Genomic DNA, 57,671 nt, shown 5'->3' with positions numbered 1-57,671 from the left:
AGGTGCCTCGCTGAAACCGATATTGGTGAACGAAGGCAAAACTCCTGCCGACTGGCGAAAAGCAGCTTATTATCATTATTATGAATACCCTGCCGAGCACTCTGTAAAACGCCATTACGGTATCCGTACCCAAGATTTCAAACTGATTCATTTCTACAACGACATTGATGAATGGGAAATGTACGACATGAAAGCCGACCCCAGAGAAATGAATAATGTTTTCGGCAAACCGGAATATGCAGAAAAACAAAAGGAACTGATGCAACTTCTTGAGGAGACTCAAAAACTGTACAAAGACACCGATCCTGATGAGAAAGAGAAAGTTCTTTTCAAAGGGGATCGCCGACTAATGAAAAACAGATAAACTAATTACTAAAACCATGGATAGAAGAAAGTTCTTAAAAAACACAGGCTGGTCTTTCCTCGGATTGGCAGCTTCGGGTAGCTTATTGGGTGCTTGTGCACCGGGCAGCAAAGATGCAAAGAAAATCATGCCATCGGCAAGCGACCTCAAAATGTATTGGGGAGACTTACATAACCACTGTAACATCACATACGGACACGGCGATATGCGCGACGCTTTTGAAGCAGCAAAAGGACAATTGGATTTTGTCAGCGTCACTCCCCATGCCATGTGGCCGGATATTCCCGGAGCGGACGATCCTCGTCTGAAATGGGTAATCGATTATCATACAGGTGCTTTCAAACGTTTGCGTGAAGGTGGTTACGAGAAATATGTAGCCATGACAAACGAATACAATAAAGAAGGTGAATTCCTCGCTTTTATCGGCTACGAAGCTCACAGCATGGAACATGGTGACCATGTCGCACTGAACTATGACCTGGATGCACCGCTTGTTGAATGTACTTCCATTGAGGACTGGAAACAAAAAGCCAAAGGACATAAAGTATTTATCACTCCGCACCACATGGGTTATCAAGGTGGTTATCGTGGCTACAACTGGAAATGTTTCACCGAAGGAGATCAGACTCCGTTCGTAGAGATGTATTCCCGTCACGGTCTGGCGGAAAGTGATCAGGGAGATTATCCGTATCTGCATGATATGGGACCCCGCCAATGGGAAGGAACCATTCAATACGGTCTTGAGTTAGGCAATAAGTTCGGTATCATGGCTTCTACCGACCAGCATTCCGGTTATCCGGGAAGTTACGGAGACGGACGCATCGGAGTGCTTGCTCCATCGTTAACCCGTGATGCAATCTGGGACGCACTCCGTACCCGCCACGTATGCGCCGCAACAGGTGATAAGATTCTGATCGATTTCCGGTTGAATGACGCCTTTATGGGAGATGTAGTTCGCGGAAACAGCCGTCGCATCTATGTGAATGTAACCGGTGAAAGCTGTATCGACTATGTAGATATTATAAAGAACGGTCAGATTCTGGCCCGCATGAACGGTCCGTTGACTCCGGTTGCTCCGGAAGGTGACACGGTACGTTGCAAAGTGAAGATGGATTTCGGTTGGAACCGCGAAGAACAATATGTACACTGGCAGGGTAAACTGTCTTTGGATAAAGGAAAATTGCACGGTGTAACTCCTTGCTTCCGTGGTGCGGCCTTCACTTCTCCGCAAGAAGGTGAAACAGAATTCCACACACACGTCAACCGCATCGTTTCCGTGAACGACAAGGAAACCGAACTGGATATGTACAGCAGCAAGAATCCGAATACTACCACAGCGGCTATGCAGGCTGTAATACTTGATGTGGAAATGCCGAAAGACGGTAAGATTATCGCAGAATTCAATGGCAAGAAGTTTGAACATACATTAGGTGAACTGCTTGAAGGTTCACGTTCACACTTTATGATCGGCTGGTTGAGCGAAGCGATCCTCTTCAACCGCGCTATGCCGGAAAGTTGCTTCACGGTAGAACATTACATGGAGGATAAAGAGCCTCAACGTGATACGGATTATTACTATGTACGCGCCCGTCAACGCGACGGACAATGGGCGTGGAGTTCACCGATCTGGGCAGAAAGAGTGTAAATCAAGTATTAAAATGATATGGAAAAAGAATACGCTATAGGAATTGACCTTGGCGGAACTTCAGTGAAATACGCCCTTATTGATAATGAAGGCGTATTTCATTTTCAAGGGAAGTTGCCGTCGAAAGCCGATGTATCGGCAGAAGCGGTCATCGGACAGTTGGTTGCCGCCATCAATGAAGTGAAGGCTTTTGCAAAAGAACAGGATTATAAGATTAACGGTATAGGAATCGGAACACCGGGTATCGTAGATTGTACGAACCGGATCGTTCTGGGAGGTGCGGAGAACATCAAGGGATGGGAAAACCTATGTTTGGCAGACCGCATTGAAGCAGAAACCGGCATTCCGGTTTTATTGGGGAATGATGCTAACCTGATGGGACTAGGTGAAACTATGTACGGGGCAGGTAAAGGAGCGACTCATGTTGTTTTCTTAACGGTAGGAACCGGTATCGGCGGTGCAGTTGTTATCGACGGTAAATTATTCAACGGTTTTGCCAATCGGGGAACGGAATTAGGGCACGTACCCTTAATAGCCAATGGAGAGCCCTGCGCTTGTGGTTCTGTCGGCTGTCTGGAGCACTATGCTTCTACTTCCGCTCTCGTACGACGTTTCAGTAAACGAATAGCAGAAGCCGGTATCTCCTACCCGGGCGAAGAAATCAACGGTGAATTGATTGTGCGTCTTTACAAACAAGGCGATAAGATTGCTACCGAATCACTGGAAGAACATTGCGATTTTCTGGGACACGGTATTGCCGGATTCATCAATACGTTCAGCCCTCAGAAGATTGTGATCGGCGGAGGCCTTTCCGAAGCCGGTGATTTTTATATCCGGAAGGTAAGTGAAAAAGCACACCGTTATGCTATCTCCGACTGTGCCGTGAATACGGAAATCATGGCTGCCGCATTAGGCAATAAGGCAGGAAGTATCGGGGCCGCTTCCCTCTTCTTTAATGGAAAGTTAAAAGTTGAATAAACTCTCGACTTCCAATTGTCAACTTTCAACTTATTCAAAATTATGAAAAGAAATATAGGAATGCTGGCGCTGATAATGGCGTTTTGGTTCACAATCTCGTTTATCACTAATATTCTGGGACCACTTATTCCGGACATCATTCACAACTTCAATTTAAGTGACCTGGCAATGGCGGGTTTTATCCCGACCTCTTTCTTTCTGGCTTATGCCATCATGTCCATTCCCGCCGGGTTACTGATCGACCGTTTCGGTGAAAAGCCGGTATTGTTCGGCGGATTCCTAATGCCGTTTATCGGAACGATTCTGTTTGCTTGTATGCATACCTATCCGATGTTGCTGGCTTCTTCCTTCATCATCGGCTTGGGGATGGCTATGCTGCAAACGGTACTGAATCCGCTTCAACGTACTGTGGGAGGGGAAGAGAACTATGCGTTCGTTGCCGAACTGGCGCAATTTATGTTTGGAATCGCTTCTTTCCTGAGTCCTTTAGTGTATACTTATCTGATTCGTGAACTTGATCCGGCAACGTACACAGCCGGAAAAGGATTCTTCATTGATTTATTGGCAGACGTCACCCCGCGGGAAATGCCTTGGGTATCGCTTTATTGGATATTCGCCTTAATTCTGTTGGTCATGTTGATTGCCGTCAGTCTCTCCCGTTTCCCGAAAATTGAATTGAAAGAAGACGAGAAAAGCGGATCAAAGGATTCCTATCTGGCTTTATTCAAACAAAAGTATGTATGGCTGTTCTTTCTGGGAATCTTCTGTTATGTCAGCACAGAGCAGGGCACTTCTATCTTTATGAGTACATTCCTCGAACAGTATCATGGAGTCAACCCTCAAACAGATGGCGCGCAAGCCGTTAGTTATTTTTGGGGATTGATGACGACCGGTTGTCTGGTCGGAATGTTGCTGCTGAAGTTGATTGACAGCAAACGATTGTTACAGATTTCGGGAGTATTGACGATTGTGTTGTTGCTTTCCGCTTTATTCGGAAGCAAGGGAATTGCTTTGATTGCTTTCCCTGCCGTAGGATTCAGCATTTCAATGATGTACTCCATCGTGTTCTCTCTGGCCTTGAATTCCGCCTCACAACATCATGGCTCCTTTGCCGGTATTTTATGTTCCGCAATCGTAGGCGGAGCAGGCGGTCCGATGATTGTCAGCACGATAGCCGATGCTACGTCGCTGAGAACAGGTATGTTGTTTATCCTGGTCTTTGTAGGATACATCACGTTCATCGGCTTTTGGGCTCGCCCGTTGATTAACAATAAGACAGTGAAACTGAAAAAACTGTTAAAAAAGCATGATTATGAAACAACGAAGCTATATTCTCCTTTTGTTTTCCATCCTGTTATCCGCAAACGGATATGCCCAGAAAGGTATTATGCGCCTTAGCCAACAGACATTGATGCATGAGGTACGCGAAACTCCTTCGCCACTGGACGGACAGCATATTGCAGTTAATCCGCCACGCTTCATGTGGCCGGATAAGTATCCGCATCTCGGCGCCGTACTCGACGGTGTGGAAGAAGAGGATTTCAAACCGGAAGTAACTTATCGTATCCGCATCGCACGTGATCCGGAGTTTAAGTCGGAAGTTATCACCGCTGAAAGGAAATGGGCATTCTTCAATCCTTTCAAATTGTTCGGGAAAGGAAAATGGTATTGGCAGCACGCATACGTTGACAAAGACGGTAAGGAGGAATGGTCGCCTGTTTACCATTTCTATGTAGACGAGCAGACGCGTACTTTCAACCCGCCTTCACTACAAGAAGTATTGGCTAAATTTCCAAAGACTCATCCCCGCATTCTGCTCGATGCGAACGACTGGGATAACATCATCGAACGGAATAAGAACAACCCGGAAGCACAGGCGTATATCACAAAGGCCAATAAATGTTTGAATCACCCGCTGAAACATTTGGAAGAGGAAATTGATACGACACAGGTTGTGAAACTGACGAACATCGTGCAATACCGTTCTGCACTGATTCGGGAAAGCCGGAAGATTGTAGACCGTGAAGAAGCGAACATTGAAGCAATGGTACGCGCTTATCTGCTGACTAAAGATGAGGTGTATTATAAGGAAGGTATCAAACGCCTTTCTGAAATTCTCTCATGGAAAAACAGCAAGTATTTTGCAGGAGATTTCAACCGTTCCACGATTCTGTCGATGAGTACTTCGGCATACGATGCATGGTATAACCTGATGAAACCGGAAGAAAAAAAACTGCTCTTGAGAACGATCCGCGATAATGGCAAGAAGTTCTATCATGAGTATGTCAATCATCTGGAAAACCGTATTGCCGACAATCATGTCTGGCAAATGACTTTCCGTATTCTGAATATGGCGGCTTTCGCAACGTACGGCGAACTTCCGATGGCTTCCACCTGGGTGGATTATTGTTACAATGAATGGGTATCTCGTCTGCCGGGACTTAATACGGACGGGGGATGGCATAATGGCGATTCTTATTTCCATGTCAATCTCCGCACGTTAATCGAAGTGCCTGCTTTCTACTCTCGTATCAGTGGATTCGATTTCTTTGCCGACCCGTGGTATAACAACAATGCACTTTATGTCATCTATCAGCAACCGCCATTCTCCAAATCTGCCGGACAGGGGAATTCTCATGAGACAAAGATGAAGCCGAACGGCACGCGTGTGGGCTACGCAGATGCACTGGCACGTGAATGTAATAATCCGTGGGCGGCAGCTTATGCACGCACGATATTGGAAAAAGAACCGGACATCATGAAGAAAACATTCTTAGGTAAATCCGGCGACTTGACTTGGTACCGCTGTACTACTAAAAAATCATTACCGAAAGAGGAACGTTCATTGGCTGAGCTCCCTATGACAAAAGTATTCAACGAAACGGGAATAGCAACGATGCATACTTCACTGGGAGATATAGGTAAGAATGCCATGCTTTCATTCCGTTCGAGTCCTTACGGTTCCACTTCTCATGCACTGGCTAATCAGAATGCTTTCAACACGTTCTATGGTGGGAAGGCTATTTTCTACAGTAGCGGTCATCGTACCGGTTTTACGGATGATCATTGCATGTACGCCTACCGCAATACACGTGCGCACAATAGTATTCTGGTCAATGGCATGACGCAGAAGATAGGTACGGAAGGATACGGCTGGATTCCACGTTGGTATGAAGGGGAAAAGATTTCCTATATGGTGGGTGATGCGTCCAATGCGTACGGAAAAGTCACTGCTCCCATTTGGCTGAAACGCGGTGAGCTATCGGGTACTCAATATACTCCAGAAAAAGGATGGGATGAGAACAAACTGGATATGTTCCGCCGTCATATCATCCAATTAGGCAATAGTGGCGTATATGTGATTTATGACGAACTGGAGGGTAAAGAGGCTGTAACATGGAGTTATCTTTTGCATACGGTAGAACTTCCTATGGAAATGAAAGAACTTCCGAACGACGTGCAAGTTACGGGCAAGAATAAGGCAGGCGGAGTTTCTGTAGCTCACCTTTTCAGTTCGGCTAAGACAGAACAGGCTATTGCAGATACTTTCTTCTGTGCTCCGACAAACTGGAAAAATGTAACGAACGCGCAAGGGAAAGCTCTGAAATATCCTAATCACTGGCATTTCTCTTCTACAACCGTTCCATGCAAGGTTGCCCGTTTCTTAACGGTTATGGATACTCATGGAAATAATCGCCCGGATATGAAAGTAGTCCGTAACGGTAATACCGTTCAAGTCGGAGATTGGATTATCAACTGCAATCTGACCGAGAAAGGAAAAGCTGCTATCACTGTTACCAACAAATCTGAAAAGGTTTCTTTGAACTATGATGCAGGTAAAAAGGAAGGTGCAACAATCCTAACCGATCAGGTAAAAGGCAAACAGATCAGTAAAGTACTGACGGATTATTTGCCAGACTTTGAAATATAAAAAGAACTAATTAAAAGATACAAGAGGGTGTTCGAGGACACTCTCTGTATTCTCCACGATGACAACCCAATACAATTCACGAAAACCAACGAACTAACATATATGGATTTAAAATTTCAAAGCACTTCACCTTTTCGCCATAACGTCCTGTTCATCGTCGTTTGCGGGTGAAGGGTCTTCCCCTCATCAGTCTTTCACCTATCATAGAATCTCGGAAACGCTTACATAGAATCGCAGAGACGCTTACTTACATCTCATCCGAATAGCGTTCCGTATAAACAGGGCGCATACTCAGCCATGTTTTACTAATAGACAACTTCTTCTTCCCTATAGCCAAACTTCTCTTCATCAGTAACTAAATCTCGGTTTGACTAGTCGCAATCTATAAACGAAGCCTTTGATTATAAAAACGAAGGTTGCGTTTATATAAATGAAGCCTTTGTTTTTATAAACGCAATCTTCGTTTATAGTTTCATTGCCGCAAAACGGAAGTTTAGATATAATCATAAGGAAGTTAGGATATAAGAGAACACAAGTTTTACTACAATAAAAAGCATTCAAAGCTACGCACAACGGGAGCAGTTTCAAACTTTATTAAATATATTCCTATATTAAATATATTCATTACCTTTGCAATCATAGCCAACATAATCATCTCATACAATTATAGATATAACAATGAAAAAAATAGGAGCACATGTAAGTGCATCCGGCGGGGTAGAGCTTGCCCCTGTCAATGCACATGAAATAGGAGCAAACGCGTTTGCTTTGTTCACCAAGAATCAACGCCAATGGGTAAGCAAACCATTGACGGAAGAAAGTATCGCTCTCTTCAAAGAGAATTGTAATAAATATGGTTTCCAACCGGAATACATCTTGCCTCACGACAGCTATCTCATCAATTTGGGACATCCGGAAGAAGAAGGACTTGCCAAAAGCCGTGCCGCTTTTCTGGACGAGATGCAACGCTGCGAACAGCTTGGCCTGAAGTTATTGAATTTTCATCCTGGAAGTTCTCTCAATAAGATATCAATCGAAGAATGTTTATCCCTTATCGCAGAAAGTATCAATCTGGCATTAGAAAAGACAAAAGGCGTGACGGCCGTTATCGAAAATACAGCCGGACAAGGCAGTAACTTGGGAAGCGAATTCTGGCAACTAAAATATATCATTGACCGGGTGGACGACAAAAGCCGGGTAGGTATTTGTCTGGACACCTGCCATACTTATACGGCCGGTTACGATCTTGTCAACGAGTACGATAAGGTCTTTGATGAATTTGACAAGGAAGTAGGTTTCGGTTATCTCCGTGGAATGCACCTGAATGATTCCAAGAAAGCATTGGGCAGCCACGTAGACCGCCACGACAGTATAGGCGAAGGCCTGATAGGAAAGGCTTTCTTTGAAAGACTGATGAAAGATCCCAGATTCGATAATATCCCACTCATACTCGAAACTCCGGATGAAAGCAAATGGGCAGAAGAAATTTCATGGCTCAGAAGCATTGAATAATCCGGTCAATAAATATTTGCCATGCTGACCAAAGGTTCATATAGTTTCTCGATATCTTGTGAATCCATTTCTATCTGAACCTGGTCACCCGGCATTAACGTTTGTCCCTTAGGCTCAAAATCTTTCTTATCCCGATGGACATTAATGATAATGCAACGTTCCGGCAGACGAAGTTCATCTACAATTTTCCCGTCTAAATAAGAACCGCTCATCACCTCAACAGACAAAGTATAGCGTGTTTCCTCCTTAAATGCGGGCGAATGAATCATATCTTCATATAAAGTCACATTAAGGGGTTTTATCTGGAGCATTTCCGTGAAATAATAAGTCAATCCTCCTACAACAATCGATGGATAGAATACTTCCAGATGTCCTGTTATCTCCGTTATCAAGACGATAGCAGTCAAAGGAGTACGGACGACTGCCACCAGAAAAGCAGACATACAAATCAACATGATATAACTAATATTCTCATAGGCAATGACTCCCTGTTGAACCATAATCAAGGCTATAATTTGCCCAAGCAGTCCGCCTGTCACTAATGTAGGAATGAAACTTCCTCCCGGCAATCCCGAAGAAAAGGAAAAAATACTAAAGACCAAGTGTAATAACATCATACCTACAATCCAGAGAATATGCATATCCGGATGCATAGCCTGCGAAAGCAAGAACTGTTCCCCTCCCCCAGTCAGATTGACTTCAGCCATAGAAATCATGAAAGCAATGAAAAGCAGATACAGCATTTTCACGTATTCCGGGTGCTTAATGGCAGGATAAATACGTTTCACCTGAAGAGTAGTTATAGAGAACAGTTTTCCGAAAACAGAAATAACAGCAGCCAGCAAAAGAAACAGTTTCACTTGCGACCAAAACGTCATGCCCGGCACTATCGCATCTATCTGGAAATAAGGATTAATCGGAAAAATCCAACTGGCAACCCCACCGGCTACTACCCCCGCCAAAAGAGTTGTAATAGCGGTTTTCGGAGCGTCAAACCGCTCTATGGACTCAATAACCAACAGCGATGAAGCCAACGGCGCAGCGAAAGCAGCCGCCAACCCGGCACCCGCCCCCGCAGACAGCAATTGTTTCCGCTCACCGGCAAGCACTCTGCCCCATTTGGAAACCAAACAGCCTACATAGGAGCCGATCTGGACGGAAGGTCCTTCACGCCCTAAAGAAAGTCCCGTACTCAATGCAAGTATTCCACCCGCAAATTTAGAGACCAATTCAATCAGAGGATGTTTATATTCCACCCTCCCGTTAATGACACCTCGTGTCTGCGGAATACCTCCCCCTGTTATCAAAGGCATTTTCTTGACCAGCCAGGAAACAAATACCAGAATGCCCCACATCAATAGAAAAAGGGGGATATACCAATACCATTTGGGGTGAGAGTTGAAAAAGTCGTAACGCAGATTGAAGAAATATTGAAGCAAATAATGATAAGGGACAGCAATAAGCCCCGTCAGCAATCCAACAAAGATACTGACGAAGTAAAGCCGCGCATCAATCAATTTCAGTTTGAAAATTCGCCAACGGCCGTCATCTTTTATTTTTTCCATCAATCTAAACATACTACCACTCTTCACCGTTTTATACGCATGACATACAACAACCAAAACAGGGTAGTGGTTTCAGACAAATGAAGATTTAATTTCCAATTAGCGTCCCATCAGATTCAAGCGTAGAATAGCGTGTACCATAAAATAAGAACCCAACGTATTGTAATCCGTATCACGGATAGCGGTAGCGGTAATGGTACGTATCATTGAAACATCCTGACGGAGCATATCATATATCTTGAAACGGAGCAACAATTGTTTCCGCTTCAAGAAGGCTTTCGACAACTGACAATTCCACATCAGATTCTCTCGAGCATAACCTTCGTAGCCATAGCCGGAACGTTGGAAATAGGTAAGATCGGTATACAATTCCATTCCCCAAGGGAGATAATATTGTACTTCCGTCCCGAAACGATAATCATACGTTTCCGTACGCGTCTCTTTCACATTGTTATGCGAATTATTATAAAGCAACTCGGCACGTGCGCTGATCTCCATCTGCTTTGTCCGATACGTTAATTGCAGACGTTGACGGGCGGTAAGATGTTTCACAGTACTTTTCACGGGAGCTTCTTTATTGATAGTGGTATACCCGTTCTGATTCCGGTATTGCAGATACGAGTAGGTGCGGAATATCCAGCTTCGGTTTCTAAAAGGAGTGTTGAGGGAGAAAGAGCCCAAAGCCCGCCAATTCCCGTTCAGATTGAGTGGAGTCGTAGTCCGTACCCCCGTTTCGCTATCATACGTCACTTGATTGGTTACGCTATTAATCGTGTTTTCAACCAAAGCGGTGGCAACCATATTCCGTTGACGTTTCATATTGTAGGAATTGAAATTCAACGTAAATGTATTTATATAAGAAGGTTTCAAAGAAGGATTACCCACCCGGATGTTCAAAGGATTGGTACGATCTGTCACAGGCTGCAGATCACGTATATTGGGTTGGCGACTCTTTCCCCGATATACTATTTGCAAACGGGTGCGCTTGGAGAACTTATAACGGAAATTGACGGTAGGAGAGAAATTAAAAACAGATCTTTCCAATTGATTTTCCGGATCATCTTTCAATACGGAATGGCTCACAGACTTCTGAGGTTCAAAGTCGGCACCTATATTATAGTTATATTTCTTTCGGGAAGTGCGAACCGCAACATTAAACAAGTGATTGCTATACTGATTTTCGAAACAGTTGCTTGCCTCTTCATCATAATCGGGAGTAAATTCGTCCAGATCCTTATCCCAATTGTAAACGAAATGATCGGAATTATTCGCCCGATACTGATAACTGTAACGGAACTGAAGAAAATGCAACCAAGGTAACGGCTCTACATAGACTAGTTGCACCCGATAATTATAGCCGTCTATTTCGTCTTCTATCTTTTGATTCTGAACTTTTTCCGTATTGTTCTTAAAATAATGCGTGGTAGAAAGATTCTTTCTGTCCGTTGAAGAGGCATTACTTCCATAATCCACTTTCAAGGCTATATTTCTCCCCATCCGACTCAGTTTACGGCTGAGTTGCATCATCATCGTTACATTGTACGAAGAATTATGATTGGTTCCGGATGACTCTTTCTCATTAAGCAAAACATCATTCCCCCACCCTTGCTGGAAACTACCGTTACGTCTGTCATTCGCGGCAGTACGGTATTGGGGCCGAAAGATTAAGGTTGTAACAGAATCCATCTTCCATTCCAAAAACGCATTTGCGATCAGATTGTTATTTTTCAGGCGGTTGCGCCCCGTACTTTGCGTTATCGACTTATCTTGACGGAGAAAGTTATCGACTGTCGTACGGCTATCTTCCAGCCTGTCCGTACCTACATACTGAATATTCGAACGAAATTTAACGCGTTGCCAATCGTATGTAGCGTTAATACCTAAAGAACGGGAAGTAGTCAGTCCTTTTTGTGTACGCAGGTTACCGCTGGAGACTGCTGATTCTTTTTGCATCTCAGAGAATCCCTGATTATTCGTATTATTCAGGTTTCCGATAATAGTCAATTGGGAGTTGTCTCGAAAACGGTTCAATGTATTGGCCAGTTCATAACGGTCTTTGCTTCCATATCCACCCATAAAATTCTCCATCCAGCCGAGTTTCATATTCTTTTTCACAGACAGATCGAGAATCATTTCTTCCTCTCCGTCATCAATCCCCGTAAGACGTGCCAAATCAGACTTACGTTCATACGCTTTCAGCTTTTCCACCATTTCCACCGGGAGGTTCTTTAATGCCGCTTTCGGATCGTCGGAAAAGAACTCCTTTCCATCTACCAGAATCTTCTTCACTTCTTTTCCATGAATCAACAATTTTCCGTCCGCATCTATCTCTCCACCGGGAAGTTGCTTCACTAAATCTTCCAACATCGAACCTTCGGGAGTACGAAAAGCAGACGCATTAAAGACGGTTGTATCTTCTTCGGTTACCGCCATAGGCGCTTGTCCTACCACAACGGTTTCATCCAAAGCAATTACTTCCGGAGCTAAAGGTATATCGCCCAGATTATTTTTATGACCGCCCGCTACAGGCGATACTTCCCGATAAACCGCAGTGTATCCGATAAAAGAGACATGAAGCAACAAAGACTTATTTTTGGGAGCGGCAACGGTCAATCGGAATCTACCTTCCGCATCGGTTGCCCCTCCTACCAACAGGGAGCTATCCGATAAAGCCAAAAGCCGGACCGTAGCAAACGGTACCGGCTGATAGGTTTCCGAATCAACGACACGTCCGGAGAAACGCTTTCCACCGGACTGCGCATAAGCAGCCAAACTGATAATCAGCAAGAAGACATAACAACTAATCAAACGCCGCTGAAAAAAACAAATATGGCTGCCTATATTCAATTTTGTGCCGATTTAGTAAAATAAAACTCTAATAATGAACCTAATCTTTATTTTTCACCTTGACGCGGAGCACGAGGCTTCTGTCCCTCATGGTGTCCTTGTCCCGGTTTACGTCCTTTTTTTCTACGGTCAAATTCTTTTTTGAATTTATTCGCATTGCTTTTCTCCTGTTGATAGATCTTCATAATCTGCTTCTGAGAAAGTATCTTGCTGAACTCGTTATAATACTTTTCACGAATATCCAACATTTTGCGACTCTGAGCAAATTGGTTCTTCAACATCGCCGCTATCTCCGCATCAGTCATAGACGGCCGTTGACCTTCTCTTTTAGCATTTGCTTCCGCACCTTGTGCTTTTTCCGCTCTGGGCTTACGGTTCATCATGCGACATTCACGCAATTCGTTCAGATATTTCTCGTAGACAGGAGTAAACTTAGCTGCTGTTGCATCATCCAACATCAACGTTTTAACCATCTGATTGGTCTGCATCTGCACCATTTGTTCCTGCGTAGGACGCTGTTTCTTTTCTCTGTTATCATTGTTTTGAGCAGAAAGGCTCATCTGACTCCCCAACAGGAGAGCACCCAAAAGTACATAAATAAATTTCATCTTCATAATCTTTACGTTTTAAACAATTGATTGAGTTACTTAATTTAAAAATATATCGTTTTCAGAGAAGCTGACGAGCTCTTCCAACTCCTCATCCGACAATTCTTTAATCCACTTATCTACCGCGTCCGTGCCATTACTTCTATCGACAGCCAATATCGAAGAAGGCGACTTAACGTCATTTATCTGACGCAAGGACGGAACGAATAAGAATCCGGCTAATATTGCCGCCATCGTAACAACTGCAGAAACAATCAGTTTCAAATGTGACTTCCGCCGTTGCTTTACTCCCGCACGCTCCATCACTCTCCGTTGCATATCTTCGAAAAAGCCATCAGGAGTACGGTAAGGGGTACGTTTTCCAATATCGTCAAAATCAAAATCCTTTTTCATTCTTCTATCTGTTTAATATGTATTCCTTTATTTTCTCTTTAGCATAATGGTAGTTTACTTTAAGTGTTTCCACTTTACTATCCAAGATTCGTGCTATTTCTTCGTATTCGAGTTCATCGTAATAACGCAAGTTGAACACAAGACGTTGTTTCTCCGGTAAACTCAAAATAGCTTCCTGAAATTTTACAGCCAACTCATTCTCGTAATCAATGTAATCAGAAGCTTGCAGCTTGTTTATTAATTCCTCTTGAATCTCTTCGGAGGCAACGTTTCTTTCTTCTTTACGGTCATTCAGCAAACGCAGACTTTCATTTGTCGCGATCTGATAAATCCACGTACTCAAAGAACTTTCACTACGGAACTGGTCTAAGTGCCGGAACACGCGGATAAACACTTCTTGAAGTACGTCCTCTGCATCTTCATGGGATACAACCAGTCTACGAATATAATTGTATATCGGTTCCTGAAAAACGTCCATCAACATCTTGAATCCCCGTCCGCGATTCGAGGCACAAGTTTCTCTGATTTTATTCTCATTTATCATCGATTCTTTTTCTGAACTTTGTCTATTAGAACGCATAAAAGTGTGGAAGTTAAATACAGAATCCTGCTTTTTGCTTTTATTAACGAGTGAAGGATATGAAAGAGAATAATAATATGATAAAAAAACGTCTCCATAAGCTCTACCAAGAGCATGAAGACGTTTCGGATATCCGGATAGATTGTTAATCTGTAAATTAAAGAAAAGACTGTTACCAGAATTTATTGTGTTCTGCACTATATTCAAAACCTGCGGCTTTTAATTGACCTACCAGCTCTTCCTTATCTACATCCATATCTTCACAAAGTTCATCAAGCGAAGAATAGCAATCCCGCAATTTCATATTGATAACGCTAAACAGCATCATCGGATCTTTAGGTAACTCCATAATATACAATCTTTTTAAACCGGACGCAAAGTTACAGTAATCTCATTGAACGGCAAAACAAATGGTATCGATATATAAAAAGAATGCAGTGATTTTAACCGATTATTCAGTTTTATTTTTATCTTTGTAAACAATATTGGGGCTATACCCAAACAATAAAAAGATACAGATACATAATAAATTCAATTATAAAACAACTTATTTATTGGATATATGTCAATATGGAGCAGACTTATAGGAATCGGAAAAGATGAGGACACCAACCATGTAATCAACAATAAAAATACATCTGTGCCATTTGATGTCATACGTTATGCCATAGTAGATGTTGAAATTGGTTTGAAAGATCATAAAATCCATGATATTGGGGCACTCCGTCATGATGGTGCAACATTTCATAAATCTTCGAAAGAAGAGCTGTTCAAATTTCTTGGTGATACAGACTATATCTGCGGACATAATATCATCCATCATGATGCAAAGTATCTGTTTACCGATAAAACATTCCACTGCTTCTTTGTCGATACACTTTATGTATCACCTTTATTATTTCCGGAACGCCCTTATCATAAGCTTGTAAAAGATGACAAACTGATCAGCGAGCAGATGAACAACCCTGTGAATGATTGCGAAAAAGCAAAAGCTCTGCTACTGGACGAAATAGCACGTTGGAATTCGTTGCCGGACGAAAAACGTACGTTATTTGCATCGTTACTAAAAGGCAAGACAGAGTTTGAAGGATTTCTTAGTATGGTAGGTGCGAAATATATCAATGAAGGAGTACCCGATCTCATAAGAAAACTTTACGTGAATAAGATCTGCCAGCATGCTGATATTGAGATGTTAACTGAACGGCGTCCATGTGAATTGGCATACGCTTTGGCTTTAATTGACACCACCGACTACCGCTCCATCACTCCCGGATGGGTACTGCACAATTATCCCGAAGTAGAATTTGTCGTAAAACTCCTGCGTCATAACAGTTGCAGCGAAAATTGCGTTTACTGTAATACGCAACTGAATGTGCTTCATAACTTGAAAACATTCTTTGGATATGAACAATTCCGTACATACGAAGGCGAACCGCTTCAAGAGCAAGCTGCCCAAGCAGCAGTAAAAGGCAAATCACTATTGGCAATATTTCCTACCGGTGGAGGGAAATCGCTTACTTTTCAATTGCCCGCACTTATGGAAGGACGTTCTGTGCACGGACTCACAATCGTCATTTCGCCACTACAATCATTGATGAAAGATCAGGTGGATAATCTTGCTGATAGAGGTATTACTGATGCGGTAACTATCAACGGATTGTTAGATCCTATCACAAGAGCACTATCAATACAAAGAGTGCAAGACGGAGAAGCTTCACTTTTGTATATATCTCCCGAAATGCTTCGTTCAAAAACCATTGAAAAGATTTTAATGGCACGCCATGTTGTGAGATTTGTAATAGACGAAGCACATTGTTTTTCTTCATGGGGACAAGATTTCAGGGTTGATTATCTCTACATAGGCAAATTTATCCGAGAATACCAACAAAACAAAAAATGTAAAAAGCCAATACCCGTTTCCTGCTTCACCGCTACGGCAAAACAGAAAGTGGTACAAGACATTTGTGACTATTTCAAACAAACCTTGAATTTAGATTTAGAATTATTTGCATCAACGGCTTCAAGGACCAATCTGCGTTATTCTGTCATACATGCCGAAAATAACGATGACAAATATTTAAAACTGAGAGGACTTGTAGCAGAATCCGATTGTCCTACAATCGTTTATGTATCACGTACCAAACGTACACAAGAATTGGCTGCCAAATTGACTCGTGACGGTTATAAAGCATTGCCATTCAATGGCAAAATGGATTCTGAAGAGAAGATTGCCAATCAAGATGCATTTATGAATGACCAAGTACGCATCATCGTGGCAACATCAGCTTTCGGTATGGGGGTCGACAAGAAGGATGTCGGACTTGTGGTACATTACGATATTTCCGATTCATTGGAGAATTATGTGCAGGAAGCAGGTAGGGCTGGCCGTGATCCCAGCCTCAACGCACGTTGCTATGTGCTTTATAGTGATAATGACTTAGACAAGCATTTTATACTGTTGAACCAGACAAAACTAAGTATTAGTGAAATTCAACAGGTATGGAAAGCTGTAAAAGATCTCACCAGACAACGCATGAAAGTTAGCTGCTCTGCACTGGAGATTGCCCGACAGGCAGGTTGGGATGATTCTGTATCCGATATTGAGACCCGCGTACGGACAGCTTTAGCAACTCTGGAACAAAGTGGATACTTGGTAAGAGGCAATAATGTACCTCATGTATATGCTACAGGTATCACAGTTAAAAATATAGACGAGGCAAGAAAACGCATATCAGCGTCACTACTATTTGGCAGTGACGAGATAGAGAAAGCCGTCAGAATCATCAAATCACTGATTTCACAGAAACATATTGCCAAAGCCCAAGATTCAGAAGCTGAATCACGAATTGATTATCTGGCAGATATACTGGGGATAAGCAAGAGTGAAATCATATCTGTTGTGGAGAGAATGCGACAAGAAGGTATATTGGCAGACAGTAAAGACATATCCGCCTATTTGTCAGATACCGGGGAATCGGAACGAAAATCGCGCACGCTCCTCGAACGTTTTGCGAAACTTGAACAATACATCCTCAATCATATTCCTGACAAATCTTTACGGACATCATGCAAGCAACTGAATGACGATGCAACAAACGACGGTATCAATACATCTAAAGAAAAAGACATCCGAACGTTACTCTATTTCCTCACAGTCAAGGGATATATCCGTAAGAAAGAGGATGCGGTTCATAATATGGAAATCAGCCGTCAAACAGATATGGAATCAACCATCAAACGTTTTGAAAGGCGATTGGAAATCAGCCGTTTCACAGTGGAATGGTTATATAAGTTGACCGCTGATACAGAAAAGCAAATCTCACAAAACAAAGCTGTTCTGTTTTCTGTAGTAGAACTTCTAAATCAAATAAAGTCAAATCCCCAGTCCCTTTTCAGCGGGCTTGACAACATACAATTGGAAGACGTGGAGGAAGCACTTCTTTATCTGTCAAAAATTGGTGCGCTGAAACTCGAAGGAGGTTTCCTGGTCCTTTATAATGCTATGAATATTCAAAGAATTAAGGACAATAAATCGAGATACAAGCAGGATGACTACCAAATGCTTAATGAATTCTACAAGCAGAAGATTCAACAAGTTCATATTGTGGGTGAATATGCCAATCTGATGGTAAGAGATTACAATTCGGCTTTACAATATGTTCAAGACTATTTCCAAATGGACTACAAGAAGTTTATCACAAAATACTTCAAGGGGGAAAGGGTCAGTGAAATACAGCGTAACCTGACACCACAGAAATACAAGCAATTATTCGGTCAATTATCCAAGCGCCAAATGGAGATCATTTCCGACAAAGATTCACGTTGCATCGTTGTCGCAGCAGGTCCCGGCAGTGGAAAAACACGTGTGCTAGTTCACAAACTCGCATCACTCTTACTGCTCGAAGATGTAAAACATGAACAACTTCTGATGTTAACGTTTTCAAGGGCAGCCGCAACCGAATTCAAACAAAGACTCATGGAGCTGATAGGCAACGCCGCCCACTTTGTTGAGATAAAGACATTTCACTCTTATTGCTTTGACCTTTTAGGAAGAGTAGGAAATCTTGAAGATACCAAAAACGTCGTTGCAGAAGCTACCGAAATGATTAATCAGGGAGAAGTGGAACCTAACAAAATTGGTAAGACGGTGTTGGTCATAGACGAAGCTCAAGACATGAGTACTGACGAATATAAGCTTGTAAAGGCCCTAATGACCAATAACGAGGAGATGCGTATGATAGCAGTAGGCGACGATGACCAAAATATCTATGAATTTCGCGGATCTAATTCCGAATATATGCACCGACTGACAAAGGAACCCGGAAGCAAGTTTTTCGAAATGACTGAAAATTATCGCAGTGCGCACCATCTAGTAAATTTCGCCAACGAATTTGTAAAAAGTATCAGTAAAAGAATGAAAAGCACCCCAATCACCTCTATGAGAAAAGAAAATGGTTGGGTTGGAGTGACATACTATCAATCAAAGTATATGTATCAGCCACTCGTTGAAGAATTAATTCAACATCAGGCGAATGGCACTTCGTGTGTACTCACCCAAACAAACGAAGAAGCTGTAATATTAGTAGCTCTCTTACGAAAATATGGAATAAACAGCAAGTTAGTACAATCTATGGATGGTTTCCGTTTTTGGAATATGGCCGAAATAAGATATTTCCTAAGGTATATAGACAAACGGGCAAAAACACCCCTGATTCCGGAAGAATTATGGGATGATGCCAAACATACCACTTTTTCCACTTACAACGGAAGTCAAAGTTTGGTGTATGTAAAGCGTTGTGTGGAACTATTTGAACAAATCAACAAAGTAAAATACCTTAGTGACTTCAAAGAGTTTGTATTTGAATCATCGGTAGAAGATTTCTGTAACGTTTCAGGTACAGATGTCGTGATATCGACCATTCATAAAGCCAAAGGCAAAGAGTTCGACAATGTATATATGCTCATATCTGACAATTATTTGAAAGATGCTCACCTGATGCGTCGATACTATGTGGGAATAACACGTGCAAAAAACAGACTGTCTATACATACGAATAGCAATTGTTTTAATCATTTAAATATAGACCAGTTTTTATTGACTCCAAAGAGTATGCAATGCCCGAAGAGATTGTTCTACAACTCTCTCATAAAGATGTCTATCTGGGATTCTTCAGAAAACTTAAACGAGAGGTATTGGCATTAAGAGGCGGAGATCTTTTAAACTACGCCAATTTCGTCTTGTATGATTCATTAACCAATAAACCAGTAGCCAAATTATCACAAAATATGCAGAATACATTGGCGGAATGGAAAGAAAAAGGATATGAAGTAAAATCTGCCTCTGTTCGATTCGTTGTAGCATGGAAACCTAAAGAAGCACCGAAAGATGAACCAGAAACAGCGGTTCTATTAGCCGATTTACTTCTTTCCCGATAATACCAAATATAAAGAAAAGTATCGCAAGAAACTTCTGAACGCAAAAAGCGTGCAACTCATTGAGCTGCACGCTTTTGCTTATTGTTTGTTATCTGTATCCTTATCGGAATCATTTGACTTCCTCAAAATCAACATTATCTCAGTATGAGCAACTTGCGTACATGTGTTGCAATTATATCGCAAATCCGAAAATAAGCATCCATAAGCAACCACAGCTCTTGACTGCAAGAGTACGATTTTTATTCATAAACAACGTGATGTAAACGCATAAAAATCAAAAAAGAACAGAAAACTATCTTGTTTGCAAAGATAATTATTGAAAATAAACAGCATTGCTATATACTTAAATAATTGAGTTTTTAGCTCACATACCATTCTTACAAGAATATTTTACCAAAGCAATTTTTTATAAAAGTGTTTTTAGATATTCCCTCTAAAAAATGATTTTCTTTATTCTATTGAAACGACACACACTTTTTCCGTAATTCTGAAATAAATTACTTATCACCTTATTATAAGGACTTTGGGAAAAATTCCCAATTTTGAGGTAACGAGTTAACAATAGTGCTTATTGCTGCACTCTGCTTGGCATTACTTTCAATGTATCTCTCGACAGGAGCAAAGATACATCTTTTCTCGGAAACAACAAAATACATATTTATTTCAATAAGGTTTATCCCATTTTAGTATAGTATCTGTTCTTTCAATACTATTTAATTTTTTCAATCAATGGGCGTATCTTGCTGTCGTATTGGAAATTTCCAAAGTTTATCACTACAAGATTTTTTCTACACCTCGTTAGACCAGTGTATAGTAGTTCATCAAACGCCATATTAAATGTTGTTTCATTTTCGTATTTAGGTTCAATAATAAGAAACACAACTTCACTTTCCCAACCTTTGAACGAGTTTATAGTTGAGATTTTAATTGTACCACTATTCATCCAGAAATGAAGTTTTTTATTTTCGCGGATATTCTTATAATTATAGTTATACACATCCGTTTTAAATAAAGACAGGTCATTATCATAGTGTTTTCTAAAAGCCAAATATGCTTCTATAGAAATGCCACAGGTATTACACTCTTCCTTTAGCCTTTCCTTAAAAGTTTCAGGATATTGTTGGTAAAGATCGTATATAGTAAACAGTTTCGCTATATGCTGCCGCAATTTAATGATGTCATTGTCGTAAAGTTGCGTTCGCTTTGGAAACATTTTTTTACTCAAATGAGTAGTAATATTACTAAACCAAGCAAATCGTCCAAAGTCTTTCCCGAGGAAGTTTAGATGTGTCATATACATTACTTCTATAGTTTCCAGCATACTGTTGCTTCTTTCACGACTGGCATAGCGGTAATAACAATCAAACATTATTAACATTTTGGTTGTATATCCCAATATTGTTATATCATTAGGTGAGATATTATTGGTTTTATTTAAAATGTTACCTCGAATAATATTGTACAATGCAGGTACAGAATTATCATTTGATAAGTACATGTAATTAACATAGCCTTCTTTATCTATCGTAAAATCAAGAGAACCAATTGCTTTATTTTCATTGAAATCATCAATATCATATTTATCTCCAAAAATATTACATTGAAAGGATTGGGCTAGGTCTCTTACCTTAAAATCTGAACGATAACAATATTTTAGTTCATTAACACCACGAACATTTGTTACAACATCCTTTTTTTCTGTTGGTTGACTATATATATTTTGCTTTACGTCCCCAAAAAGTACATAGTCTCCTTGAGAATCACGAAAGAAATTTTTGATAATATCCATCCATGGGCGATGATAATCTTGGATTTCATCAATAAATACAGCATCGTATTTTACGATATTATTTTTGTGTTTGTCAAATAGTGATATATTTGAGTAATAATTTTCGTCCAAATATGATGGTATTCTTTCTTTTGGAATATCATCAGGAATGTCAAATTCAATATTAAGATTATTCAATTCAGCATTAATAAAAGAATGGTAGTTAATAATGATAAAATTCTCTATTGGAAATGTTTCATCGACTCTCATCAATTTATCATGAATAAAATTCTTTAATGTAATATTAAAAGTTAAAATTAGAATACGTGGATTATCATTTCTCTCCAATGCACGTTTATATGCTTGCACAGCTCGGGCAGCTAATATAGTTGTCTTGCCAGAACCAAACACCCCTTTGACACGCTGTTCCAACGTTGTAGAATATATAATGTCACGCTGTTTCAATGAATACCGATATATTTCACCTTGAGATTTAAGGTGGACTGATGGTGAAAGGAGTCGCTTGAAATTTTGATAGATATCATCTTTAAAAAGGAATGATGGATTCCCGGCTACCATGTAACGTCTTTTTAATAATTTATTAAAGAGTTCCTCTTCTAAACAATCGTATCCTAATAAATCGACATTGTATTTCAAGAATGTTTGATATTTCTTATCATCCTTAAAGGGGATAATCAACATATTCTCAAGCTGAATTTGGCTTGCGCAATGAAAATAAACTGCACACGAAACAATATTGAAGTGGCGGAAGTCACAAATCTTTTTTTCCAAGAGTTTATCTACATGTAAATCATAGAGATTATTTTTATACTTTAATACTTGGTCAATAGGTGATTTAATAACAGCTCCATTAGGAATATATATCCATTTTTTTCTGTTATCTAATTTAAAGTTATGAAGATTCCAATCTTTTACTTCGATAATCATAACACCGTAATCCTTCCTCATGATAAGGACATCTGGGCGGTCTCCATTAAGAAATGGGTTAAAATATACCTCAAACGAATCGTCTAAGACATTCTTCAAGAAATATAGTAAGGTCATTTCGCCTATAGTAGGCTTTACTTTAAATTCTTGAATCTTCTCTATTGAAGGATAAAATATAGCCATTGTATCTTAAAATACTGTTTATGTAACAATCAACCTAATTACAAAATTAATAAAAATCAAGCATATAGACAGTATTTTATTCTATTTAAAACTACGAATAAAGGAAAAGAGCAAGCATACCCTTCTCCTTTATTCGTAGTTTGCTATTTTTTCTGTATTTCGGCAATAAAATATGCTTGATATATGACAGATTGAATGCACTGAAATTCTAAAGTTCGATTAAATTGCGGATTATCCTCAATCCCAATATATCTATACCCATATCTTAGTGCATACTCTTTGAAGAACCGCATAAGCCCCTGCAATTCTTGGTCTTGTTTTTTAGTAAATCTGCAATACCCAAGAATGATACACCAATCAGGAAGTCCATCTACCCCATCGTTGTACTTCCAAAACCGAATGTAGAGTTTTACAGGCTTGATTCCCACACTTATGCAAAAGCCGTTCATTGTCGCTTGCCAACTATCCATTTCTCACCGTTCACCTCTATGATTTCATCCGTTGTCAGTTCCTTCATATCCACGAAACTGAGTGCAGTGAAGCAGGTGAACACGAATAAGTCTCGAACAAATGCAAGCGACGGATTTTCAAATTCATGTGTCATGATGACCTTTATCTCATCTTCTGTCAGATACTCACGTTATTTTACGTTCGGACTGATATGGAACTCTGCAAACGGATTTCTCGGTATCAGCCCGTTATAATGCGCACGCATCACCACACTTTTCAGCCACATATAGTTGAGCCATATCGTGGCGTTCTTCAAATTATGTTTGGTTGTAAGATAAGCAGCAAACTCCTTGATAAAGTCAGGCGTAAGTTCCAACATGGCCATATCATTTCGCTTATAGAATGCCTTGGTGAAAGCTGCGACATAATTTCTTACCCTTAGCATTACCTTATACGTTCTAATGGTACAGTCTTTACCCGCCCGTTTCATGAAGTTGGTGCAATCTTTATCGAAGGTTTTGAGCAGTGTTTCATACTAGCTACCCATACCTTGATAGACATTGCCCATTTCTGCGGTTATATACGCTTCACGGTCGGATATGCACTAGTAGTACTTGATGATTTGTGCCTTGATATTATCCAAGACAAAATTAATCTCTCTGGCTTCCTTGCTTTTCCCTTTAGCCTTGTTCCCTTTAGCATCCCAAAGTTCTTTCGAGATGTTACATTGCAACTGAACTGCGATACAGTTCCATTAATTGTTACCCTTCCTATGATAGAGACAATTCCTTTTTTCTCTTTGCTGCCATTCGCATAGAACAGCACCTTGAATGTACTTCTGCTCATACTCGTTTTCTATTGCAAAACTAATAATCAACGAGTTAGAGCTTGATAGACAAACCTAAACGAGGCGGAGCAATCGTCACGGTAACTGTTAAAACTGACCTTCGGGCGGGCAATGATTTGAAAACCTAACTGCTTCTATATTCCACTTTTCTTTGCGTTTTACCTTTTTCTCCGTGGCTTCGTCTGTCACCGCAAACACTTTATTAATAAGCCATTCAGTGCCATTTCTCCCTTTTTATTCATTTATTCCTGAAATTTTTCGTATGTTTGTACATCATATTGGGAGATTATACCCAAACAACAATAAGGAAACTATGCAGATACATACCAATACATTGATAGCGGAATGCTCAGCTTACGATTTCAAAGAAATGTTGGAACGTAAGAAAGTGAAGTCATGGCTTAAATCGGTATCGGCTTTTGCCAATACGGATGGCGGCAGTTTGTTCTATGGAGTGAACGATGACGGAGAAGTTGTTGGTTTGGAGAATCCACAAGCCGATGCTGATTTTATCAGTGAAATGATAAAGGCACGACTTGACCCTGTACCGGAAGTTCAACTTATTCCGATAGAGCACGAAGTACATACTTTACTTGAAGTGAAAGTAAAAGCTGGAACACTTACACCTTATTATTACTATCAAGATGGAACACGTACCGCATATGTACGAGTTGGCAATGAAAGCGTGGAGTGCAATTCGCAACAACTTCTTTCATTAGTGTTGAAAGGCACACACATGACATGGGATTCATTGCCTACCCAAGTGGATGCCAGCAAACATTCTTTCATCATCCTTGCCAATACCTTCCGTGAGCAAACCCATCAGGAATGGAATGACAAATATTTGGAATCATTCGGACTGGTCACGCCAGACGGTAAACTGACCAATGCCGGATTGCTGTTTGTGGATAATTGCACCGTATTTCAATCACGTATTTTCTGTACTCGTTGGACTGGACTCTATAAAGATGATGCCATCAGTTCCGTAGAACATCGGGCTAACCTCGTGTTATTACTAAAATACGGCATGGACTTCATCAAGAACTATACCATGAGCGGCTGGGTGAAGATGCCAAACTATCGCCTTAACCTACCCGACTATTCCGACCGTGCCATCTTCGAAGGATTGGTAAACCACCTTATCCATCGGGATTACACCGTAATGGGCGGTGAAGTACATATCGACATTTACGATGACCGAGTAGAACTAGTATCACCGGGCGCAATGCTTGACGGTACGCAGATTCAAGACCGAGATATATACAAAGTGCCGTCCATGCGCCGTAACCCCGTCATTGCAGACATGTTCACACAGTTGGACTATATGGAGAAACGTGGCTCCGGCTTACGCAAAATGCGGGAACTTACGGAGAAACTGCCTAATTTCCTGCAAGGAAAAGAACCACAATATCAAACGGAAGCGACCTCTTTCTACACCACTTTCTATAATCTGAATTGGAATGAAAACGGAAGAATACCTGTTGAAGAAGTAGCCAACAGGGTAAATAGCACCCTCGAAAAGTCCCCTGTAAACGAAGAAAGTTCGGAGAAAAAGTACCCTGTAAACGGAAATAGTACCCTCGAAAAGTACCCTGTAAAACGAAGTGCCAATAAACCTGTTGGTAGAACAGCTCAACGTATTATAGATATGGTTATATCTAACCCGATGATAACTCGTGAGAAAATGGCAAATGAATTGGGGATTTCTTTGGATGGTGTCAAGAAACAGATAAAGAATCTTCGAGATAGAGGCATTCTCATCCATGAAGGTTCTGACAAGGCAGGTTATTGGCGCATAATTGTTAAACCATAAACCGAACAATAAACCTATGGGAACATCTTTCATACCATTCAGTGCAATAATTGCCGTTTTGATTATCGCCTTTTTGTTTGCTTCCTTGCCGCAAATAAGCCACAAAACGCGATACAGAGTGCTTTATGCAATAGCTATCATCATGCTATTTGCCGTGATTCCTATCAGTGAGTATATGGCTGAGAATACCAAAAATTCAAACAGCAATTATCTGCTTGTTCTGATATTTGATGTTGCAGTAGGTTATTTTTGTATGTACATTGCTGCATTGCTAAAATTCAACGTCCTTAAACGAAAGAATCAAGCATTGGAAAATGCCTTGACCGAAAAGCAACAAGAAAATATAGCAATCCTATTGGAACATCAGAATGAAAAGCAACAAGTACTTCAGCAAAGAGAACTTGAATGGTTAGCAGATAAAATCAAGATGTTCACTGAGGAAGAACAGAAAGCGATTCTTGCCAGTGCTTGCGCATTTGCAGAACACGGTTTGATAATCACTCCCTCAATAACCATTCAACTCAAAGATACATGTAGTCAGCAAGATCTTATGTATTTTGTTTGTTCCACCTTTTTCAACATGGGCAAGAAACGTAGTGATATTGTAAGTTTCTTATCTCAAGTCTTTCCGCTTTACTTTCCTGCAGGAGAAAGTGTATTGGCTAAAAAGATGCCGGGATGGGAAAGAGTAAAAGAGAGAAGGGAGAAAGAATGTAATTAGCGTATGTTTTCAAACCATAGAATAGAATTAAAATGAATAATACACTTATAGATAATTCCATAGAAGCACTTTCAATGACAGCAACATTGAGAAAATGCTTAGCCATTGATGGCATTAAAACAGTCAGTATTGCCACTGGTTATTGGGATATTCCCGGTTTAGCTATACTACAAGAAAATTTGAGGTCTTTCATTGAAAAAGACGGAACAACACTTCGTTTACTTATAGGTAAAGACCCTTATATATACGCAAATCAATTAAAGTCACCTAAATATAAAGATGCAAATTATCCACTGGACTTCATAAAGACTGATATCCACGAACTTAATGTTACTGAGGAATATAAAGATGCTATACGTCTGCTTCTTGATTATTGTACGGAAAACAATGATTCAAAGATTCAGATTCGTGTGTTTCGAAAAAATGAAAATGACGAAACTCAATTTTTACATTCTAAGTGTTACATCTTTGATGGAAAGTCAAACGGCATTGGTATTGGCATCGTGGGAAGTACAAATTTTACACAAAAAGGATTACAAGGTAACGCAGAATTAAACTATATTGAAACTGCTCCAAATCAAGTGTTATCGCTTGATAAAATACCAGGTAATAAATCTCATTTGATATGGTTTAATGAAAAATGGGAAATATCTGAACCTTGGAACAAACAATTCTTAGAACAAATCCTTAAATCTGCACCTATAACAGATGACGTTGAAAAAGAACGCGAAAGTGAACAACAATTATTCACTCCATACGAACTATATATCAAATTGCTACAAATTAAGTTTAGTGACATTGTAAACAAATCACTCGGACAACAAATAGAAACTTATCTGCCAGCGAACATTCACAAACTGGAATATCAAATAGAAGCTGTAAAGAGGTGTATCAGCATTATGCACGAACATGGTGGCTTTATGTTAGCAGACGTGGTGGGACTTGGCAAGACGATTATCGGTACGCTCATCATCAAGCGTTTCTTGTCCGTGCCAGAAGATGATGGCCGGGAGCGTAAAGTATTGGTCATTACTCCTCCTGCCATTCAATCGGGCTGGAAGAAAACTATTGCCATGTTCGACAAAGATTCTGACGAGAAGATTGCTCCATACATTGACTTCATTACAACTGGACGCATCGGGAATGTTGCCGAAGATGAAGGCTGGGAAGAGGACGATGATGACAGCTGCGATTCTGGCGATTTTGGAGGAACGCTGCAAGAAAAGAATTATGGTTTTATTGTCATTGATGAAAGCCATAAGTTCCGCAATAGTGCGACATTGATGTATCAGTCGCTTGACGAACTGATACAGAAGATTGGTTCTAATACTGGGGTATATCCATACGTGGGGCTTCTTTCTGCCACACCGCAGAACAACCGCCCAAATGACTTGAAGAATCAGATTTATCTCTTTGAGCGCAACCACAACGACAGTACATTGAAGAAAGCCGAAAGTGGCAATATCGAAAGATTCTTTGCAGATGTCAACCGAGAATATGAATTGCTTATTGACAGGAGCAATGATATTCCAGCAGATGAACGTCATCAACGCCTTGATGCCGTCTCTAAGCGACTACGTGACTGCGTATTAAGTGATATTTTGGAACGACGTACGAGGACAGATGTTGAGAAATATTACAAAGACGATATGGAGTCACAAGGTTTGGTGTTCCCGAAGATAGTCGGGCCTAACAACCTTGAATACATTATGGATGATGAGTTGGCACAGCTATTCTCTGACACCATGACAATTATAGCCCCCACGGAAGAGGAAAAGTTGCAGACCGACGAATGGCTAAGATATTTCCGTTATCGTGCCATTGAATATTTTGCAGACCCTGCCAATGAAAGGAAACATACAGGTCGAGGCAACCGTGGTGTTAACGATGTGGCCAAGCAGCTTGCCACAATCATGCAGATACTTCTTGTGAAGCGTCTCGAAAGTTCGTTCACGGCTTTCACTCAATCCCTGTTGAACCTGCGCCGTTACACGGAGAACATGATTAAGATGTGGGAGAACGACACCATCTTCGTTTGCCCGCAAATAGACGTAAACAAAGAACTTGACTACGAAGCCAAGACCTTGAAGCGTGGCAAGCGTGTTTCGTTTAATGATTGCGTAGAAGACATCAGAGCCAAAATAAAGAAGTTGACAGAACAAGGACGTAACGAGAAGGGACAGAATGCTGAATATCAGCGTAAAGATTTCAAGGAGGAATATTTTATCCAACTGAAAGAAGATTTCCGGCTCATTTCCAATCTCTATGACCGATGGGCGAAGAACCCGCAAGACCCGAAGTTTGATGCCTTCAAAGAAAACATCAAGCCAGAACTGTTTAATCCCCAAAAGAACACTTCTGGGAAATTGGTCATCTTCTCGGAAGCAATAGATACAGTCCAATCGCTTGCAAGAGCGATAAAGGCAAAAGGCTATAAGGCTCTTGTCATTACTGCTGCCAATCGAGATGAGATGGAACATACAATTGAGGAGAACTTTGATGCCAATTACGAAGGAGTCTGGAAGGATGATTACAATGTTATCATTACAACAGAGGTATTGGCCGAAGGTGTCAACCTTCACCGTGCCAATGTCATTCTGAACTATGACACGCCTTGGAACTCTACTCGACTGATGCAGCGCATAGGCCGTGTAAACCGTATCGGCAGTAAGGAGCCATTTGTCTATGTCTATAACTTCATGCCAAGTGCCGAAGGTGATGCACAGATACAGTTGGTTCGCAAGGCACATACCAAGTTGCAATCTTTCCATGTACTCTTTGGCGAGGACAGCAAGATTTTCTCAGAAGAGGAAAGCGTTGTGCATTACGATATTGCCAAGGCAGTTGACGGTGAAGAATCACCTTTGCAAAAGTATGTATATGAGTTGAAACAATATAAGGATGCCCACCCGGAACGTTATCTGCAAATAGAACAAGCCAATGATGACTGGCAGATAGCACAGGCAGCAAGTGGCACGGCATATTTCATCGTGAAAGCTCCACGCTCTGCAAGGCTTGCCATCAGGATAGACGCAGAAGGGAATGCACAGATTGTTTCCCTGCTTGAACTACTCGAAGATATGCGTGTGGAAGAAAATGCCAAACGTGTTCCATTGCCAGATAACTGGCAGCAGTTGTCGGCAGAAGCTATTAAGACTTATAACCAATACTTTGTCCGCATCAACAAGTCAAGGGCTGGTGACAAGGCTACGGCTGCCAAGGAAATGTTGGTGAAGATTAATAGCACACATGGTTTGTCACCTCAATCCAAGGTTTTGCTGAAAAATGCCCGTAAATTGGTTGACCGAGGAAGTTTTGACATCATCAAAAAAGTATTGGCTATTGGTCAGGAATTAGAAGAACGAGATTCACGTCTTTTTGCCATTGAGCAACAAGACATTGACGAGATACTGGAGCGAGAAATCGGCAAGCTCGTAACCCATGTGGAAAGTAAGCAAGGCGAAGCATCCATTGTATTAGGAACTATCAAGTAAACAAACAATCCCATGAATAAAGAGTCATTAAAAGAGTATCTAAGCAGCCGGTATCAAGGCTGGAATTCGTTTCTCAGCAATGTCATTTTCCCCATTTTCGGTGAAAATGACTTTGAGGATGGTTTTGAAACAGAGCTTTTGGAAAGTCAGCCTGAACGAAGACAACTGGCAGAAGCGACGGGAATACGCAGCATCAAGCAAGTTGGAATGATGTATGTTGGCGTAGAGCCATTGCAGATTTTCGATGTAACAGTCAGCGACCGGGTTATGATGGAGCGTAACCGTGTGAACATTCAACGGCTCATCCGTGCTGTCATGGACCAGTTCTCTTGTGCTTTCATGTTGTTCCATTACGAGGATGACACTCGTTGGGATTGGCGTTTCACCTATTGTCGAAAGAGCGGTAACAAAGAAGAAACCACCGACAGCAAACGATATACATTCCTGTTGGGTCCTGGTCAGTCATGCCGCACGGCAACTGACAACTTCATGGCTCTATATGACAAAAGGGATTCCCTTGAAATAAAAGACATCGAAGATGCATTCAACGTTGAAGCTCTTTCTAAAGAGTTCTTCGGGAAGTACAAGGCTCAATATGAGGCATTTGTCAATTATATGGTTGATCCTGCCAATGGAATGCGTCAGGACTTCATTGATACAGACTTTGACCATACGGGTATGAAAGCTGACAAAATTCGTGACCGTGAGGAAAAGCCCATTCGTGACTATGTGAAAAAACTTCTTGGACGCATTGTATTCCTGCACTTCCTCCAGAAGAAAGGTTGGCTTGGCGTTCCTGCTGGCAAGGAATGGGGCGAAGGCGACCGTGACTTCATGCTGAATATTTTCAAGAATGCCACTGAACGTCAGAAGGAAAACTTCCTTGATGACATATTGGAAGACTTGTTTGAGGAAGGCTTAGACCGCAACCGTTCAGACAGGGGCGACCTTTACGACACAAAAGTTGAGGGCTTCCGCAACTGCCGTATTCCATATCTGAATGGTGGTCTGTTTGAACGTGACAATCTTGACAAGAAACCAAGTCATTTTCCTGCCAGCTATTTTGATGGCCTGTTGACAATGCTCTCACAATATAACTTTACTATTGACGAAAATGACCCGAACGATGCAGAAGTGGGTGTTGACCCCGAAATGCTCGGACGCATCTTTGAAAACTTGCTGGAGGACAACAAGGACAAAGGTGCATTCTATACACCGAAGGAGATTGTGCAGTATATGTGCCGTGAAAGCCTGATAGCATATCTGCAAACAGACCAAAGGGAAGAAGATAAAAATTGTATTCGTCAGTTTGTGACAACTCACGATGCAGCATTGCTGGGCGACTTGAAGGAGGACATCGACCAGAAACTATGCGACGTGAAGATATGCGACCCTGCCATTGGCTCAGGTGCTTTTCCTATGGGATTGCTTCGCGAACTGTTCTTCTGCCGTTCTGCTATCGAGCCAAACATCGTGGAGAATGCCGCCAACATAAAACGTCACATCATCCAGAACAATATCTATGGTGTTGACATTGAGCGTGGTGCCGTTGACATCGCCCGACTGCGCTTCTGGCTCTCTTTGATTGTGGATGAGAAATCACCGGAGGCTCTGCCAAACCTTGATTTCAAGATTATGCAAGGAAATTCCCTTCTGGAGCAGTATAAGGGCGCTGACCTCTCAACTATGACAGAAAAGAAGGTTGGTGCTGGGCAGGGCGTTACTATCTTTGACAGCATGTTAGATGTTTACCGCAAGAATCTACGCGACAAACTTGCCGAATACTACGCTTGCCCGGAGCATGACAAGAAGGCGCAGTTGAGAAAGGATATTGCAGACATCGTAAAGCAGGAACTTGATGAGCAAGGCATTCGCATTGACTTTGAGGACATGGATTTGTCTGCCAACAGCCAGTTCTTCCTCTGGCACACCTGGTTCCATGATGTCTTCTCACGACCCTCAAAAGAGGGCTTCGATATTGTCATTGGCAATCCGCCGTATTTAGAATCGAGAAGTTCCAATTTCTCAGAATCATTAAAGGTAAGTTTGCAGAGTGAAATAAAAAAAAGAAGATTGTCAGATGCGGGAGCTTTTCCCCGTGGTGCTGATTTATTGATTTTCTTCTATGAATTATCGCTAAGATTATTAAACAAAAAGGGATATAACGTCTTTATCACTGAAAATTCGTGGCTTTCCACAGACTACGGAAAACTATTTCAGAATTTTTTATTGAAGAAGTGTGAAGTTCATGCAATTATTGATTCGGAGTACAAATACTTTGAAACAGCTGATATTAATACTATTATAACCATCATTAGGAACAGAAATGAGAACAATGATAATCTTCCTGTTAAGTTCTTTCATTGTGATGGAAGTCTTGAAAAATATCCATGCAATACGTTCGCCATCCATGATACGGAAAAAATTACTCTAAAATCATTCTTATCAAGCGATCAATTATTGCATAACTACAAATGGGGAGTTATTATTAGAGCGGAACAGAAACTATTACGGATTATAGAAGCGATAAGCCAACTTGAAGACAAAAGTCTTGCTTCAAAGATAAGTATTGGGCAAGGGCTTAATCTCACTAAAAACCATATTGTTTATAGCCAATCTTCTCGAACATATCCGTATTATACATCTGAGATTGGACCTACTTATAGTTGGAGTAATTCGTCTTGTTATGTCAGCAAAGACGATATTTCAGGTAGTAGGAAAAAGCCACTTCTTATAATGCCTAGAGGAATAGGGACACATTTTTGTAGTATCAACGAATGCTCTGGTTATACATCAAGTTATGTTGAAGTTTATGGTGACTTGTCGCAAGAAGAAACCTTAAACATATGGCTCTTTTGTAACTCATCGTTGTTTTGGCTTTTAAGAGAGATTACAGGAAGGACAAACTTGGGAGGAGGAATGTTGAAAGCAGAGGCTACAGACTTGAAGAGTATACCTATTTGTTATAAATTCAACAGACCTTCTGAAATATTAGCTCTATATATGGCGGTTAAAGATAAAGTTTTAGATACGAGTATCTCGATAACGCTTAATGACAATCAACATAAGATGATAGATGCTATAGTGCTTAATTACTTTGGATTAGACAAAGAAGAGTTATACATTGTAAGTACGCTTCAAGACATGGTATTTAGACGTATGAAGAAAAGTAAGACCAAATGATAATTGGAGGATAACACCTCCAATTATCATTTATTCTCCTGCCAGTCTAAATTCCAATTCATAGTTCTTTATGAAGTCGTTTTCCTTCTGCGTCAAGCCGTATAGCGGACAGATGTAGTCATCTATCTCATCAATGATGGCTTTGGAGCGTACAATCTTATATTCCTTGAATGAATCAACATTGTAAGTGGACTCTCCAGATGTTGTTCTGATATTGGCTTTAGCCTCTATATCAGAAAGATAAAGAGAATATAACTTGTTAAGATACTCAATATCCTTAGTTGAAAGCTGCGGAATGGTAAAATTCTCTATCTCATATGTCTTCCAGTCAAGATTGTTGGAATAGATTTGGTAAAACCAAAATGCCAAAGAACTGCTAAGAATGCAACCAATAGCATTCGATATTCGTTTTTGGAAGTATAATGGTTTCTCTTTAGTTGAACCGGTCGGATAGTTGGTTACGACCTTAAAGTACCTACCGCCAGTTGTCCTATAATAGATAGGCTCACCTTTATCATCATACAATGTTTTAATTGGAGTATTCTTGAAAATCTTTGTAAGGATGTCCTTTTCCATTTTACTACCAATCTTTGGAATGCGACCTATCATTGTATAACCATTGACATCAACAAAGTTGAGATTATCAATAAGCCTTTGTAATTCAAACTCATTCCCTCTTCTGTGCATCTTGGTGGAAAAAAGATGCTGACAAGGTGTTTCAGTCTTCTTAAAAAGCAGTATTGAAGTATTTACGACAGCGTTCTCAAATACGGGTTTCGGACGTACTGCATACGAAGATATGTGTATGGTGTCACAATTCCCCATTATAATACGGTGGATGCCTGTTAGGGAATCACTTGAAGTCAATGATATTGGAACGATATAGGCAAAGCTGCCATTCCTTCTGAGCAGGTTGTAACCCAGTTCAATGAACAGAGTATATGTGTCAAGTGACCCTTTCTGTAATCCACGAATGCTATTAGCCGTCACATAGGTATTCTTATAATATCTCTTTGTCTGGTTATCATACTTAGCCCCATACGGCGGGTTGCCGATAACAATATCGAAGCCCTCTTTTGAGGGTCTGCAATATGTCATTGATACAATACGGCCACAAGTCCATTAAGTTGTTCTTCCAATTCGGAGTAATCAATATTTTCTTCTCGACGAAGTAGAATCTCTTTTGCAATTACGCCGATAGCGTTTTGTGCTTCTCTTTGCGGAACAGGAATTGGAAGATTGCGAATGTGTTCGGGGTATATGTGATAGTCACCGCCTCGTTGGTCTGCTAACAGCTGGTTAGCCATCGAGGAATTGAGGATGCCCAACAAATAGTACAGGTCAACATTTCCAGACAAGGTTTCCATGTCTGCACGATTATGTTTGCAGAATTTCTTGATGCTTGAAGATATGCTCTTGTTGTTAACACCTTTCAAGTCTTTCCAAAGAATTGCGCAATAGATGGAGTGATTATGCAGGAAGTGTTCTTTTATGTCAATTGTTACGTTGATAGTTCCCAAACAATTCATAATAAGTTTTGGACGGTCATACAACTCACGAAAAGTCGGACGACTTAATTTGTCTGGACATCGTTCTGTGTTCCATTCGAGATAACGCACACGTCGAACTTGGTATTTATCTATATCTTTTGCTTCCAAATACTTTCTGCTATGCACATCATCAAAATGTAAACTAATCAAATCTTCTTTCTTGAAAGCACCTTTTTCAATATTCTCATGGGCATTAACCACCATGCCCTTACTAATGTAACAGAAGTCACCCAATACATTCATATTGGCGAAGTGGTTTCCTGTTCTTTCCTCTTCTGTCAAGTTCCAAACATAATTTTTCTCGTCCTGCTTTAATGCCTCTGGAGACTTGCTTAACACTTCACGGATGGTCTTGTCTTCAAAGATTTTTGTAATGAGAAGTTCGCCCTCTGGTTGACTGCTCTGTATAAACGGAATACAGTTGCTCACAGTGGCGTTCTCAAAAATCTTTGTGCCATTAAGGTCGGCTATCTCTAATAGGCGATACTCCTCTGCAATCATTTTACGGAGTTTCTTACCGTACTTTTGATTTGTCAAGGGATATGGGACAATCATAGAGAAAACTCCATTGGGGCATAGTAGTTGCATACCAAGTTCCATGAAAGGAACATACAAATCCCACTTCTCATTAAGCGATTTGTATTTCTTGCTTGCCACTATACGCTGCCGCTGTTCGTTCAATTCGGGTGATGCTATCTGTGTCGGCGCACTGATGTATGGTGGGTTACCTATGGTAATGTCGAAGCCGCCCCCATTTGAGGGTCGCTTCTGTAGTACATAGAAATCAATGATAGATACCATACTCTTCCCACCCTTCTTGTTGACAATTTATAGGCAAATGAAGCCCCGTATAAACGAGATAACGATATAATGTTGTTTTTGAAACTTTCAACCTTTTAGATATAACAGTTTTTTCTGTTCCTTTAGCCAACTCTTTTACAATATAATCATGTTTGTTGGCACATTTGGGATTAAGTCTACAGCGAAAGCCACGACAATGTCCAAGCATTACCCCTTCTGATTTTTTTCTCGCTAATGCCTCTTTTGTACGTTGACTGATAAGATTGCGTTCTATCTCAGCTGACAGTCCAAAAGCAAAGGCAAGGACTTTACTTTGTATATCTTCCCCAAGTCGATAATTATCTTTAATTGTCCATACCTTACATTCCTTTGTCATACAGATATTCAAGATTTCCATAATCATAAAAAGATTGCGTCCAAGACGTGAAAGCTCACTGCAGATGATAATATCATCTTTGCGTACTTTACGTAGTAAACGTCCAAGCTGTCGTTTTGTGTAAATTTTCGTTCCACTGATAGTTTCTTCTATCCAATCGTCAATTATTAACTCATTAATTTTACAGAAGTTACTTATCTCAAAACGTTGGTTTTCTACAGTTTGTTTATCACTGCTTACTCTAATGTATCCGTAAATCATAACGCTAAAATTTATATTAACATACACCAATATAAAAAATCCCTTCATAATTAATTGAAATGTAAAAGGATAAATTGGAGTAAACAGTATATACGTAGAAACATATACTAATTTCCCTTTTTTATTGCTATCTACTTTTTTATTAAGTACAGCTCTTTCACCGCCCTATACATCGAATAATGTGCAAAGGATTCTTCCTTATACTTCATGCTACTAACCGATGCTACAACAGCCCACGTAACAATAATGACAATAAAGGCTACAACATATCGAAGTTTGATATGATAGCCACGTATAAACATCCCATTGATATTAGGTGGAATAATGGTTACAGGACTTTTCAACTCATTGATTTTGACAAATATCTCATCCTGCCGTTTTAATATGCTTTCGGTATTTGCTTCGATATTCATGCGATTGAGATTATAATCGCAAACGTGCCGATAAAGATATTCAAGAAATCTGGACTTCTGCTTGAATAATTCAATAAACTTCGGAAACCATAGCGAGAACGGCAATGTGTCCGATTGTTGCTTCCAGATATGCTTCTTCACCACTGATAACGCATCGTTCCAGCAAGTACAGAAACTTTTGGCGACTCCATTATAAATGGTCTTTTCATCGAAGTCCACTTTTACTGATTGCTCTGGTTTAGGAACTGTAGTATTCTGTTTTTCAATACACTCTTTAAGCTCGTTGATACTTTGGCGCAAATTTGCAAGATTTGCTGCTACCACATCTTCTTTCATTATCTTCTACGTTTTGAAGGTTTATAAAAAGGTTCGTTTCTTTGGTTGTCCTTGTCTTTGTCGTCTCGCCATCCTTGTTCATTATTTGTTCCTCCACCTCCACCGGAAGTTATGGCTTGATGAGGTTGAACAACCAGTTCCGCTGCCACATTGCCCAACGTAACGCAAAGGCGATTAAAACTCAAATCACGATCAAGTTTAGAACCAGCTATACTATACTCATTTTGACAGAATGATATGCCACGAATTTTATCCGAATTTTCAGCATGATTAAAACGCAAATCTATCCCTTGACTTTTGAGAATACGAAAGAAGTCACGCCATGAGCGAGATACAGCCAATGCATCAAGAGTTGCAGACCGTAGATTATACTTCCGTAATTGATAAGGGCGCAAACGACTCTTGTTTCTGGCTTTGCTATTTTTAGGAGCAAAGTACAGTCCATATTGTTTAGTCAAAGTCCGACATACTTTAGTATTACGTATTCTTTCGTTGCTGTCAGAGATAAGATTGCCATCATTGTCTATCCGATTGAACACCAAATGACAATGAGGATGTTTCGTGTCGTGATGCCGGGCTATGATATATTGAGTATTGCGAATCCCCATTTGTTCCATCCATTTCTTGGCAATCTCCACCATAAGTTTATCTCCTTCTTCATTATCGGGAAAACGGTTAATGTCCTGCGAAGAAAAAGCAAGTGATACGTGTTTCACCGGATTTTTTACTTTCGGACGCATGGACGCTTGTATCTGAAAAGAATCGGCTATGGTTTTATTACTGATGGCACAGACACCTTCGTGTGCTAAAAGTATGGCACATTTCTTCTTGTTCTTTTGGTCATTGGCGTAATTTACTATTCCTCCGAAATCTGCTCTTGTTTTAATCTTCGCTATCATGGCTATTGTTCTTTACTTGAGTGATAATTCTACTGACTTCTGATATGACTGAAAAGCATTGTTGTTTGACTGCTTCTAAACCATAAGTGTGCATCTGATGGGCAATCTGATTGACATTATTAGCGATGCCGGAAAGATCACGGATTGCCGATACCATTTCAGGACTGATACGTTGACAGATCTGACAATCCATTGCCGCCTGATGGCAAAATTCATTGACAGACAATCCTGCCTGTTCCGCTTTGGATTGGATATAGATATAGTCGTTCTCGGTAAACATTACCCGAAAACATTTGGTACGTTTCTGATAGTTCGCCAACTTAGGGCGACCGCCAAGTTTCTTCTCCTTCATATTTATCTTAACTTTCAATGTTCATGAATTGATTTTTTGAGAGTGGCTGTTCCATCCGCTTGCCGCATAGGTTTTAGTGACACTAAAACACAAACTTGCCACTCAAAAAATCTTCCTATATTTCCCCTGCTCTATTCGGCATAGCTTGCCATCTTTGATAAAGGCTTCTATCCACTTGTTTGCAGTACTTCCATTTTCACCCAAAGCTAAAACTGCCGCATCATAATCCTTCTTTGTGAAAGTATCGGGTAACATATTATAAAGGGTATTCCTTCGTGCATAAACGCCAGTCTCTTGCGAAGCGGTATAGAATCGTTTGGACTGATTTCCTGATAAATTCTGATAAATGAATACGGCATGATAAAGTAAGGTTTCGCACATATTCATGGCTATAGAATAGTCATACTCATGGCAAACCAATCGCTCTGCCCCGTCAAGTAAGGAAGAATTACGATGTACATTCTCCAAATTCCGGACAGCGGTCAACACCATCATTATACGATAAGCAATCAGTCCCATCCGTCTGACTACTCCCTGCATCTTGTTATCCACTTCGTCACAACACTCCTCATTCACACGACTGAGATATTCAATAAAGTGTTCCTGCAAATCGGAGGGAAGGGAAAAAGAATAATTTCCCTGCCGTACAAATTCCTCATGCAGATGGCAGAATTTATCTCCCAATAGTTTGAACATTGAATTTTTAGATTGAGAAATATCGCTTGTAGCAAACACATTTCTTATACCTCGCTTGAAGCGGATGATATAGAAGCAAAAGCGACTCATCAATCCGTTCTCTGCATCAGGTATCAATCTTCTTACCTGTTCGGGAGTTCCAGCCAAAGCTACGGAAACTCTCGGATTGGCTACTTCACAATACTCCCTGTCCTTGCGCCGGCTCAAACTGACCAATTCATGATGGAATGCTTTTCGCAACACATCGGAATAATTGCCATAGTCCGACTTCAATGTTTGGCTTAACGTGTCGCCCTCCGACTCAAACAATAGTCCAACTCCGTCATTATCTCCCAATATCTTCAAGAAAGAGCTTGCGCTGCTATTGGCAGGAATGACAAGCATACGCATGGGCGGCTCGGCTGGCATGGTCATTCCGCCATCTTTCTTGCCTTTGATGTAAGCCGCCATCGCTTCTTTATATTCCTGTTCCAATCGCTTTGAAAGTTCATGCAAATTGCGGTTAATGGGTACTATCAATTCTCTGCATAGGGTTAATGCCCCTTTTCCCATACCTGCATCTGCCACAACAAACAGATAAAGATTCGGATAAACAATGCGTTCATCGTACACACCACAAACATTATGAAAGCATACCGACAAACACACAATCGCCCCAATCAGTATCGTATCACGGTCATCCACCGAAATGGAATTGTTGACAATCTCATTTAGAAAAGGAGGAAGATGCTCAAACACACATTCAGGAAATGTAGGAAGTTCTTCTTCTGATTTTATCCATTTACCCGTTTTACCATTTTGGATATTTGGCAAAATGGATAAATGCTCTTTGAAGAACGGAGCCAATGAGATTCCAGCTTGATTTGCCAAATGGAAGAAAGAACGGATAGTAATGCCTTGCCCTTTGGAGTGCAGACAATGCGTGTATTGTTTGTCTGTTTCTTCCCTTTGATAGGTAGGGTAAAATCTGCTGATGCGATGATAATATTCCCGTCCGTTCTCTCCCAATCCATCAACAAGCGCAAAACCCAACTCCATCCAATCTTTATAATTGGGTGCTATATCAATGCCACGTTGTTCTATCTCCTGAACAACACTTTCTACATCGTCTTTTACCTTATTACATATAGGAGCAATATCAGGCGTATGTGTTTGCAGTATTTCAGAAGGGACATTCTCCCAATCTTGGGCGGAAAATATTTTCTTCGACATCATCTTTGTATTTAGGGTTAATATATGCTTGTGGGTCGTAGGGTAAGAAGCATGAACGAGCCACATCACTGCCGGACATATCCACCAATGGCAAACCTGTCGCTTTGATACAGTTGGTAACAGCCTTGAAGTACCGGGAATGTTCCCAGCCTTTCAAATCAACAGGTATTATCCACTTCAATCCGCTACCGGATGGGCTGACAAATAACAGTTCCGTATCGAAATACTCATGATTGAGTAATTGCTGTTTTAGCTCCACGATATTCTCCACATGGTCGAAATCCAAACACATCAATCCTGAGTGCATAATCAGTTCCTTCTCATTCCGTTTACGGAATAATCCCGAAAAAGTACAATAGTCGAAATGAGTGGCTTTGTATCTTTTGGATTCAGGAGAAAATAGCATCGAACGCAGAGACTCGGTTTGTGGTTGCGCATAATGCCCGATGACATATCGATACACATCCACAATGCCTACCGCCCTTATCGGTTCTATGTTTTGAATGGGCTTGCGAAAGAACGAAAAGTAATAATCTGTCGTTCCCATCATCTGATGATCTTTTTAGATTCGACAAATCGTTTGGCTTCTTCCATTAAGTCATCTTGGGTCTTGTGCGATTTGTTCTTCAACCAATCGTCAATCTCCGATTGCAGGAAAGCCAAAGCCTTATTTATTTTATGTACGGGAATCTGTTTGGTAGAAACCCATCCATAAACTGTCTGTTTGGCTGGATGTGATGGCAGATAAGCACAAAGCTCGTCTATATCCATCCACTTGGGTGAATTACTTGCTTGCTTATGTTGCAAGGCATTTACTTTGGATTGCAGTACTTCTACGGACTCAATCAGGTAGGACAACGCATTTGGCATTTCCTCCAATGAATTTACTTTATAAGCCATTTTCTTCGTATTAAAGTTGATGCCGCAAAAGTATAGGGATGTTTATGAGTGCTAAATAGGTGCTTGAAAGCCACCAATTAACCACTTATTTGCCACCGACGGATTTAATTTTCATTAACCTAAGGATTGGTTGGAAGAGATAATAAATGGGGAAAAAACATTATTGACACTAATAATATCATCCCTGAGAACGCCTATACTACAAGATACCCCTCAAAAAGGCGATGCTTCATGAGGGGTAAACGGTGGTAAGTTTATCGTTGGTATTATATAAGTCGCTGATGCTCAATGGTGTAAATCTCCACCATAACCTATAAGTCCAAATTTCCGATATGTAATGTATTGGCGGCTTTCTCTTTTTGTTCGTTTACGATATGCGTATAAATTTGCGTGGTTTTGACGTTTGTATGTCCCATTAAAGACTTAATGGTGTATATGTCAACACCATTTTCCAACAATAGCGAAGCGTAGCTATGTCGGCCGCAATGGAAAGTGATATGCTTCTTGATGCCGGATGCTTCTATCCAAGCTTTCAAAGGACGGGAAATCCAAGAAGCATCAGTCAATCCTTCAAAAACGAGTGCTTCATCATTACTTAGGCGTTCACCGCATAGTTGAAGGGCTTGTTGAATGACTGGCTTATAATCGGGGCGTTTCGTTTTTTGTTGAACTACGACCGCTTGCCATGTACCTTTGCTTGTCTGTTGAATCTGCTGCCATTTCAATGACTGAATATCGCTATGTCGCAATCCTGTGAGGATAGAGAACAAAAACGCACGTTTCAGAACATCATCTTTGCAAGGAGTATCAACCAACATTTGCACTTCATTCATGGTAAGTGCAACACGAGGTGTCTCTATGTTTGTTATTCCTTTTACTTTTGCGCTGATGTCAACTGTCAGATATTCATCAACGAACGCCTGTTTCAATCCGGCTTTGAGGATGGAGAAATAGGTGGATGCCGTATTCTGTGAGATAGTCCCTTTCTTATTGCCTCCCATCGGGGCACGTAACAGGAACATCTTGATGTCTTCAAGTAGTTTTACGGAAATCGTCTTAAACGGAATTGGGTTACCTTGCGAATAGATTTTCAATAATTCTCCCACACGGGTCCAGTTGACTATGATTGAATTAGAGCTATTGGGATGCCGTTTGCTGATGATGCCATTGAAATACTTGACAAAGTCCTGTTCGCTTCGTTCATTTTGTGCCGCGATTTCGTTTTCCTTATCAGTGTAGAGGACGGCACTGTCATATTCGTGTTGGCGTAACTTACGCACATTGTCGGCATAGATACAAGCCTCTTGGTCTATCGTTGAACGGCATTGGATAATTCCATTCAAATCACGTTTAGGCTTATAGTTGAATGTTCCATCCGGCAAGATTCGTGCTATGGATGACTTATCCCAAATGGGTGTGGATATAGTTCTGTTGATAGATTCCACCACACGGCTTGCCCGTTTAGAACCTCGCTTATACACTGGGTATGACTCTATAATCAGATACCACTCTTCTTTATAATTCGACCTTCTGAGTTTGACGGTCACTTTGGTATTGGGTAATGCTTTCTTCATAACGACTTATACAATTTATCAATTTCAGATTTGGGAACATAAACATAGTTACCGATTTGGCGTGTAGGAATAGAATGACGGCGTATGTGCTTAAACACACTGCTGTCATTGATATGGAACTTCTTTGCGATCTCTCCGATGGTGTAACAATCTTTGGGTTCAAAGGACAATGCCTCCTTTTTTCTCTTTCTACTCCCTGCCTTTGTTTTGAAGTGTTCATCCATATACTGCCGACTAAGGCGTATCAGACGCTGACCAAAATTGTATGACGGTATCAAGCCTTGCCGTATCATACGATAAAGAACGTCTTTACTAATTCCGTAAATCAGCATAGCTTCCTTTACGGTTAGATACCCCTTACTGGATGGTATTCGTCTAATCAGTGCTTGGCGTATCGCTTCTTTCTCTTTTGCGATTTGTCTTTTCTTATACGCCCTCTTGGAACAAGCAGGGCAACAATACTTCGACACTAATGTCGGAGGAGTAAAGATTTTACCGCACTCCTCGCAACTTCTTTGAATGATGTAATTTCCTCTTGGCATATTCTTCTCGTTTTAAATGGTTTATATCAATTTAAGTTGTACCTTATCGCCAAATAAGACGTGTCGCAAACATGTCGCAAATAAGAGATAAAAAGCCCATAGAAAACGCATAGCAACCATGAACCCCATAAACGCAAAAAGCGTGCAACTCATTGAGCTGCACGCTTTTGCTTATTGTTTGTTATCTGTTTCCTTATCGGAATCATTTCACTTCCTCAAAGTCAGCATCCTGTACATTATCTCCATGCTTTCTGCTATCTTGCTGGCCAGCACCACCATTCATATCAGGACCAGCCTGTGCTCCACCTTGCGCACCGCTCTGTGCATACATTTCAGCACTTGCAGCCTGGAAAGCAGTATTGATTTCTGCCATAGCAGTATCAATAGCAGCCAAATCTTGTGCCTTGTGAGCATCTTTCAATTTCTGCAAAGCAGCTTCAATCGGAGCTTTCTTATCAGCAGGCAACTTATCACCTAATTCTTTCAACTGATTTTCAGTAGAGAAGATTACGCTGTCAGCCTGGTTCAGCTTGTCGATCTTTTCACGTTCTTTCTTATCTGCTTCAGCATTAGCTTCAGCTTCAGCCTTCATCTTTTCGATTTCTTCCTTGCTCAAACCGCTGGAAGCTTCAATACGGATAGCCTGTTCTTTACCGGTAGCCTTATCTTTTGCAGATACTTTCAAGATACCGTTGGCATCGATATCAAATGTAACCTCAATTTGAGGAACACCACGACGAGCCGGAGCAATACCTGTCAAGTTGAACTGACCAATTGATTTATTCTGTGCAGCCATCGGACGTTCTCCCTGTAATACGTGGATAGTAACTTCCGTCTGGTTGTCGGCAGCAGTAGAGAATGTTTCACTCTTACGTGCCGGAATGGTAGTGTTAGCGTCAATCAATTTAGTCATTACGCCACCCAGCGTTTCGATACCCATTGACAACGGAGTAACATCCAACAATACCACACCTTTGATTTCATCTGTCAAAACAGCACCCTGCACAGCAGCACCTACAGCTACAACTTCATCCGGATTCACGCCCTTAGAAGGAGTCTTGCCGAAGAAATCTTCTACCAGTTTCTGAACAGCCGGGATACGGGAAGAACCACCCACAAGGATTACCTCATCGATATCGGCATTGTTCAAACCTGCATCGCTCATCGCTTTCTTACATGGTTCAAGACAAGCCTGAATCAATCCGTGAGCCAAAGATTCAAATTTAGCACGAGTCAACGTCTTAACCAAGTGCTTAGGTACACCGGCTACCGGCATAATGTACGGCAAGTTGATTTCTGTGCTTGTAGAAGAAGACAATTCAATCTTAGCTTTTTCAGCAGCCTCTTTCAAACGTTGCAGAGCCATCGGATCCTGAGTCAAGTCAGCACCTTCATCATTCTTGAATTCCTGTACCAACCAATTGATGATTACCTGGTCGAAGTCATCGCCACCCAAGTGAGTGTCACCATTTGTTGAAAGCACTTCAAATACACCACCACCGAATTCGAGGATAGAGATATCGAATGTACCACCACCAAGGTCGAATACAGCAATCTTCATATCTTTGTGAGCCTTATCCAGACCGTAGGCAAGAGCTGCGGCTGTCGGTTCGTTTACAATACGTTTTACTTCCAGACCAGCAATTTGTCCGGCTTCTTTTGTAGCCTGACGTTGAGAGTCAGAGAAATAAGCAGGAACGGTAATCACAGCTTCTGTCACTTCTTGTCCCAAATAGTCTTCGGCAGTTTTCTTCATCTTCTGAAGAATCATTGCAGAAATTTCCTGCGGAGTATACAGACGACCGTCAATATCCACACGCGGAGTATTGTTGTCACCTTTCACTACTTTATAAGGAACACGCTCTACTTCTTTCTGTACTTGATCCCAAGTTTCACCCATGAAACGTTTAATAGAGAAAATCGTACGCGTAGGGTTGGTAATAGCCTGACGCTTAGCAGGATCACCTACCTTACGTTCACCACCATCCACAAAAGCAACTACTGAAGGAGTTGTGCGCTTACCTTCACTGTTTGCAATTACTACCGGTTCGTTACCTTCAAATACGGCAACACAAGAGTTTGTTGTTCCTAAATCAATACCAATAATTTTTCCCATGATCGTTATTTTTTATTTATTATTTATTCTATAATTTCTTTTGTCCGGTTGTTTTTCCATCCTTTTCCTAGGGTGTAATCCCAAACGGACGTTTATTAAAAGACAAACCGTATGCCAAAAAGAAATTATACGAATGCTTGACATAATATCTGCCAAAAAGACAGTTTCAACAAATAAAACACTGCTGACACAATCAAACCCGGACACTATCAGCAACTGACTCATTAAACAAATACAGGCGGTTCTGGTTCAATGCCAACAAAAAAATATGCCTATGTCGTCATGTGCGACACAGGCATACCTTAATTATTATATATTATTCTTACTTATTACTTTTCCAAGACGAGCACTAATGCATTATTTGCGTCATACAAACCGATTCCGCCACCTGATAATACATCAAATGACTTCACCTCGTTCAAGGCTTTCAGAATCTTACCTTCCGTTTCCATATCCGGACAAGCCATCATCGTGCTTGCCACTCCCGGAAAAGAGATTGATTTAGCATTGCTTGCGCTGGTTTCAAAGCCACCGTTTATCAAGTTACATCCGGCATTGCCATGAATTGTTTTCTTTTTCACATCAAAAGCGATGAAAGGTTGCTTTTCCATCCCAGAAGGGATTGCTTCGCCATTCGCTTCCTTTATTTTCCATTCTCCATTCAAAACAGACAATTTCACATTAGCCTCCTTCTTTTCAAGAACCACAACCGGACGATTGGATGCATTGCAAAGATACATTTTATCTTTACCGGCTTTCTTATATCCTTTTACTTGTGCCAAAGCACCCAATACATTTCTCTCAGTAGTCATATCCGGACACATCATCTTCGTACCCGCCATCGCGCCCAACGAAAGGCTTCCCGGTTTCGCATTTACATCGAAACTACCCATCATACGATTACAGCCGCTATTACCGGACACACGACCGGTTGCAGTATCAAAAGTAATAAAAGGAAGGGTTCTGCTTTCGCCTGGAGTCACTTTCGAGCCATTGACCTCTATGATATTCCACTCGCCATTGATTGATGACAAAGGCATTGCCTTCTCTACTGAACGGCATGAAGACATTGCAAGTGCTGTACCTGCAATGCAAATTGAAACTAGTACTTTATTCATATTGTTATAACGTTTAAGTTAAATTGAGGACAAAGATAACAAAAAAATTGAGAATAGACTTCACAAAGGTAAATAAAAAGAGAGCGAGACGAATGATTATCTAAAAATAATCACGTATATTTGCTCCATAAACAATTCTAATATTCTTAATTTTTAATTTGCAATTAAAGAAAATGGGTAGAGTTCTTATTATCGGTGCAGGTGGTGTTGGTACTGTCGTTGCACACAAAGTGGCACAGAATGCCGACATTTTTACAGATATAATGATTGCCAGCCGTACGAAAGAGAAATGCGATAAAATCGTCGAGGCAATAGGTAACCCCAATATAAAAACAGCAAAAGTCGATGCCGACAATGTGGACGAGCTGGTAGCTCTGTTCAATGATTTCAAACCGGAAATGGTGATTAACGTCGCCCTCCCCTATCAGGACCTGACTATTATGGAAGCGTGCCTGAAAGCAGGAGTAAACTATTTGGATACTGCCAATTACGAGCCGAAAGATGAAGCTCATTTCGAATACAGTTGGCAATGGGCATATCACGAACGTTTCAAAGAAGCAGGGCTGACAGCCATTCTTGGTTGTGGATTCGATCCGGGAGTAAGCGGTATTTATACAGCTTATGCAGCTAAACATTATTTCGACGAAATTCAGTATCTGGATATTGTAGATTGTAATGCCGGAAATCACCACAAGGCATTTGCAACAAACTTCAATCCGGAAATCAATATCCGCGAGATTACACAGAACGGACGTTATTATGAAAACGGGAAATGGGTAACTACCGGTCCTCTGGAAATTCATAAGGACCTGACTTATCCGAATATCGGTCCACGTGATTCATACCTTCTATATCATGAGGAACTGGAATCATTGGTAAAACATTTCCCGACTATCAAACGTGCACGTTTCTGGATGACTTTCGGACAAGAATACCTAACTCATTTACGTGTTATCCAAAACATTGGCATGGCTCGCATTGACGAGGTCGATTATAATGGGGTGAAGATTGTACCTCTGCAGTTCCTCAAAGCAGTTCTGCCTAACCCGCAGGACTTGGGCGAAAACTACGAAGGCGAAACTTCTATCGGCTGCCGTATACGTGGTCTGAAAGACGGAAAAGAACGTACATACTATGTGTACAATAATTGCAGCCACCAGGAAGCATACAAAGAAACAGGTATGCAGGGAGTGAGCTATACAACGGGAGTTCCGGCAATGATCGGAGCTATGATGTTCTTTAAAGGCGAATGGAAACGTCCGGGCGTAAACAACGTTGAAGAATTCAATCCGGATCCGTTCATGGAACAACTCAATAAACAAGGCCTTCCGTGGCATGAAGAATTCGACAAAGATTTGGAATTGTAAGAGTAGTCCTGTTCGATAAAAAGAAAGTTATGATAAACGTAGGAGATAAAGCACCGGAAATCTTGGGTATCAATGAAAAAGGCGAAGAAATCCGTTTAAGTGCTTATAAAGGGAAAAAGATTGTGTTGTACTTCTATCCGAAAGACAATACATCGGGGTGTACCGCGCAAGCGTGTAATCTGCGCGACAACTACTCCGAACTACGCAAAGTCGGCTATGAAGTAATCGGTGTCAGTGTAGACAATGAGAAATCACACCAGAAATTCATCGAGAAAAACAATCTTCCTTTCACGCTGATTGCCGATACTGACAAGAAATTAGTAGAAGAGTTCGGTGTGTGGGGAGAAAAGAAGCTGTACGGACGCGCTTACATGGGTACTTTCCGCACTACTTTCCTGATTAATGAAGAAGGAATAGTAGAACGGATTATCACTCCCAAAGAGGTGAAGACCAAAGAACACGCCGCACAGATTTTAAATCAATAAATCTATTAATTATAGAATAAGGTATGGCAAAGAAAGACGAACTTAATTTTGAAACAGATAATAAAATGGCATCAAGCGAAAAACTAAAAGCCTTACAGGCAGCCATGGAAAAGATAGAAAAGAGCTTCGGTAAAGGTTCTATCATGAAAATGGGTGACGACAGTGTTGAACAAGTAGAAGTGATCCCGACAGGCTCCATAGCCTTGAACGTGGCACTTGGCGTGGGAGGTTACCCAAGAGGTAGAATCATCGAAATTTATGGTCCGGAATCTTCCGGTAAAACGACATTGGCCATTCATGCCATTGCCGAAGCACAAAAGTCTGGCGGTATAGCAGCTTTCATTGATGCAGAACATGCTTTCGACCGTTTCTATGCATCTAAATTAGGTGTAAACATCGACGACCTGTACATCTCCCAGCCAGACAACGGGGAGCAGGCATTGGAAATTGCAGAACAACTGATCCGTTCTTCCGCTATCGACATTATCGTAATCGACTCCGTTGCCGCATTGACTCCTAAAGCTGAAATTGAAGGTGACATGGGTGACAATAAAGTAGGTCTTCAGGCACGTTTGATGTCTCAGGCATTACGTAAGTTGACAGCAGCAGTCAGCAAGACACGTACAACTTGTATCTTTATCAATCAGTTGCGTGAGAAGATCGGTGTAATGTTCGGCAGTCCGGAAACAACTACCGGTGGTAATGCCTTAAAATTCTACGCATCCGTACGTTTGGATATCCGTCCGGGACAACCGATCAAAGATGGTGAAGAGATTCTGGGCAAACTGACTAAAGTAAAAGTCGTGAAGAATAAAGTGGCTCCTCCTTTCCGGAGAGCAGAATTTGATATCATGTTCGGTGAAGGCATCTCCCATTCCGGAGAAATCGTTGACTTGGGTGCCGATCTGGGAATCATCAAGAAAAGCGGTTCATGGTATAGTTACAACGACACGAAGCTGGGACAGGGACGCGACGCTGCCAAACAATGTATTGCCGACAATCCGGAACTAGCAGAAGAGCTGGAAGGACTGATCTTTGAAGAGTTAAAGAAGAAATAATCACTTCCACCTTACAGTTTTTCAAAGCTGTAATCGGAGGGGTGAGGGTTGTACAAAAAAAGTGGGAGAATATCGTACGAAACGAACATTCTCCCACTTCTTTTATATATTACCTAATCCTTATTCTTACTTATGCAAAGTAATAGATATATGCCAATGTACTCAAACTAATGACTACCCATAACGCTATTCCCTGCAATAACGGTTTTACGCCAACTGCTTTCAGAACATCTATCGAAAGAGAAGCACCAATAAAGAACATCGTAATTGTCAATGTCTTACGAGCAATTCCATTAATAGCATTTCCAATTTCCGGCATTCCATCCAGCAAATAAGTATTTACGATCATCGCCAGTACAAAGTAGAAAATAAACCAGGGAATACTAATCTTTTGTCCCTTACTCTTAAAAATGAATGAAGTAGCGAAAGCTATCGGAATAATCCAAAGAGCACGAGTCAATTTGATGGTAGTAGCCACCTTCAAAGCCTCCTCTCCATAAGCAGCACCGGCTCCAACCACAGAACTTGTATCATGGATAGCAATAGCCGCCCAAGTACCAAACTCATGTTCGCTCATGTTCAGAGCATGACCAATCATTGGAAATATGAAAAGCGCAATAGCATTCAAAATAAAGATAGTACCCAATGCCACAGACATTTCACTATCTTTTGCCTTCAATACCGGTCCTACTGCCGCAATGGCACTACCACCACAAATAGCCGTTCCCGAACTGATCAGATAAGAAGTATTTCTATCTATCTTAAATATCTTGCGTCCGATAAACCAACCTATCGCCAATGTACCTACCACCGAAATAATAGTAAACTCCATCCCTTCCTTACCGGAAGCCAACGCTGATTGCAGATTCATACCGAATCCTAATCCGACAACGGAGTATTGCAATAGATATTTAGAAGTCTTTTTATTGAATTTCGGATGTGCCTGTCCGCAAGTCAATGCAAAAATAAGTCCGAGGAACAGAGCTACTGGAGGAGTCACCCATGCAGACCATGCCTGCAAACCCGGAATATAATCCAAAAATAAGAAAAGAGTCAAAGTAGAAAGCAGGGCGACATAAATAGTCTTATTTTTTGCCTGCAATGTTTTTGTAGCTGTTGAAATCATATAATATATCTTTAATTGTTTTTCTGGAGCGCAAAGGTATGACAAACAATCAAGACACGCTAATCGTTTCTAATTATACGTTATAACTTTTAGTTATAGCTCTAACCTCTTCTTTATCAAGATTACCTTATTACACTTCTACAATATCTTTTCCCAAAGGTGATAACGCTAATGCAGCCAAGCAACAACCATAAAAGATTCATTAAACAGCCCATATAAAAGTCAGATTTTATTTCTATCTATCAGTCTAATAATCCCGGATAAAAGTACTTTACCCACGCTACATAAGTATCATGAGCAGAGAGACAAGTATCTAGCAAATATCCATGAGTATTCACGAACTCCCCAAGTCCACGATAATAAAATTGCTTATGGCGCTCATCTATAATAAATGGAACGATATTATGACGAAGGCATTCACGAACCAAAATGATTGGATGTCTCAATTATATCATCAACCGGTACACCTATTAGAGTATTTTTTACTTGCGTTCTAAATTTAGATAAGCGATTACCATATAAAGAAAAAGCGCGGGAATCTGTACAGTACACTTTTTAAAGTATGCCAAATATATAAACATACTCCGCAGCCACCCTTTCCTACTTCCACTTTATCCTAGTACTTTCCATACAATCTATTAATAAATAAATTCCTTTTTATTAATGCTAAACTTCTTTTTCTCAAATATAAAACCTACCTTTGTACAAGAGGAAACTATAAACGAAGGCTTTGTTTTTATAACTAAAGCTTTCGTTTTTATAAACGCAAGTTTTAGTTATAAAAACAAAGCCTTCGTTTATAGTTTATACTTAATCCAAAAGTACTTATCTATTAGAGAAAAAGAAGTTTTGCCCTAGTATACAAGAACTTATCTACTAATGATTTAAACAACAAACAGTATGGCAAAGTACATAATGGAGGAGATGCCCGACTTACAGAATACGGGAAAAAGAATCACATATCCGAAGTTTGCACGGGTAGACAATGCAAGCATAAAAGAACTCGCCCAACGAGTGGGTGACGTCAGTGGTTTCAGCCCAGGAGATATAGAAGGTATATTGCTCCAAACCTCCATCGAAATGGCACACATAATGGCGGAAGGACGCTCGGTTAAGATAGACGGAATCGGCACATTCACAGCGTCGCTGGCCCTGTACAAAGATAAAGAACGGGAAGGAGCTGAAGAAGGAAGTGAACATCGTAATGCACAGAGTATTTATGTAGGAAATGTAAATTTCCGAGTAGACAAAATCATGCTGAGAAGAATTAATGAAAGATGCCGACTGGAAAGAGCCTCTTGGAAAAAGCAACGTTCCTCACAGAAGTTCACACCGGAGCAACGTCTCAAACTGGCATTGAAATATCTCGACGAGCATTCGTTCCTTACGGTTCATGAATATCGGAAACTAACAGGACTTTTACAAACGGCAGCAACCATAGAATTAAAACAATGGGGAGATCAACCCAATTCCGGAATCGGAATCGCTGGAAGAGGTGCACACAGAATCTATATAAAAAAGAAACAAGAAGAATAATGAGTTAAAGATTATGTCTCAAAAGGTGCGGAAAGCATGAGAGATGGTAGCATAAAAAAGATCTCTCATAAAATGCTAAACTGATAATCAACAATTTACAAGCAAATCATGAGAGATGAGAGATAATATTGTTTTTTCTTCTAGTGGAGATTCCTAAGCGAGGTTATAAACTCTTGCTATGATGTCCCGCAAAACGCATAAAGACTTGGGACAATCCTCCCTCCTGCCCTTGCAACTGAACAAAGTTAAACTCACGTTGCATCGGCATTCCTTTTATTTCAACTACCCTCAGAGTGCCGGCAACAAGTTCCTTATGTACCGAACGGATGGAAACAATTCCCATACAATCCGTATGCTCCAGAAAAAGCTTGATACTTTCCGTACTGCCAAGATACATTAAAACATTCAGAGAAGAGAGCTTCAGATTATACTGCAGCAGAGCACGCTCAAATACATCTAATGTACCGGAACCTCTTTCGCGCAAGACCAAAGGGATATTTGGAAGTTCTTCCGGAAGGATTTCGTCGGCAACCGCCAATTTACTCCGCGTATGAACCACAGCCACGAGTTCATCTTGCAGGAATGCAGTGTACTTCAAATTCGGCAAACGGAAGATACCCTCTACCAATCCCAGATCAATACGATGTTCCTGCAACGCCACCTCCACTCCACGGGAATTCCCATTTATCAAAGAAAGATTGATTTGTGGAAACTTTGTTATGAAGTTGGCCAATAAAGGAGGAAGGACGTATTGCGCAATCGTAGTGCTGGCACCCAGTTTTAATTCTCCGATATATTCGTCATGCAACAAGTGCATCTCGTATTCCAATTGCTTATAATCATCCAGAATCTTTTCACTATGCTTCAGTAACAACTCTCCGGCCTCAGTCAAGGAGATTTTACTTCCCTGACGCTCGAAAAGACGGGTTTGATAACAAGTCTCCAACTCCTGAATATGCTTGGTGATAGCAGGCTGGCTGACAAACAACTCTTGCGAAGCCTTCGTAAAACTTAGGTTCTTCGCTACACTCTGAAAAACTTTTAAACGAAAATCGGACACAGCAACTTAGTATTAGCGATTATAACTCCTCCGCCCTTATTCCCAATGAATGCATCACAGGAAAAGCCAACATATCCCATTTGTAGTTTACCGGTATTTCCGGTTCATTCATACGGAACTGCATAACTTCCTTGCCTTTCAGTCCCTGTAGAACATCAGTCACTTTCTTCCCATATTCCTCGTTGAAAGAAACAACAATCATCCGCTTCACATCCGCCGAATCGGAAACAACGGAAAGCAAATCCATAAACAGGTCTTCTCTCGACACCATGCCCTCCGACGGGACACCGGCAAAAGAGAACTCGCCATACGGACTTTGGAAAGCAACTCCGTTCAGCTCCTCCTGCAAGTCGGAAGGCTGGCAATGTTGCAAGTGTCTCGATTCTTTATCATATACAAAAAGAAATTGCACCTCGTTCTTTCCTTCGTTGATTCCTGCATCCAGAGTCAGATAGGAAGTAAACAACGAAAGGTCTATCTCTTGTAAAGAACGTTGCAATGTCTTCTCAAAATAGTTCTTTATATCCGTTATTACAAAATTCAGAAAAGCGGCATCTATCAGCACTACTGTTTCGGACAGTTTTATTTGGGGTTTATCATTCATATATACCTTAATTATATCATTACAGCGGATAAAGATACTACAATACTTTCATTTATCCACTTGATTATCTTGCAAATTCGTCAGTCTGCACTAAACAAAAAAAGTCATTTTGTCCTTTAACTCCTTAATAATCATGCTATTTTGTCATATTTTTCTACTTGGCAAATCTTTTGCGCCCTTTTAAGTGTTATTAGAAACATGAAATAAGAAAGGAGAACAACAATATGAATTTTAACAATTTTACCATCAAATCTCAAGAAGCGGTGCAGGAGGCCGTGAACCTGGTACAAAGTCGGGGACAACAGGCTATTGAACCTGTCCACATCATGCAGGGAGTGATGAAAGTAGGCGAAAACGTCACTAACTTCATTTTCCAGAAATTGGGCATGAACGGACAACAGGTTGCTCTTGTTGTAGACAGACAAATCGATTCACTTCCGAAAGTATCCGGTGGCGAGCCGTACCTGAGTCGTGAATCCAACGAGGTTTTACAGAAAGCGACACAGTATTCCAAAGAAATGGGCGACGAATTCGTCTCGCTGGAACATATCATACTCGCATTGCTGACTGTCAAGAGTACCGTTTCTACCATCCTGAAGGACGCAGGTATGACGGAAAAGGAACTGCGCAACGCCATCAGTGAATTGAGAAAAGGAGAAAAGGTTACGTCGCAATCAAGTGAAGACACCTATCAGTCACTCGAAAAGTATGCCATCAACTTGAATGAGGCTGCCCGTAGCGGTAAGTTGGACCCTGTCATCGGACGTGACGAGGAGATCCGCCGCGTACTTCAGATATTGAGCCGTCGCACTAAAAACAATCCGATTCTGATTGGAGAACCGGGTACCGGTAAGACAGCCATTGTAGAAGGATTGGCGCATCGTATTCTTCGTGGAGACGTGCCCGAAAATCTGAAAAACAAACAGGTGTATTCATTGGATATGGGAGCATTGGTTGCCGGTGCAAAATACAAAGGTGAGTTTGAGGAACGGTTGAAGTCCGTAGTCAATGAGGTGAAGAAATCCGAAGGTGATATCATCTTGTTTATTGACGAGATTCACACGCTGGTAGGCGCCGGAAAAGGGGAAGGTGCAATGGACGCCGCCAATATCCTAAAACCGGCCTTAGCACGTGGCGAGTTGCGGTCTATCGGTGCTACGACTCTCGACGAATACCAGAAATATTTCGAGAAGGATAAGGCTTTGGAACGCCGTTTCCAAATCGTGCAGGTGGATGAGCCGGATAACTTGAGCACAATCTCTATCCTGCGTGGACTGAAAGAACGCTACGAGAACCATCATCATGTCCGTATCAAAGATGATGCGATCATTGCAGCCGTAGAACTAAGTAGCCGCTACATCACCGATCGTTTCTTGCCGGACAAAGCTATCGACCTGATGGACGAAGCTGCCGCTAAATTACGCATGGAGGTGGATTCCGTTCCGGAAGAGCTGGATGAGATTTCCCGTAAAATCAAACAATTGGAGATTGAGCGTGAAGCCATCAAACGTGAGAATGACAAGCCTAAGTTGGAAATCATCGGTAAGGAGCTTGCCGAACTGAAAGAGCAGGAAAAGTCTTTCAAGGCAAAATGGCAGAGCGAAAAGACGTTGATGGACAAGATCCAACAGAATAAGGTGGAGATTGAGAATCTGAAATTTGAGGCGGAAAAGGCGGAACGGGAAGGCGACTACGGAAAAGTTGCGGAAATACGTTACGGTAAACTCCAAGCTTTGGACAAAGAAATAGAAGAGACTCAGCAAAAGCTCCGCGAAATGCAAGGTGATACCGCCATGATTAAAGAGGAAGTAGACGCTGAAGACATTGCAGACGTAGTTTCTCGTTGGACGGGTATTCCGGTCAGCAAAATGATGCAGAGCGAGAAAGACAAACTGTTGCATCTTGAAGAAGAGCTTCACGAACGGGTTATCGGGCAGGATGAAGCGATAGAAGCTGTTGCGGACGCTGTACGTCGTAGCCGCGCCGGACTGCAAGACCCGAAACGCCCGATCGGCTCATTTATCTTTCTCGGAACGACCGGTGTGGGTAAAACAGAGCTTGCAAAGGCATTGGCTGAATTTCTGTTTGATGACGAAACGATGATGACCCGTATCGATATGAGCGAGTATCAGGAAAAGCATAGTGTTTCCCGTTTGGTCGGAGCGCCTCCGGGATATGTAGGATATGATGAAGGCGGTCAACTGACGGAAGCTATCCGACGGAAACCTTATTCTGTCGTTCTGTTCGATGAAATAGAGAAAGCTCATCCGGATGTATTCAACATTCTGTTGCAAGTATTGGATGACGGACGGCTGACAGACAACAAAGGAAGGGTGGTCAACTTCAAGAACACTATCATCATCATGACTTCAAATATGGGTAGTTCCTATATACAGAGCCAGATGGAGAAGCTGAATGGTGCAAACAAAGAAGAGGTAGTCGAAGAAACGAAAAAGGAAGTGATGAATATGCTGAAAAAGACCATTCGTCCGGAATTCTTGAACCGTATCGACGAAACAATCATGTTCTTGCCGTTAACAGAAAAGGAAATCAAGCAGATTGTACTCTTACAGATCAAGAGCGTACAGAAGATGTTAGCCGAAAACGGAGTGGAACTTGAGATGACCGAAGCTGCTTTGGACTTCTTATCTAAAGTAGGATATGATCCCGAATTCGGAGCACGTCCGGTAAAGAGGGCTATTCAACGCTACCTACTGAACGACTTGTCCAAAAAACTACTTTCTCAGGAAGTAGACCGAAGCAAAGCAATTATTGTAGACGCTAGCGGTGACGGATTAGTATTCAGGAACTAAAGGTTTCATTAAATTAAAATGAGGATGTGTCATAAATAATCTGCGATAATTTGCGTTCATCGCGGTATGACACACTCTCATTTTTTATTTCTCTGAATATATTATCCTACGAACTTCCGGTTGACAGTTCGGATGGCTCATCACCAATACATAAGTCCCATATTTAGGAACCAGCATAGAAATTGAGGGCAACTCAAACTTGGACTTCCCCTTCAGCTCTCCCTGTGAATCGTATAAAAATACCATCGTACCAACTAATAAGCCGGTTATGCACAAGATTCCTTTTTGATTGTCCAAACGGACATTTACTTCTTTATTTGTTATTGTCTCCATCTCCCCTAACATCAATTTAAAACTATGAAGGCAAAGATACATAAAAAGAAGTATTATTTACAATATAAACAGAAGATATTTATTTTAATCAAAGATTACCCAATTAATACTAATATATTTTTGAAATATCCACATTACAACTAAAAAAGCATGATAACCATCTTTATGTGATTATCATGCTTCCACTTCGATTAAACAATCGGCTCAATTCCTTATTCCGTAACTGTTTCCTCTTTAGCCTCTTCCGGTTTAAATTCCGTGATTCCGTTAGCAACCAAGATATTATACCAGGAAACTAATTTCTTGATATCAGCCACATACACACGTTCGCGATCGAAATTCGGCAATACTTCAGCCAAATATTCACGCAATTGTTCAGGAGTTGCTTTCTTTGGATCAATAGAAGCGGCTGCAGATTTTTCTTTTTCCTTGATTGCTTCCAACACTTCATACAAAGGAACTTCCGCATCGTCCGTGTACATTGCTATATCTGCCAAAGAAATAATTTTTTCATTGCCATAAGCAGGAAAACGTTTTTTCTCAGCATTGACTGATTCTACAATCAACATATTTTTTCCTTGCGAAATGAGTTTGTACAATCCCGGTTTGCCGGAGATAGACAAGATAGTCTTCAACATAGTATATATTCTTTTGTTTATTAATTATTTTTTTGCGGAGCAAAGGTAATGATTATTTTTAGATAGCAAAGAAATAAGCTCTAAAACCTGCGGAATTAAGGGTGTTTCATCGTCATTCACAATCACAAAGTCGGCTTGACTTCTCTTAACCTCATCACTCATTTGAGCCTCGATACGCTGCATTACCAAGTCCTTTGAAGAGCCATCACGTCGCATGGCACGTTCTACCCTTATATCCA

At 41.0% G+C, this 57,671-nt stretch carries 40 protein-coding genes and 3 pseudogenes (2 of these 43 running past the window's edge); 16 read left to right on the top strand and 27 right to left on the bottom strand.

Annotation, left to right across the window (positions count from 1 at the left end; genetic code table 11):
* From H8S63_RS12420 to nfo, 6 genes and pseudogenes are all read left to right on the top strand, one after another.
* Positions 1 to 364 carry the 3' portion of a sulfatase gene (locus H8S63_RS12420; protein ID WP_186926945.1) on the top strand. 1,244 nt of this gene lie to the left of the window's left edge, so 364 of the gene's 1,608 nt are visible here — the last part of the coding sequence; the start codon falls outside the window, past its left edge; the stop codon is at positions 362 to 364.
* Between the two features lie 16 nt (positions 365 to 380).
* A complete protein-coding gene (locus H8S63_RS12415; protein WP_007756004.1) occupies positions 381 to 2,009 on the top strand; it encodes a hypothetical protein in 1,629 nt (542 codons plus the stop codon).
* An 18-nt stretch (positions 2,010 to 2,027) separates the two neighbouring features.
* On the top strand, positions 2,028 to 2,987 hold the full coding sequence (locus H8S63_RS12410; RefSeq protein WP_055278185.1) for an ROK family protein: 960 nt from the start codon (positions 2,028 to 2,030) through the stop codon (positions 2,985 to 2,987).
* Positions 2,988 to 3,029: 42 nt separating this feature from the next.
* A pseudogene (locus H8S63_RS12405) lies at positions 3,030 to 4,292 on the top strand (sugar MFS transporter); the annotation flags it as partial.
* A gap of 7 nt (positions 4,293 to 4,299) precedes the next feature.
* On the top strand, positions 4,300 to 6,918 hold the full coding sequence (locus tag H8S63_RS12400) for a DUF4962 domain-containing protein (RefSeq protein ID WP_186926944.1): 2,619 nt from the start codon (positions 4,300 to 4,302) through the stop codon (positions 6,916 to 6,918).
* A gap of 678 nt (positions 6,919 to 7,596) precedes the next feature.
* Positions 7,597 to 8,430, top strand: coding sequence for a deoxyribonuclease IV (gene nfo, locus H8S63_RS12395; protein WP_022275190.1), 834 nt, complete (start codon positions 7,597 to 7,599; stop codon positions 8,428 to 8,430).
* A 5-nt stretch (positions 8,431 to 8,435) separates the two neighbouring features.
* Here nfo and H8S63_RS12390 read toward each other — a convergent pair whose 3' ends face one another.
* The 6 genes from H8S63_RS12390 to H8S63_RS12365 form a co-directional block, all read right to left on the bottom strand.
* Positions 8,436 to 10,007: a ClC family H(+)/Cl(-) exchange transporter gene (locus H8S63_RS12390; RefSeq protein ID WP_186926943.1), complete on the bottom strand. Its 1,572-nt coding sequence runs from the start codon at positions 10,005 to 10,007 to the stop codon at positions 8,436 to 8,438.
* A gap of 87 nt (positions 10,008 to 10,094) precedes the next feature.
* Complete coding sequence (locus H8S63_RS12385) at positions 10,095 to 12,842, bottom strand: TonB-dependent receptor (protein WP_186926942.1); 2,748 nt, start codon at positions 12,840 to 12,842, stop codon at positions 10,095 to 10,097.
* Positions 12,843 to 12,889: 47 nt separating this feature from the next.
* Positions 12,890 to 13,456, bottom strand: a complete 567-nt coding sequence (locus tag H8S63_RS12380; RefSeq protein WP_007756023.1) for a hypothetical protein — start codon at positions 13,454 to 13,456, stop codon at positions 12,890 to 12,892.
* Between the two features lie 33 nt (positions 13,457 to 13,489).
* Positions 13,490 to 13,843, bottom strand: a complete 354-nt coding sequence (locus H8S63_RS12375) for a hypothetical protein (protein WP_007758808.1) — start codon at positions 13,841 to 13,843, stop codon at positions 13,490 to 13,492.
* Between the two features lie 4 nt (positions 13,844 to 13,847).
* Entirely contained in the window at positions 13,848 to 14,387 is a 540-nt protein-coding gene (locus H8S63_RS12370) for an RNA polymerase sigma factor (RefSeq protein ID WP_032839826.1), read from the bottom strand.
* 208 nt (positions 14,388 to 14,595) lie between these two features.
* Positions 14,596 to 14,772, bottom strand: a complete 177-nt coding sequence (locus tag H8S63_RS12365) for a DUF4250 domain-containing protein (RefSeq protein ID WP_007756029.1) — start codon at positions 14,770 to 14,772, stop codon at positions 14,596 to 14,598.
* 213 nt (positions 14,773 to 14,985) lie between these two features.
* Here H8S63_RS12365 and H8S63_RS12360 point away from each other — a divergent pair.
* A pseudogene (locus H8S63_RS12360) lies at positions 14,986 to 19,859 on the top strand (RecQ family ATP-dependent DNA helicase).
* Between the two features lie 709 nt (positions 19,860 to 20,568).
* Here H8S63_RS12360 and H8S63_RS12355 read toward each other — a convergent pair.
* A complete protein-coding gene (locus H8S63_RS12355; protein ID WP_099146270.1) occupies positions 20,569 to 22,758 on the bottom strand; it encodes a nuclease-related domain-containing DEAD/DEAH box helicase in 2,190 nt (729 codons plus the stop codon).
* A gap of 451 nt (positions 22,759 to 23,209) precedes the next feature.
* Positions 23,210 to 24,054, bottom strand: a pseudogene (locus H8S63_RS12350) (phage integrase SAM-like domain-containing protein); the annotation flags it as partial.
* Between the two features lie 314 nt (positions 24,055 to 24,368).
* On the opposite strand from H8S63_RS12350, the gene H8S63_RS12345 reads away from it, so the two are divergent.
* Genes H8S63_RS12345 through H8S63_RS12330 form a run of 4 tightly spaced genes read left to right on the top strand, consistent with a single transcriptional unit; the run spans position 24,369 to position 33,266 of the window.
* Entirely contained in the window at positions 24,369 to 25,868 is a 1,500-nt protein-coding gene (locus tag H8S63_RS12345; protein ID WP_186926941.1) for an ATP-binding protein, read from the top strand.
* A gap of 16 nt (positions 25,869 to 25,884) precedes the next feature.
* The gene (locus tag H8S63_RS12340) at positions 25,885 to 26,589 is read left to right on the top strand and encodes a hypothetical protein (protein ID WP_009039269.1); all 705 of its coding nucleotides are present in this window, start codon (positions 25,885 to 25,887) and stop codon (positions 26,587 to 26,589) included.
* 32 nt (positions 26,590 to 26,621) lie between these two features.
* Positions 26,622 to 30,083, top strand: coding sequence for a helicase-related protein (locus tag H8S63_RS12335; protein WP_186926940.1), 3,462 nt, complete (start codon positions 26,622 to 26,624; stop codon positions 30,081 to 30,083).
* Between the two features lie 12 nt (positions 30,084 to 30,095).
* Positions 30,096 to 33,266, top strand: a complete 3,171-nt coding sequence (locus H8S63_RS12330; RefSeq protein WP_255467653.1) for an N-6 DNA methylase — start codon at positions 30,096 to 30,098, stop codon at positions 33,264 to 33,266.
* Between the two features lie 30 nt (positions 33,267 to 33,296).
* On the opposite strand, the gene H8S63_RS12325 is transcribed toward H8S63_RS12330, so the two are convergent.
* From H8S63_RS12325 to H8S63_RS12265, 13 genes are all read right to left on the bottom strand, one after another.
* Positions 33,297 to 34,364, bottom strand: coding sequence for an Eco57I restriction-modification methylase domain-containing protein (locus H8S63_RS12325; RefSeq protein WP_229102130.1), 1,068 nt, complete (start codon positions 34,362 to 34,364; stop codon positions 33,297 to 33,299).
* Entirely contained in the window at positions 34,361 to 35,617 is a 1,257-nt protein-coding gene (locus tag H8S63_RS12320; protein ID WP_186926939.1) for an Eco57I restriction-modification methylase domain-containing protein, read from the bottom strand. The genes H8S63_RS12325 and H8S63_RS12320 overlap by 4 nt, the downstream gene beginning before the upstream one ends.
* Positions 35,601 to 36,254, bottom strand: coding sequence for a master DNA invertase Mpi family serine-type recombinase (locus tag H8S63_RS12315; protein WP_186926938.1), 654 nt, complete (start codon positions 36,252 to 36,254; stop codon positions 35,601 to 35,603). Before H8S63_RS12315 ends, H8S63_RS12320 begins: the two co-directional genes overlap by 17 nt.
* Positions 36,255 to 36,385: 131 nt before the next feature.
* The gene (locus H8S63_RS12310) at positions 36,386 to 37,003 is read right to left on the bottom strand and encodes a hypothetical protein (RefSeq protein WP_186926937.1); all 618 of its coding nucleotides are present in this window, start codon (positions 37,001 to 37,003) and stop codon (positions 36,386 to 36,388) included.
* Positions 37,003 to 37,902, bottom strand: a complete 900-nt coding sequence (locus H8S63_RS12305) for a relaxase/mobilization nuclease domain-containing protein (protein WP_186926936.1) — start codon at positions 37,900 to 37,902, stop codon at positions 37,003 to 37,005. Before H8S63_RS12305 ends, H8S63_RS12310 begins: the two co-directional genes overlap by 1 nt.
* Positions 37,886 to 38,254: a MobC family plasmid mobilization relaxosome protein gene (locus H8S63_RS12300; RefSeq protein ID WP_186926935.1), complete on the bottom strand. Its 369-nt coding sequence runs from the start codon at positions 38,252 to 38,254 to the stop codon at positions 37,886 to 37,888. The genes H8S63_RS12305 and H8S63_RS12300 overlap by 17 nt, the downstream gene beginning before the upstream one ends.
* Before the next feature lie 102 nt (positions 38,255 to 38,356).
* Complete coding sequence (locus H8S63_RS12295) at positions 38,357 to 40,162, bottom strand: DUF3987 domain-containing protein (protein WP_186926934.1); 1,806 nt, start codon at positions 40,160 to 40,162, stop codon at positions 38,357 to 38,359.
* Positions 40,113 to 40,712 carry a BT4734/BF3469 family protein gene (locus H8S63_RS12290; RefSeq protein WP_186926933.1) on the bottom strand — a complete coding sequence of 200 codons (600 nt, stop codon included), beginning with the start codon at positions 40,710 to 40,712 and terminating at the stop codon, positions 40,113 to 40,115. The genes H8S63_RS12295 and H8S63_RS12290 overlap by 50 nt, the downstream gene beginning before the upstream one ends.
* Positions 40,709 to 41,062, bottom strand: coding sequence for a helix-turn-helix domain-containing protein (locus tag H8S63_RS12285; RefSeq protein ID WP_186926932.1), 354 nt, complete (start codon positions 41,060 to 41,062; stop codon positions 40,709 to 40,711). The genes H8S63_RS12290 and H8S63_RS12285 overlap by 4 nt, the downstream gene beginning before the upstream one ends.
* 311 nt (positions 41,063 to 41,373) lie before the next feature.
* A complete protein-coding gene (locus H8S63_RS12280) occupies positions 41,374 to 42,636 on the bottom strand; it encodes a site-specific integrase (RefSeq protein WP_186926931.1) in 1,263 nt (420 codons plus the stop codon).
* Positions 42,633 to 43,178 carry a helix-turn-helix domain-containing protein gene (locus tag H8S63_RS12275; RefSeq protein WP_117740245.1) on the bottom strand — a complete coding sequence of 182 codons (546 nt, stop codon included), beginning with the start codon at positions 43,176 to 43,178 and terminating at the stop codon, positions 42,633 to 42,635. The genes H8S63_RS12280 and H8S63_RS12275 overlap by 4 nt, the downstream gene beginning before the upstream one ends.
* Positions 43,179 to 43,380: 202 nt before the next feature.
* On the bottom strand, positions 43,381 to 45,294 hold the full coding sequence (gene dnaK, locus H8S63_RS12270) for a molecular chaperone DnaK (RefSeq protein WP_186926930.1): 1,914 nt from the start codon (positions 45,292 to 45,294) through the stop codon (positions 43,381 to 43,383).
* Positions 45,295 to 45,623: 329 nt separating this feature from the next.
* Entirely contained in the window at positions 45,624 to 46,412 is a 789-nt protein-coding gene (locus H8S63_RS12265; RefSeq protein ID WP_186926929.1) for an META domain-containing protein, read from the bottom strand.
* A 173-nt stretch (positions 46,413 to 46,585) separates the two neighbouring features.
* Between H8S63_RS12265 and H8S63_RS12260 the strand changes: the two genes are divergently transcribed.
* From H8S63_RS12260 to recA, 3 genes are read left to right on the top strand one after another with little or no spacing between them, the layout of a single operon-like run.
* Positions 46,586 to 47,779, top strand: coding sequence for a saccharopine dehydrogenase family protein (locus H8S63_RS12260; RefSeq protein ID WP_007756039.1), 1,194 nt, complete (start codon positions 46,586 to 46,588; stop codon positions 47,777 to 47,779).
* A 29-nt stretch (positions 47,780 to 47,808) separates the two neighbouring features.
* Entirely contained in the window at positions 47,809 to 48,264 is a 456-nt protein-coding gene (gene bcp / locus H8S63_RS12255; protein ID WP_007756041.1) for a thioredoxin-dependent thiol peroxidase, read from the top strand.
* A gap of 23 nt (positions 48,265 to 48,287) precedes the next feature.
* The gene (gene recA, locus H8S63_RS12250; protein WP_186926928.1) at positions 48,288 to 49,322 is read left to right on the top strand and encodes a recombinase RecA; all 1,035 of its coding nucleotides are present in this window, start codon (positions 48,288 to 48,290) and stop codon (positions 49,320 to 49,322) included.
* A gap of 130 nt (positions 49,323 to 49,452) precedes the next feature.
* Here the strand turns inward: recA and H8S63_RS12245 are convergent, their stop codons facing one another.
* On the bottom strand, positions 49,453 to 50,448 hold the full coding sequence (locus H8S63_RS12245) for a YeiH family protein (protein WP_007756046.1): 996 nt from the start codon (positions 50,446 to 50,448) through the stop codon (positions 49,453 to 49,455).
* 900 nt (positions 50,449 to 51,348) lie between these two features.
* Between H8S63_RS12245 and H8S63_RS12240 the strand changes: the two genes are divergently transcribed.
* Complete coding sequence (locus H8S63_RS12240; protein WP_022275387.1) at positions 51,349 to 51,984, top strand: HU family DNA-binding protein; 636 nt, start codon at positions 51,349 to 51,351, stop codon at positions 51,982 to 51,984.
* 163 nt (positions 51,985 to 52,147) lie between these two features.
* Here H8S63_RS12240 and H8S63_RS12235 read toward each other — a convergent pair whose 3' ends face one another.
* Both H8S63_RS12235 and H8S63_RS12230 read right to left on the bottom strand, forming a co-directional pair.
* A complete protein-coding gene (locus tag H8S63_RS12235; RefSeq protein ID WP_186926927.1) occupies positions 52,148 to 53,044 on the bottom strand; it encodes a LysR substrate-binding domain-containing protein in 897 nt (298 codons plus the stop codon).
* 19 nt (positions 53,045 to 53,063) lie between these two features.
* Positions 53,064 to 53,648: a DUF6621 family protein gene (locus H8S63_RS12230; RefSeq protein WP_007758765.1), complete on the bottom strand. Its 585-nt coding sequence runs from the start codon at positions 53,646 to 53,648 to the stop codon at positions 53,064 to 53,066.
* 224 nt (positions 53,649 to 53,872) lie between these two features.
* On the opposite strand from H8S63_RS12230, the gene clpB reads away from it, so the two are divergent.
* On the top strand, positions 53,873 to 56,461 hold the full coding sequence (gene clpB / locus H8S63_RS12225; protein ID WP_055278177.1) for an ATP-dependent chaperone ClpB: 2,589 nt from the start codon (positions 53,873 to 53,875) through the stop codon (positions 56,459 to 56,461).
* An 84-nt stretch (positions 56,462 to 56,545) separates the two neighbouring features.
* Here clpB and H8S63_RS12220 read toward each other — a convergent pair whose 3' ends face one another.
* The 3 genes from H8S63_RS12220 to coaE all read right to left on the bottom strand — a co-directional run.
* Positions 56,546 to 56,806: a hypothetical protein gene (locus tag H8S63_RS12220; protein ID WP_186926953.1), complete on the bottom strand. Its 261-nt coding sequence runs from the start codon at positions 56,804 to 56,806 to the stop codon at positions 56,546 to 56,548.
* A gap of 200 nt (positions 56,807 to 57,006) precedes the next feature.
* Positions 57,007 to 57,432 (bottom strand): DUF5606 domain-containing protein, encoded by a 426-nt coding sequence (locus tag H8S63_RS12215; protein ID WP_007756075.1) that lies wholly within the window; start codon positions 57,430 to 57,432, stop codon positions 57,007 to 57,009.
* 24 nt (positions 57,433 to 57,456) lie between these two features.
* Positions 57,457 to 57,671 carry the 3' end of a dephospho-CoA kinase gene (gene coaE, locus H8S63_RS12210; RefSeq protein ID WP_007756079.1) on the bottom strand. It continues 400 nt past the right edge of the window, so the window shows 215 of its 615 coding nt (coding positions 401-615); the start codon falls outside the window, past its right edge — the gene reads right to left on this strand; the stop codon is at positions 57,457 to 57,459.

It is taken from the genome of Bacteroides sp. NSJ-39 (assembly GCF_014287315.1).
GTDB lineage: Bacteria > Bacteroidota > Bacteroidia > Bacteroidales > Bacteroidaceae > Bacteroides > Bacteroides finegoldii.
This window is presented reverse-complemented; position numbering and strand designations above follow the sequence as displayed.

Excerpts from the sequence above, each read along its gene's own strand:
- H8S63_RS12345 (WP_186926941.1), top strand. The coding sequence starts at position 24,369 with ATGCAGATACATACCAATACATTGATAGCGGAATGCTCAGCTTACGAT.
- H8S63_RS12340 (WP_009039269.1), top strand. The coding sequence starts at position 25,885 with ATGGGAACATCTTTCATACCATTCAGTGCAATAATTGCCGTTTTGATT.
- H8S63_RS12265 (WP_186926929.1), bottom strand. The coding sequence starts at position 46,412 with ATGAATAAAGTACTAGTTTCAATTTGCATTGCAGGTACAGCACTTGCA.
- clpB (WP_055278177.1), top strand. The coding sequence starts at position 53,873 with ATGAATTTTAACAATTTTACCATCAAATCTCAAGAAGCGGTGCAGGAG.
- H8S63_RS12335 (WP_186926940.1), top strand. The coding sequence starts at position 26,622 with ATGAATAATACACTTATAGATAATTCCATAGAAGCACTTTCAATGACA.
- H8S63_RS12215 (WP_007756075.1), bottom strand. The coding sequence starts at position 57,432 with ATGTTGAAGACTATCTTGTCTATCTCCGGCAAACCGGGATTGTACAAA.
- H8S63_RS12320 (WP_186926939.1), bottom strand. The coding sequence starts at position 35,617 with ATGGTATCTATCATTGATTTCTATGTACTACAGAAGCGACCCTCAAAT.
- recA (WP_186926928.1), top strand. The coding sequence starts at position 48,288 with ATGGCAAAGAAAGACGAACTTAATTTTGAAACAGATAATAAAATGGCA.
- H8S63_RS12390 (WP_186926943.1), bottom strand. The coding sequence starts at position 10,007 with ATGTTTAGATTGATGGAAAAAATAAAAGATGACGGCCGTTGGCGAATT.
- H8S63_RS12380 (WP_007756023.1), bottom strand. The coding sequence starts at position 13,456 with ATGAAGATGAAATTTATTTATGTACTTTTGGGTGCTCTCCTGTTGGGG.
- H8S63_RS12280 (WP_186926931.1), bottom strand. The coding sequence starts at position 42,636 with ATGAAGAAAGCATTACCCAATACCAAAGTGACCGTCAAACTCAGAAGG.
- H8S63_RS12305 (WP_186926936.1), bottom strand. The coding sequence starts at position 37,902 with ATGATAGCGAAGATTAAAACAAGAGCAGATTTCGGAGGAATAGTAAAT.
- H8S63_RS12415 (WP_007756004.1), top strand. The coding sequence starts at position 381 with ATGGATAGAAGAAAGTTCTTAAAAAACACAGGCTGGTCTTTCCTCGGA.
- H8S63_RS12285 (WP_186926932.1), bottom strand. The coding sequence starts at position 41,062 with ATGGCTTATAAAGTAAATTCATTGGAGGAAATGCCAAATGCGTTGTCC.
- H8S63_RS12295 (WP_186926934.1), bottom strand. The coding sequence starts at position 40,162 with ATGTCGAAGAAAATATTTTCCGCCCAAGATTGGGAGAATGTCCCTTCT.
- H8S63_RS12325 (WP_229102130.1), bottom strand. The coding sequence starts at position 34,364 with ATGACATATTGCAGACCCTCAAAAGAGGGCTTCGATATTGTTATCGGC.
- H8S63_RS12300 (WP_186926935.1), bottom strand. The coding sequence starts at position 38,254 with ATGAAGGAGAAGAAACTTGGCGGTCGCCCTAAGTTGGCGAACTATCAG.
- nfo (WP_022275190.1), top strand. The coding sequence starts at position 7,597 with ATGAAAAAAATAGGAGCACATGTAAGTGCATCCGGCGGGGTAGAGCTT.
- H8S63_RS12375 (WP_007758808.1), bottom strand. The coding sequence starts at position 13,843 with ATGAAAAAGGATTTTGATTTTGACGATATTGGAAAACGTACCCCTTAC.
- H8S63_RS12240 (WP_022275387.1), top strand. The coding sequence starts at position 51,349 with ATGGCAAAGTACATAATGGAGGAGATGCCCGACTTACAGAATACGGGA.
- H8S63_RS12230 (WP_007758765.1), bottom strand. The coding sequence starts at position 53,648 with ATGAATGATAAACCCCAAATAAAACTGTCCGAAACAGTAGTGCTGATA.
- H8S63_RS12355 (WP_099146270.1), bottom strand. The coding sequence starts at position 22,758 with ATGGCTATATTTTATCCTTCAATAGAGAAGATTCAAGAATTTAAAGTA.
- H8S63_RS12410 (WP_055278185.1), top strand. The coding sequence starts at position 2,028 with ATGGAAAAAGAATACGCTATAGGAATTGACCTTGGCGGAACTTCAGTG.
- H8S63_RS12245 (WP_007756046.1), bottom strand. The coding sequence starts at position 50,448 with ATGATTTCAACAGCTACAAAAACATTGCAGGCAAAAAATAAGACTATT.
- H8S63_RS12365 (WP_007756029.1), bottom strand. The coding sequence starts at position 14,772 with ATGGAGTTACCTAAAGATCCGATGATGCTGTTTAGCGTTATCAATATG.
- H8S63_RS12400 (WP_186926944.1), top strand. The coding sequence starts at position 4,300 with ATGAAACAACGAAGCTATATTCTCCTTTTGTTTTCCATCCTGTTATCC.
- H8S63_RS12290 (WP_186926933.1), bottom strand. The coding sequence starts at position 40,712 with ATGATGGGAACGACAGATTATTACTTTTCGTTCTTTCGCAAGCCCATT.
- H8S63_RS12260 (WP_007756039.1), top strand. The coding sequence starts at position 46,586 with ATGGGTAGAGTTCTTATTATCGGTGCAGGTGGTGTTGGTACTGTCGTT.
- H8S63_RS12315 (WP_186926938.1), bottom strand. The coding sequence starts at position 36,254 with ATGATTTACGGATACATTAGAGTAAGCAGTGATAAACAAACTGTAGAA.
- bcp (WP_007756041.1), top strand. The coding sequence starts at position 47,809 with ATGATAAACGTAGGAGATAAAGCACCGGAAATCTTGGGTATCAATGAA.
- H8S63_RS12330 (WP_255467653.1), top strand. The coding sequence starts at position 30,096 with ATGAATAAAGAGTCATTAAAAGAGTATCTAAGCAGCCGGTATCAAGGC.
- H8S63_RS12370 (WP_032839826.1), bottom strand. The coding sequence starts at position 14,387 with ATGATAAATGAGAATAAAATCAGAGAAACTTGTGCCTCGAATCGCGGA.
- H8S63_RS12275 (WP_117740245.1), bottom strand. The coding sequence starts at position 43,178 with ATGCCAAGAGGAAATTACATCATTCAAAGAAGTTGCGAGGAGTGCGGT.
- H8S63_RS12220 (WP_186926953.1), bottom strand. The coding sequence starts at position 56,806 with ATGTTAGGGGAGATGGAGACAATAACAAATAAAGAAGTAAATGTCCGT.
- H8S63_RS12310 (WP_186926937.1), bottom strand. The coding sequence starts at position 37,003 with ATGAAAGAAGATGTGGTAGCAGCAAATCTTGCAAATTTGCGCCAAAGT.
- dnaK (WP_186926930.1), bottom strand. The coding sequence starts at position 45,294 with ATGGGAAAAATTATTGGTATTGATTTAGGAACAACAAACTCTTGTGTT.